Origin of the sequence: Mixta calida, from assembly GCF_002953215.1 — a bacterium.
Lineage (GTDB): Bacteria > Pseudomonadota > Gammaproteobacteria > Enterobacterales > Enterobacteriaceae > Mixta > Mixta calida.
The window spans coordinates 2,113,008-2,170,678 of sequence record NZ_CP026378.1; the positions used below are offsets into that span (position 1 = coordinate 2,113,008).

Below are 57,671 nucleotides of genomic sequence, written 5' to 3' on the forward strand. Positions count from 1 at the left end.
TTGCAGCGCTGGCGCTGGCGGCGGCGGCGCTTTATTCTATACGCCTTCATTTCTCCGCATGTCAGCGGAAAGCTGTGTACCAGCATAGGTGCAGTCGTTACAACATGGAGTCTTTAATGACCAGCAGTAACCTGATTAAACAATTGCAAGAGCGGGGCCTGGTAGCCCAGGTGACGGACGAGGATGCGTTAGCAGAGAGACTGGCGCAAGGGCCAATCGCTCTCTATTGCGGCTTCGACCCAACCGCCGACAGCTTGCATTTGGGCCATCTGGTACCTTTGCTTTGTCTGAAACGTTTCCAGGATGCAGGACACAAACCCGTTGCGCTGGTGGGCGGCGCCACCGGTCTGATCGGCGATCCCAGCTTCAAAGCGGCTGAACGCAAGCTGAACACCGCCGAGACGGTCAATGAATGGGTTGAAAAAATCCGCGGTCAGGTTGCGCCGTTCCTCGATTTCGACTGTGGCGACAACAGCGCCATCGCGGCGAACAACTACGACTGGTTCGGCAGTATGAACGTGCTGACCTTCCTGCGCGATATCGGCAAGCACTTCTCTGTTAACCAGATGATTAACAAAGAAGCGGTCAAACAGCGCCTGAACCGTGAAGATCAGGGCATTTCCTTTACCGAATTCTCCTATAACCTGCTGCAGGGTTACGATTTCGCCTGCCTGAACGAACGCTATGGCGTGGCGTTGCAGATCGGCGGGTCCGATCAGTGGGGCAATATTACATCCGGCATCGATCTGACGCGTCGTTTGCATCAGAACCAGGTGTTTGGCCTGACCGTGCCGCTGATCACCAAAGCGGACGGCACCAAATTCGGCAAAACCGAAGGCGGCGCAGTATGGCTGGATGCGAAGAAAACCAGCCCGTACAAGTTCTACCAGTTCTGGATCAATACCGCCGACGCTGACGTTTACCGTTTCCTGAAATTCTTCACCTTTATGAGCATTGAAGAGATCGATGCGCTGGAGGAAGAGGATAAAAACAGCGGCAAGGCGCCGCGCGCGCAGTATGTGCTGGCGGAGCAGGTTACGCGTCTGGTGCATGGCGAAGCGGGTCTGGAAGCGGCGAAGCGCATTACCCAGAGCCTGTTCTCCGGCAGCCTGAGCGACATGACCGAAGCGGACTTCGAGCAGCTGGCGCAGGACGGCATGCCGGTTATCCATCTGGAGGCCGACGCCGATCTGCAGCAGGCGCTGGTCACGGCGGAGCTGGTGCCGTCGCGCGGTCAGGCGCGCACCATGATCAGCTCTAACGCGGTTACGGTTAATGGTGAAAAGCAGTCTGACGCGGAGTACCGCTTTAGCGACGGCGATAAGCTGTTTGGCCGCTTTACGCTGCTGCGCCGCGGTAAAAAGCACTACTGTCTGGTGTGCTGGAAATAATAAGATGCTTAAGGCCGGTTCGACCGGCCTTAATTTTTTGGCAAGGCTGTGCAGGTTTTATGATGAAAAATATTCTCGCTATTCAGTCTCACGTCGTATTCGGTCACGCAGGCAACAGTGCGGCGGAATTCCCGATGCGCCGCATGGGCGTCAATGTCTGGCCGCTCAATACCGTGCAGTTTTCCAACCATACGCAGTATGGCCACTGGACCGGCACCGTGATGCCCGCGTCGCACTTAACCGATATTGTGAAGGGCATCGCCGATATCGATCGCCTGAAGACCTGTGACGCGGTATTAAGCGGTTATTTGGGGTCTGCGGAGCAGGGCGAACAGATTCTGGAGATCGTGCGTCAGGTGAAAGCGGCGAATCCCAACGCCTGGTATTTTTGCGATCCGGTGATGGGCCACCCGGAGAAAGGCTGCATCGTGGCGCCGGGCGTGGCGGAATTTCACTGCAAATCTTCGCTGCCCGCCAGCGACATTATCGCGCCGAACCTGCTGGAGCTGGAGATGCTCAGCGGCACCAGCGTCGCCAGCGTCGAGGAGGCAGTGACAGTGTCACGCAAGCTCATCGCTCAGGGGCCGAAAATTGTACTGGTGAAACATCTGGCGCGCGCCGGGCGCCGCAGCGATCGTTTTGAAATGCTGCTGGTGACGGCGCAGGAAGCCTGGCATATCAGCCGTCCGCTGATCGATTTCGGCGTGCGTCAGCCGGTCGGCGTCGGCGATCTTACCAGTGGCATGTTGCTGGTCAACCTGCTGAAAGGCGAAACGCTGAAGCAGTCGCTGGAGCATATTACCGCCGCAGTGTATGAGGTGATGCTGAAAACCCATGAAATGGGCGAGTATGAGCTGCAACTGGTGGCGGCTCAGGAGAGCATCGCGCGGCCAACGCAGCATTTCGCCGCCGAAAGGCTCTAAGCCGCAGAGGGAATGCGCTTAACAAAACGGGACGCCTGCGCGTCCCGTTGTCATATCAGGCCAGCCCTTCCGCCTTCAACGCGGCGATCACCGCCGGACGTTCCGCCACGCGCGCCTGCCAGGCGGCCAGCGCCTCAAGCGCGCTAAGATCCAGCTTGACCGCTTTCGCCCAGCGCGTCACGACGAACAGATAAGCATCCGCCACGGTAAAGCGCGCGCCGAGCAGCCACTGCTTATCGCGCAGCGCATTATCGACATAGCGGAACTTCGTCAGCAGCTGCTCGCGCTGCTTCACCTTGAACTCTTCCGGCGTATCGGGGCGAAACAGCGGGCTGAAGCCCTTATGCAGTTCGGTAGAGATATAGCTCAGCCACTCCAGCGTATGGTAGCGCGTCAGGCTGCCCGCCGGGGCCAGCAGCTGGCGATCGGGCTTCAGGTCCGCCAGGTACTGCACGATAGCGGTACCTTCGGTAAGCAGCGTGCCGTCATCCAGCTCCAGCGCCGGAACCTGACCTTTCGGGTTGATCTGCAGATAGTCTTCGCCGCGTTCGGTCACTTTTTTCGCCAGGTCGACATTAACCTGAGTGAAATCGAGATCGCATTCGCGCAGAACGATATGGGGAGAAAGGGAACAGGCGCCAGCTTTACTGAAGAGTTTCATACAATGCTCCTTGTTGCATGCGGGGGTAAGGATCATCCTACTGCGCGACCGGGCAAATGTCAGTGCGGGGGCAATAAAAAAGCCGTCGCAGGGACGGCTTTTTCACTCCACGCGCTGAATCAGCTGTGGCTTTCCGCGGCCTGTTTCGCCGCCGCTTCGCGATCCACCGTCATCCGGTTCAGCAGCGGAGCGGTCAGCAGCATCAGAACGGCGATAACCCCGGTCACGATGCCGATCTGCTTAAACACGTCGCTGTAAACCTGCAGCGACTGCAGCGGATCGGTCACGTTTTCCGGCACCGCCATCAGGTTGGCGACCTTGCCGGCAATCATCGCGGCGCCGGCGGTGGTCAGGAACCAGGAGCCCATGATAAAGCCCATCAGGCGCTGCGGCACCAGCTGCGCCACCATCGCCAGGCCGAGGCCGGAGATCATCAGCTCGCCGACGCTCTGCAGCGCATAGCTCAGGATCAGCCAGTTAACGGAAACAATGCCCTGCTGCGTGGCGAAGCTGGCGCCCAGCGGCAGCACGAGGAACGCGGCGGAGCAAAGCACCATGCCGAAGGCGAACTTGTGCGGCATCGGCATGCGATCGCCCAGCTTGTTATAGATGGCGGCCAGAATCGGGCTGGCGACCATGATCCAGAACGGGTTCAGCGCCTGATACTGCTCCGGCTCGAAGGCGATGCCCAGAATGGTATGTTCAACGTTGCGGATAGCGAAGAAGTTAAGCGAGGTCGGCATCTGCATATAAAGCACGAAGAAGACGATCGCTTCTACCATCAGCAGGAAGGCGACGATCATTTTGCGGCGCGCGGCGCCCTGCAGCGCGAACGCTTCTTTAGCGAACACCAGAATGATGCCCAGCGCGATCACCCCCAGCACGATGCGGGCGATAAACTGGTGATGCAGCAGCCAGGTGGCGACCGTGATCAGCACCACTACGCCGATCAGCGTCATCAGCAGCTTGCCGAGGTTCAGCGGCGCGAAATCCGGCTTAGAGCCGTAGTTCTTCACCATCTTCTGGCAGAGCAGGAAGTTGACCACGGTAATTGCCAGGCCGACCACGGAGAGCGAAAACGCCACGCTCCAGCCGTAGCGCGCCGCCAGCCACGGCGTCAGCATCATGGACACCAGCGAGCCGACGTTGATCGACATATAGAACATGGTGAAGGCGCCGTCGAGACGCGGATCGTCTTTGTCGTAGCAGGTTGACAGCAGGGAGGCCGGGTTAGCTTTAAACAGCCCGCTGCCCATTGCCACCGTTGCCATGCCGATATAGACCATCGACACATCATGACCAGACCAGGCGACCAGCCCGTAGCCAACGCACAGCACCAGCGCGCCGAGAATAATCACCCGTTTGGTGCCCAGCACCTTATCGCCCAGCCAGCCGCCGATAGCGGTGAGACCGTACACCAGCGCGCTGAAAGAGGAGAAAAGGGTGATGGAATCGGCTTCGGACATCCCCAGCTGTTTAACCAGGTAGACCGCCATGATGGCCTGCAGGCCGTAATAACCAAATCGTTCCCACAGTTCGATAGAAAAGATCAAATAAAACGCTTTTGGCTGCTTGAACGCATTGAGGCTGACTGCCTCGTCAGTGTGTTTGTTTGCTGTAGACACTGTTACCTCTGTTGTTTCAACCTGATTTTCATCAGGAAATAAGACCGCGTCGCGGGCGAAGCCAACGCACGGTTCTGTAATAAAATCAGAAAAAACGGCGGTTAATTTCGCTTATCCCGCCACGGGTGGCAAGTGTTTTTTTATTTGCTGAAGATAGCGGCGGGATCAGGGTTAAGGGCAGGAGTCTCGCTTGTTAATTAGTGTTAAATTCGGTTTGCGATTTTATTGTCAGAATAATCTCTCTGTTTACCTGCCGGCGGCATCGAAAAAGGGCAATTATTCGCTAAGCCCCTGTTTGACGATACAGGGACAAAATATTGCCTGATAATGCAGAATAAATGACTATTTAATGCGCATTATTTGCCTTTTGTTGAGGCTTTATAACGGCTTGCGCGGGGGGATCGCGCGTTGCGCGCGAGTCGTGAGCAAGATCACGCTTTAAAACAATAATTTAGGGCGAAAAATAAGCATGGATGCCTGTGACGGCGGGAAAAGGCGACCGGGTAAGCACGCCCGGCCGCCGAAGGATCCGTTAACGCACCAGATGCAGGAACTGCAGATGGCGCTCATAGTGATCGAGAATATCGTTAATGATCTGCTCTTCGGTATAGCCCACCAGATCGTATTCCTGGCTGCCCTCCCACAGATGCACTTCAGCACGATAATAGCGGCTGGCGGTCGGCAAATTACCGCTGCGGCGCATAAATGACGGCGTGCTGTAGCCCTGCATCTGCACGCCGTAGACGAAAGGCGCTTCCTCACCGTGCGCCACGCGAATGCTCATCGTGAAATCCTGCGGTGACAGGTCACTCTCTACCTGCAGACCTTTCTCTTCCAGCACCTGCACCACTTTGCCCAGCGCCGGGCGCACCGTCTCATCCATAAAACGATAGACCATATCGCGGCCCGGATAAGAGATGGCGCGGTTCAGACGGCGGCGCCAGCTGCTGGTGTGGCCTGGACGGTAACGCGCGGTCAGCAGCGGCGAGGCGATTGCCAGCGAGCGGCTGCGGTCGCGCTGTTTCTCATGATGCAGCGCGCGGTACATCGCCAGCACGAACAGCACCAGCACCAGCGAGAAAGGCAGGGCGCTCAGTACCACTGCGGTCTGCAGCGAGGTATAGTCGCCGGCGAACAGCAGGGAGAGCGTCAGCATACAGACCGCCGCCGCCCAGAAAATGCGCAGCCAGTTGGGCGCATCACTGCTGCTGTCGCTAGTGCAGGAGAGGTTGGCCACCACCAGCGCGCCGGAATCGGCGGAGGTGACAAAAAAGATAAAGCAGATCACCACCGCCAGCACCGTCACCGGCATCGCCAGCGGATAGCTGGCCAGCATATGGTATACCGCCATCGCCGGCTCGCTCAGGGCGATATCGCCCAACTCCTTCATACCGTGCTGGAAAAAGGTCAGGGCACTGTTGCCGAACACCGACAGCCACGCAAGGGTAAAGCCCATCGGGATCAGCAATACGCCGATAACGAACTCACGCAGGGTGCGGCCACGCGAGATGCGGGCGATAAACATGCCGACAAACGGCGACCACGCGATCCACCATGCCCAGTAGAACACTGTCCAGCTGCCGAGCCAGCTGTCGCGGCTGGTGCTGCTGTAGGCATAGAGATCGAAGGTTTTGCGCGGCAGACTGGTGAAATAGTCGCCGAAGTTCTGCACCAGCGCGTTCAGCAGATGGCCGGTCGGCCCGGCGAACAGCACGAAAAAGAACATCAGCAGCGCCAGCAGCATATTCAGCTCCGACATGCGGCGAATGCCCTTATCCACGCCGCTGACGGCGGAAAGCGTCGCGGCGCCCATCACCACCACAATCAAAATCACCTGCATGGTGTGGCTCTGCGCGATGCCGGTCAAAAAGCTGATGCCGGAGTTAATCTGCATCACACCAATGCCAAGGCTGGTCGCCAGGCCGAACATGGTACCGACGATGCCGAAAATATCTACCGCATGGCCAATCGGCCCGTTAATGCGATCGCCGATCAGCGGATAGAACGCAGAGCGCAGCGCCAGTGGCAGGTTATGGCGATAGGCGAAGTAGGCCAGCGCCATCGCCACCAGCGTATAGATGCCCCAGCCGTGCAGCCCCCAGTGCATCATCGTCAGCACCATGCCGTCGCGCGCCGCCTGCGCCGAACCCGCCACCCCTTCCGGCGGCTGCAGCAGGTGATCAAGCGGCTCTGATGCGCCATAGAACAGCAACTCGGAACCGATGCCGGCGGAAAATAGCATCGCTGCCCAGGTGCCATAACTGAAGTCGGGCGTGGCGTGATCCGGCCCAAGCTTGATGTCGCCATAGCGCGAAAGGGCGACAAACAGCACGAAGCCGAGATAAAAGGCGACCACCAGCATGTAGTACCAGCCGAAGGTGGCGGAAGCCCAGGCCTGCGCCCGACCCAGCAGCGAACTGGCCTGTTGCGGAAAGGCCAGCACGCTGCCGGAAAAGAGCGTGATGATCAGCGCGGCGCCGAAAAACACCGCGCGGTTAAGTTTAACTGCCTGAATTGTCTGACGGTCCTGTGACCCCGGCATGCAAGCTCCTCATTCTGTTGCGTGAAACATCCCTGCCTGAAAATCCCTGCTAAACGCATGGTTTTGTTATTCAATTGTTATCAAGTCTAGTTTTTATTGATTGAACGTTCAATATAAAAAAGCTAGGCTATAGCCACATAAGTCGTTAAGAGTGACGGGACGATGCCAAAAGTTGGAATGAAGGCCATACGCCAGGCGCAGCTAATTAAAGCCACCCTGACGGTAATCGATCGGGTAGGGCTGGCGGAAGCGAGCCTCGCGGTAATCGCCAAAGAGGCGGGCGTGTCCACCGGCATCGTCAGCCACTATTTCGGCGATAAAAACGGCCTGCTGGACGCCTGTATGCGCCAGATCCTCGCCGACCTCTACCTGGCGGTGGAGCGGCAGCGGCGGCAGGCGCCGGATACGCCGGAGGCGCAGATCCGCGCCATTATCGACGGCAATTTTGATATTTCGCAGATTGACGCGCCGGTGCTGAAAACCTGGCTGGTGTTCTGGACCAACAGCCTGCATCAGCACAACCTGCAGCGGCTGCAGACCATTAACGACCGTCGTCTCTGGTCGAACCTGACGGCGCAGTTCGCCCGCGTCATGCCGCGCGAACAGGCGCGCGCCGCCGGCAGCTGCATGGCGGCGCTGATCGACGGGCTGTGGCTGCGTATGACGCTGGCGCCGCAGCCGATGGCGGACGGGCTCGAGCGGGCGCGTTCAATCTGTTACCAGAATCTTGCGCTCTGGCTACAGCCGGCGCAGAACATGCATTAACAGGAGAAAACATGGCAGAGCTACCACGCCGCGGCAACTACATCAATGGCCGCGAAGAGCAGGGTCAGGGCGAGATCTTCACCACGGTGAATCCGGCCAACGGCAGGGCGCTGGCGGAGATCGCCGCCGCCAGCCGGGCGGACGTGGATCGTGCCGTCGAAAGCGCGCTGGCGGGCCAGCGTATCTGGCGCAGCTATACGCCGGTAGAGCGCAGCCGTGTGCTGCTGAAGGCGGTCGCCCTGCTGCGCGAGCGCAATCAGGCGCTGGCGGAGCTGGAGACGGCCGATACCGGCAAGCCGATTAGCGAAACCGCGGCGGTGGATATCGTTACCGGCGCCGACGTGCTGGAGTACTACGCCGGGCTGGCGCCGGCGCTGCAGGGCGAACAGATCCCGCTGCGCGACAGCGCGCTGGTCTATACCCGCCGCGAACCGCTGGGCGTCTGCGCCGGCATCGGCGCCTGGAACTACCCGATCCAGATCGCCCTGTGGAAAAGCGCTCCGGCGCTGGCGGCCGGCAATGCGATGATCTTCAAACCGAGCGAAGTAACGCCGCTGAGCGCGCTGGAGCTGGCGAAAATCTACAGCGAAGCGGGCCTGCCGGCCGGCGTGTTCAACGTGGTGCAGGGCGCGGCGGAAGTGGGACAGGCGCTGAGCCAGCATCCGCAGATTGAAAAAATCTCCTTCACCGGCGAGGTCAATACCGGCAAGCGGGTGATGGCGGACGCGGCGCTGGCTAACCTGAAAGAGGTTACCCTGGAGCTGGGCGGCAAATCGCCGCTGATCGTCTTTGACGATGCCGACCTGGAGCGGGCGGTCGACGGCGCGATGATGGCCAACTTCTACAGCAGCGGCCAGGTCTGCACCAACGGCACGCGGGTATTCGTCCAGCGTTCGCTGCTGCCGGCATTTGAAAAGCGGCTACTGGAGAAAATGGCGCGCATCAAAACCGGTGACCCGCGCGATCCGTCCGTGAACTTCGGTCCGCTGGTCAGCGCGCAGCACTGTGAAAAAGTGGTCTCTTACCTGCAGCTGGGTAAAGAAGAGGGCGCGCGTCTGCTGGCGGGCGGCAACCGCATTACCGAAGGCGCGCTGGCGCAGGGCTACTACGTCGAGCCGACAGTATTCAGTGACTGCCACGACGAAATGCGCCTCGTACGTGAAGAGATCTTCGGCCCGGTGATGAGCATCCTGGCGTTTGATGACGAAGAGGAAGCTATCACGCGCGCCAACGCCACCGGCTATGGCCTGGCGGGCGGCGTTTTCACCCAGTCGCTGAACCGCGCGCACCGCGTGATCCATCAGCTGGAAGCGGGCATCTGTTGGGTGAACAGCTGGGGCGAATCCCCGGCGCCGATGCCGGTTGGCGGCTATAAGCTCTCGGGCGTGGGGCGTGAAAACGGCCTCGATACCCTGATGCACTACACCCGCACCAAATCCGTGCTGATCGAGATGGGAGATTACCCGTCAGCGTTTTAATGACTAACCCGGCGGCCTGGCCCGCCGGTTTCCGGAGGTTTAATGCAGAAATTTGACTACATCATTATCGGCGCAGGCTCTGCGGGCAATGTACTGGCCACGCGCCTTACCGAGGATGCTGACGTATCGGTACTGTTACTGGAAGCGGGCGGGCGCGATCACCGCTGGGACTTCCGTACCCAAATGCCAGCCGCTTTGGCTTATCCGCTGCAGGGTAAACGCTATAACTGGGCCTACGAGACCGAGCCGGAACCGCAGATGAACAACCGCCGCATGGAGTGCGGACGCGGAAAAGGGCTGGGCGGCTCTTCGCTGATCAACGGCATGTGTTATATCCGCGGCAACGCGCTCGACTACGACGGCTGGGCGAAAAAAGAGGGGCTGGAACAGTGGTCCTATCTGCACTGTCTGCCCTATTTCCGCCGCGCGGAGAAGCGCGACATTGGCGAGAATGACTATCACGGCGGCGAAGGCTACCTGAGCGTCACCACGCCGAAGGTGGGCAACAATCCGCTCTACCGCGCCTTTATCGAAGCGGCGAAGCAGGCGGGGCATCATGAAACCGACGATCTGAACGGCTACCGTCAGGATGGTTTTGGGCCGATGGATCGCACCGTCACGCCGCAGGGACGGCGCTCCAGCACCGCGCGCGGCTATCTCGACGTGGCGAAAACGCGGCCGAACCTGACTATTGTCACCCGTGCGCAGACCGATCGTATCCTGTTTGAGGGCAAAACCGCCACCGGCGTCACCTGGCTGCGCAAAGGGCAGCGCCAGCAGGCGACCGCCACGCGCGAAGTGCTGCTCTGCGCCGGCGCAATCGCCTCGCCGCAGATCCTGCAGCGCTCCGGCGTCGGCCCGGAAGAGTGGCTGCGCGAACTGGATATCGACGTGGTGCATGCGCTGCCGGGCGTCGGCCGTAACCTGCAGGATCATCTGGAAATCTATATGCAGTACCGCTGCAAAGAGCCGATCTCGCTCTATCCGGCGCTAAAGTGGTGGAACCAGCCGGCGATCGGCGCAGAATGGCTGCTGAAAGGCACCGGCATCGGCGCCAGCAATCAGTTCGAGGCGGGCGGCTTTATCCGCAGCGATAATCACCCGGAGTGGCCCGATCTGCAATATCACTTCCTGCCGGTGGCGATTAACTACAACGGCAGTAGCCCGGTTAAACAGCATGGCTTTCAGGCGCACGTCGGGCCGATGCGCTCAATGAGCCGCGGGCGCATTAAGCTGAAATCGAAAGATCCCTATGACGCGCCCTCGATCTTTTTCAACTATATGTCGGAAACCCGCGACTGGGTGGAGTTCCGCGCGGCGGTGCGCCTGACCCGTGAAATCATGCGCCAGCCGGCGCTGGAGCCTTACTGCGGCGCGGAGATCCAGCCGGGCTTCGCGGTGCAGAGCGACGAGCAGATCGACGCCTTTATCCGCGAGCATGCGGAAACTGCCTATCACCCGTGCGGCAGCTGCGCCATGGGCTATGGCGAGATGGACGTGGTCGACGATCAGGGTCGCGTGCATGGCCTGCAGCGCCTGCGCGTGGTGGATGCCTCGATCATGCCGCAAATTACCACCGGCAACCTGAATGCGCCGACGGTGATGATCGCCGAGAAGATGTCTGACATCATTCGCGGGCGTGCGCCGCTGGCGCCGTCGCAGGCGGATTACTATCGGCTGCAGCGCGAGCAGGAAATTGCCGCGGCGGACGCAGCGGAAAGCGCCTGACGCGGCGGCCATCACCTGGGATTCAGGCGACGCCATAAAAAAAGCCGGTCATCAGACCGGCTTTTTTATGCCCGCGCGGCGTTACAGATCGGTTTTCTCTTTATATTCGCAGAGATCTTCAATCAGGCAGGAGCCACAGCGCGGCTTACGCGCGATGCAGGTGTAACGGCCATGCAGGATCAGCCAGTGGTGACAGTCGACCTTAAACTCCTTCGGCACCACCTTCAGCAGCTTCTCCTCAACTTGCTCGACATTCTTGCCGGGCGCGAAGTGAGTGCGGTTGCAGACGCGGAAAATATGGGTGTCGACGGCGATAGTCGGCCAGCCGAAGGCGGTGTTCAGCACCACGTTGGCGGTTTTCCTGCCGACGCCGGGCAGCGCCTCCAGCGCGGCGCGATCTTCCGGCACCTCGCCCTGATGCTTTTCCAGCAGAATGCGGCAGGTTTTAATCACATTCTCCGCTTTGCTGTTAAACAGGCCGATGGTCCTGATATAGCTTTTTACCCCTTCGACCCCCAGCTCCAGCATCGCGGCGGGCGTATTGGCCACCGGATAGAGCTTCGCCGTCGCCTTGTTGACGCTAACGTCGGTAGCCTGCGCCGACAGCAGCACGGCGATCAGCAGCTCAAAAGGAGAGCTGAAGTTCAGCTCAGTGGTCGGGTGCGGGTTGTTCGCCCGCAGCCGCGACAAAATTTCATAGCGTTTTTCTTTATTCACACCGCTTTCTCAGTCTGGCCCTGCGGCAGTTCGCGATCGCGCTGGGCGGCGGCGCGCGCCTTCAGTTTCTGGTCGAGAAGATATTTCGCCGCCAGCAGCATGCCAAGACCGATAAAGGCGCCCGGCGGCAGCATCGCCAGCAGCATCGGCGAATCGAAATGCACCACCTCCACGCGCAGGACTTTCGCCCACGGGCCAAGCAGCTGATCGGCGCCGTTGAAAAGGGTGCCGTTTCCGATAATCTCACGCAGCGATCCGAGCACGAACATCGCGCTGGTGGCGCCCATGCCAATGGCGAAGCCGTCCAGCGCCGACAGCGGAATGCTGCTTTTCGACGCCACCGCTTCCGCGCGGCCCACCACGATGCAGTTGGTGACGATCAGCGGAATAAAAATCCCCAGCGACTGATAAAGCCCCCAGGCGTAAGCGTTGATCAGCATCTGCACGCAGCTCACCACCGAGGCGATGATCATCACGTAGATCGGGATGCGGATTTCCGACGGCACCCAGCGGCGCGAGGCGGAGATCGCGCTATTGGTGATGGTCAGCACCAGCGTGGTCGCCAGGCCGAGCCCCAACGCGTTAGTGGCGGTCGAGGTCACCGCCAGCAGCGGGCAAAGGCCCAGCAGCTGTACCAGCGCGGAGTTATTTTTCCACAGCCCGCCGATTAATAAATTTTTAGCTTCACTCATTTGCGTCTCCACAGTCGGGTAGCGAAGAGAGTTTCTCCGGCAGCGTTTCAATAAGCAGCGTAGTGCGTTTAGCGGCGTTCACCACCGCGCGTGGGGTAATGGTGGCGCCGGTGAACTGATCGAAATCGCCGCCATCTTTTTTTACCGCGAAATGGCTGTCGTTCGCGCCGTGCAGCTGAACGCCGCTAAAGCGGGTGATCCAGTCGGAAATGCGTAGCTCGATCTTATCGCCGAGGCCCGGCGTCTCATGATGCTCCACCACGCGCACGCCCAGCACCTTGCCCTGGAAATCCGCGCCGACCAGCATCTGAATTGCGCCAGAATAGCCGTCCGGCGCGGTGGTCTCAAGCGCCGCCGCTACCGGCTGATTGTTTTTACGCGCCACGTAGAGGTAATGCGGCTTGTCATTGCCCAGCGCGCTGTCTGTGACAACGTAACATTCATGCTGCATCACGTTATCGTACAGCTCCGGCGGCACCACCTGATCCAGCAGCAGCTTTTGCTGCACCGAGGTCTGGTGGGCGATGGTCGGCTTAGTCACCGTGTTGATCACCGCAGTCAGGCCGGTAGTAACGGCGGCGAACAGCGCCAGCGTCACGCCATTTTTACGTATGGTATCCAGCATGGCTTACTCCTTGCGATGGCCGTATACGCGCGGCTGGGTGTAGTAATCGATCAGCGGCACGCAGATGTTGGCCAACAGCACGGCGAACGCCACGCCGTCCGGGTAGCCGCCAAAGCTGCGGATCAGCCATACCAGCAGACCGATCAGCGCGCCGAAAATCAGCCGGCCTTTATTGGTGGTCGAGGCGGTAATCGGGTCGGTAGCGATAAAAAACGCGCCCAGCATCGTCGCGCCGGAAAAGAGATGGATCAGCGGCGAAGCGAGCGTGCCGGGCGAGAAAAACCAACCCAACGTCGCGCACACCGCCAGCGAAGCCAGGAAGCTGACAGGGATATGCCAGCGAATGGTGTTGGTCAGCAGCAGGAACAGGCCGCCCAGCAGGAAGCCGATATTGACCCACTGCCAGCCGATGCCGGCGACAGCGCCGCCGAAAATCGGCTGCGCCAGCAGCTGCTCCGCGCTGTGTCCGGCACGCAGACCGGTTTTGAAGGTATCGAGCGGCGTCGCCTGGCTGACGCCGTCAGCGCCCATTTGCAGCTGCTGGATGGTATCGCCCGCCAGCGTGTGATGGGTGAAGATCATGCTCAGCGAATCGAACAGGCCCGGCGTTACCGACTGCAACGCTTCCGGCGGCAGCCAGCTGGTCATTTGCATCGGGAAAGAGATCAGCAGCACCACATAGCCGATCATTGCCGGATTAAACGGATTTTGTCCGAGGCCGCCGTAAAGCTGTTTGGCGATAATAATGGCAAAGGCGGTACCGATAACGATCAACCACCAGGGTGCCAGCGGCGGCAGACTGACGCCCAACAGCAGGGCGGTGAGCAACGCGGAGTGGTCGCCCAGATTCGCCAGCACCGGCTGCTTGCGCAGGTGGAGGATCGCCGCTTCGGTGCCCCATGCGGTCAGGGCTGCCAGCGCCACCTGAATCAGGTTGCCGTAGCCGAAAAAGTACCACTGAGCGGCCATGCCGGGCAGCGCCGCCAGCAGCACCAGCATCATGATGCGGCTGGTGGCCCGATGGTTATGGGTATAAGGGGAACTTGCTATACGAAAAGCCATTTAATCCTCTAAGCCTGTTTGCTGCTGTGCTTTACGCGCTTTGGCGCGCGCAACGGCGGCGGCCACGGCGGCTTTACGGCGCGCGTCCGCTTCATCCGTGTCGGCGTTCTCCGCCGCCTGTTGTTGTGCTTTTTTCGCTTTGGCACGGGCGACGGCCGCTTCAATAGCCGCCTTACGCGCATCGACCGGCGCGGCGTCAGCGCTTTCCGGCTCGGCGGCGGCTAAAGGCACGCTTTCGCTTTCCGGCGTCATCGCATCCGTTGATGGCACGCTCTGGCTTTCCGTTTCGGTCTCTTCAGCGGCGTGATGTTTCTCCGCCGTCGCCTGCTGCGCCTTTTTGGCTTTGGCGCGGGCGATGGCGGTGGCGACTGCAACCTTACGCGCGTCAGCGGCTTCAGCCATGCGCTCGCTTTCCGGCATTATCGCCTCCGCTGCGTCAGGCGCGCTTTCGCTTGCCGCGGCATCCTGCGCCTGCTGCGCTTTCTTCGCTTTGGCGCGGGCGATAGCGGCTTCCACCGCCGCCTTGCGCGGGTCAACCGCGTCAGGGGCGCTGTCGCTTGCCGCGGCATCCTGCGCCTGCTGCGCTTTCTTCGCTTTGGCGCGGGCGATAGCGGCTTCCACCGCCGCCTTGCGCGGGTCAACCGCGTCAGGGGCGCTGTCGCTTGCCGCGGCATCCTGCGCCTGCTGTGCTTTCTTCGCTTTGGCGCGGGCGATAGCGGCTTCTACCGCCGCCTTGCGCGGATCCGCTGCGCCGCTCTGAATTTCCGCGTTATCCTGTTCCTGCTGCGCTTTTTTCGCTTTGGCGCGGGCGATAGCGGCTTCCACCGCCGCCTTGCGCGGATCGCACGCCTGACGCGACAGCGGCTCGGTCTCCGCCTGTTTTTCCGCCTGACGCTGGCGCGCCAGCGCTTTACGCGCCTCGCGCTGGGCAATGACGGCGGCGTTATCGGGCGCGTCGCCCGCGTTAACGTCAACCTCTGCCGCTTTCTTCGCCTTCACGCGCGCCAGCGCAGCGGCGATTTCATCCTGTTCGCTGGCGCTAACCTTACGCTTCGCCTGCGCATGACGCGCTTCACGGGCCAGTTTTTCCCGTTCCAGACGCGCCTGACGCGCTTCAAAGCGCGCTTTCGCTTCGGCGGTGCGTTTCGCTTCCAGATCGATAGCGCGCAGTTCCGCCTTCTCCTGGCGGTAATACTGCACCAGTGGAATATTACTGGGGCAAACCCAGGCGCAGGCGCCGCATTCGATGCAATCGTCAATATGGTAAGCGCGCGCCTTGTCGTGATCGGCGCCCTGGCTGTACCAGTAGAGCTGCTGCGGCAGCAGATTGGCCGGGCAGGCGTCGGCGCAGGCGCTGCAACGGATGCAGGAAAGCTCCGGCTGCGGTTCGCCCATCTCGCTGGCCGACGGCGCCAGCAGACAGTTGGTGATTTTCACCACCGGCACATCCAGCGCTGGCAGGGTAAAGCCCATTAGCGGACCGCCCATAATCACCATCTGCTTTGGCTGCGGCTGAAAGCCCGCATGGTGCAGCAGATGGCTGACCGGCGTGCCGAGCCGTCCCCAGACGTTGCCCGGCTGCGTCACCGCTTCGCCGGTCAGGGTCACGACGCGTTCGGTCAGCGGCTCGCCGTCGATAATCGCGCGCTTCACGGCCCAGGCGGTGCCGACGTTCTGCATCAGCACGCCGATATCGGAGGAGCGCCCGCCATGCGGCACCTCTTTGCCGGTCAGAATTTTGGTCAGCTGCTTCGCGCCGCCGGAAGGATATTTGGTAGGAATAACGCGCAGCTGCAAATCATTGGCGCCGCCCAGCGCGCGCTTCAGCGCGGCGATTGCTTCCGGCTTGTTGTCTTCAATGCCGATTAGCACACGCTCCGCCTGTAATACCCAGGCGAGAATACGACTGCCTTCAATTACCTCATCGGCGCAGTCCTGCATCAGGCGGTCATCGGCGGTGATATAGGGTTCGCACTCGGCGGCATTGATAATCAGCGTGCGGGTGCTGTTCAGCCCGCCTTTTAGTTTGGTCGCGGTTGGGAAGCCCGCGCCGCCGAGTCCGGCGACGCCCGCCTGGTGAATACGTTTAATCACTTCTTCACGCGGCAGCTGGCGATAATCCGCCACGCCGTCGCGCTCGATCCAGCGATCTTCGCCGTCGGGGGCGATAAATACCGACATCTCCGCCAGACCGGAAGGGTGCGCGGTCATATGTGGGCCGATTGCCTCAATCACGCCTGAGGTCGGCGCATGCACCGGCAGCATTCGCCCGGTTCCGAAGGTCAGCGGCTGGCCGCGCAGCACTTTATCGCCGGGTTTGACGCAGATTTCGCCTTCGTGGCCGATATGCTGCTTTAACGGAATGATAAAGCGATCCGCCAGCGGCAGCTGACGCAGCGGCGTGCCGTTGGACTGGGTCTTCATTTCAGGCGGATGAATGCCGCCGTCAAAGTCCCAAATCTTATCTTTACGGAAGATATTCAGTAGGTTAAGCATGACTTTCCACAGGAATGACCCGTACCGGGATGGTTTGCAGATCCCATTTCCAGTTAGCCGTGGTGGTGGCAACCGGACGCATTTCAATACAGTCGGTTGGGCAGGGAGCGACGCAGAGATCGCAGCCGGTGCAGACGTCGCTCAGCACGGTGTGCATCGCACGCGTGGCGCCGACGATCGCATCGACCGGACAGGCCTGAATGCACTTAGTGCAGCCGATGCAGTTCGCTTCGTCAATCCAGGCCACGGTGCGCACCGGTTCTTTCGCGCTTTCGTCGCCGTCGATCGGCTGCGGCTCCACATTGAGCAGGCCCGCCAGCTTCAGCATCGTCTGTTCGCCGCCGGGGGCGCATTTATTGATCGCCTCGCCGTTGTTGCCCACCGCTTCGGCGTAGGGGCGACAGCCGGGATAGCCGCACTGCCCGCACTGGCTCTGCGGCAAAATGGCGTCGATTTGTTCAACGATCGGGTCCGCTTCCACTTTAAAGCGGCGTGACGCATAGCCCAACAGCCCACCGAAAATCAGGCACAGGGCGCTAATTGCAGCAATAGCTATCCAGATAGCGGTCATCAGAATTTCACCAGACCAGTAAAGCCCATAAAGGCCAGCGCCATCAGGCCAGCCGTGATCAGGGCGATAGAGGAACCCTTGAACGGGGCCGGCACATTCGCCAGCACCAGACGTTCACGCATACCGGCAAACAGCACCATCACCAGCGAAAAGCCCAGCGAGGCGCTGAAGCCGTAAAGCGCCGCCTGCAAAAAGGTATGGTTGAGGTTGACGCTTAGCAACGGCACCGCCAGCACCGCGCAGTTGGTGGTGATCAGCGGCAAAAAGATACCCAGCAGGCGATAGAGCGCCGGGCTGGTCTTACGCACCACCATCTCCGTGAACTGCACGGTGACGGCGATCACGAGGATATAGGCCAGCGTGCGCAGATAGACCAGATCCAGCGGCAGCAGAATAAGGTGATTCACCAGCCAGGCGCAGATCGAGGCCAGGGTTATAACGAATGTGGTCGCGAGGCCCATGCCAATCGCCGTTTCCAGCTTTTTGGAAACGCCCATAAAGGGACAAAGGCCGAGAAACTTCACCAGAACGAAGTTATTCACCAGCACTGTGCCAACGAAAAGAAGCAGGTAATCGGTCATCGTATCGCCCGGGGTTACAAAAGGTACTTATTATCAGTTATTCCCGGCGCCATCACAACGGCGCGGGCGGCGGGAGGAAGGACAAAAGCACTCATGATTAAATTATTGCGTTTTTTCGCGCCGCTCAGGGCGCGATAAAGGTCTTTTTCACCCGCTGCGATCGGCGAAAATAGGGCACCAGCGTCGCCGCCGCCAGCAGCGCCAGCAGCAGGGAGCGCACCGCCGCGCCGTCGGCGATCGGCGAAAAGGCGAAGGTTTTTAATGCCAGCGCCACGGTCAACAGCAGCCAGATAATGTAGTGGCGAGGCAGGCGGCGCGAGCGCTGGCAGAAAATCCAGGTGACCCAGGCGCTGTATAACCAGACCGCCAGCGAGGTGGCCAGCGACAGGCCCCATTGCGTCAGAAACGCCGTATCGTGGCTAAACAGCGCGTCGCGCCAGGCGGGGTTAAACAGCGCGCCGATATACATCACAACCACCAGTGCGCTGGTGAGCACGGTCAGAATCAGCCAGGCGAGCGGCAGCAGCAGCCAGCCGCCGAGGCGTGGCGCGGGGGACGTTAACGGCATAAAGCATTCCTTGTACAGCGAAACGGCGGCGTGAGGCAGGTGATGGCCAAACCCGTCACGCCCGATATGGACCCGGTATTATACGGAAAAGCGGGGGGAGGAAACAGGCAGGATTTATACCACGTAGCGCCAGACCGATTTCGGCACTTCGCCTAAATTGAATAATTTACCGCCGGAAACCAGCTCGGCGCGACGATGATCGGCAGCGCGATACATATTCATCAGTTCACGATCGTCGGTAAGAGAATAATTAAGATGATCGAATAACTTTTCCAGGCTTTCAGAGGTATTCACTTTACGAAATTTCAACAGGTAATCTTGCGCTGTCATAATAACCATAATAATGGAGAGAAGGTTGAGCGACTCAGTATAGGGAGGCCGCGGCGTCTGTCCAGATCCTGCCGGGTAAAAAAACGCTAAATTCAGAAAATAGCGCTGTCCGTCGACAGATGAAATTCAAATTTATACTTTTAAAAAGGTGTGACGCTGTTACAGCACATTCTTTTTCTCTTAAATGTGAAAAAATTGACCATTTATACCAGGAATATTCTGAACAAATAGTTTTCCCTTACGCCGGTTCATATCAGGGAAAGGTGACGATCCGGCGATCGCACCTGAGGGATAATAAACCTGTTTTTTGCGCGGTTAATTAAAAATAATTAACATTTGCGCTAAAAGCGCAAAAAACAACATTGTGCGAAACATCACAAATATGTGATTTAACGCGGCGACAATGACGCGATGGAACATGGCTAAAGTTTACACGCCTTTGTAATCGCTACCAAAACCTGTGCTGGCTAACCACTTATGTTTATTACAGTTATTTAACAGTTTTGAAAAATCATTTCAGGCGTTTTATCCATATCTTTTACCTGAATCACTCCTTTCTGAAACAGGTAACCCATTTAATTAATTGAATTTTGTGAAGCATGTCGAAAACTCCCGTAGCCGAATCCGCCAGGCTGTAAACGCGTTTGTACCCAAGCCGTAAAATCCCACCAGAGGAAGAAGACTATGTGGAAGCGTTTACTTTTATCCGCGATGGTGAGCGCTACGCTCGCCGCGCCGTCGCTGGCGGCAAATATGACCGTTGGTTTCTCGCAGGTTGGCTCTGAATCAGGCTGGCGCGCAGCGGAAACCAGCGTAGCGAAAAGCGAAGCGGCGAAGCGCGGCATCACGCTGAAAATTGCCGATGGTCAGCAGAAACAGGAGAACCAGATCAAGGCGGTGCGCTCGTTTATCGCCCAGGGCGTCGACGCCATCTTTATCGCACCGGTGGTGCAGACCGGCTGGGAGCCCGTGCTGGAGGAGGCGAAAGACGCCAATATTCCGGTATTCCTGCTCGACCGCGCCATCGTGGTGAAAGATAACTCGCTCTATACCTCGGTGATTACCGCGGATAACGTGCTGGAAGGACGTCTGATCGGCGAATGGCTGGTGAAGCAGATGAACGGCAAGCCGTGCAACGTGGTTGAATTACAGGGCACCGTCGGCGCCAGCGTCGCCATCGACCGCAAAAAAGGCTTTGCCGAAGCGATCGCCAATACGCCGAACATTAAAGTGATCCGTTCGCAGTCGGGCGACTTTACCCGCAGCAAAGGCAAAGAGGTGATGGAGAGCTTTATCAAGGCGGAAAATAACGGAAAAAATATCTGCATGGTTTATGCCCATAACGACGATATGGCGATCGGCGCGATTCAGGCGATTAAAGAGGCGGGCCTGAAGCCGGGCAAAGATATTCTTACCGGCTCGATTGACGGCGTGCCGGATATTTATAAAGCGATGCTGGCGGGCGAAGCCAATGCCAACGTCGAGCTGACGCCGAATATGGCTGGCCCGGCGTTCGATGCGCTGGAGAAACTGAAACAGAACGGCACTGTGCCGCCGAAAGTGATCAAAACCGAAACCAAACTCTGGCTGCCCGCCGACGCGCAAAGCGAACTCGATAAGAAGAAAAATATGGGCTACTGATCCGCGTTTCATCGCCGCCGTCGGCCAGACGCTCCGTTGGGCGTACTGGCCGACGCCGTTGTTATTCACCGAGGCGTATTATGACTGTGCAAACAGAAAAGCTGCTGGATATACGCGGCGTCAGCAAATTCTTCCCCGGCGTGAAGGCGCTGGATAATGTCTCGTTCAGCCTGCAACGCGGCGAAATTATGGCGCTGTTGGGGGAGAACGGGGCGGGCAAATCAACCCTGATTAAGGTGCTGACCGGCGTTTACCAGCGCGACGCCGGCGAGGTGTTGCTGAACGGTCAGGCCATTGCGCCGCGCAATACCGCGCAGGCGCAGCAGGCAGGCATCGGCACCGTTTATCAGGAAGTGAACCTGCTGCCGAATATGTCGGTGGCGGATAACCTGTTTATTGGCCGCGAGCCTAAGCGCTTCGGCATGGTCGACCGCAAGGCGATGGCGCATCAGGCGCGCGCGCTGCTTAACCGCTACGGCTTCTCGCTCGACGTCAACCGGCCGCTGGGTCACTACTCCGTGGCAATGCAGCAGATTATCGCTATCTGCCGTGCGGTCGATCTCTCCGCTCAGGTGCTGATTCTGGATGAACCGACCGCCAGCCTCGACGCCAGCGAGGTAGAGATGCTGTTCACGCTGATGAATCAGCTGAAGGCGAAGGGGATGAGCCTGATTTTCGTTACCCATTTCCTCGACCAGGTGTACCGCGTCTGCGATCGCATCACTATCCTTCGCAACGGCCAGTATATCGCCACCCGCGATGCCGACACGCTGCCGCAGCTGGAGCTGATCAAGCTGATGCTGGGGCGCGAACTGATGGAGACCGCGTTGCAGCGCGCCGGCAGAACGCTGAAAAGCGATAAGCCGGTGGTGGAGTTTCAAAACTACAGCAAGAAGGGCACCATCGAACCGTTCAGCCTGGCGGTGCGCCCCGGCGAGGCGGTCGGGCTGGCGGGCCTGCTCGGTTCAGGCCGTACCGAAACCGCAGAGGTGCTGTTCGGCGTGCGGCGCGCCGACAGCGGCACCGCCATTATCCGCGGCAAAAAGCGGACCATCCGCAGCCCGGCGCAGGCGTCGCGGCTTGGCATGGGTTTCTGCCCGGAAGATCGCAAAACCGACGGCATCATCGGCGCCGCCTCGGTACGTGAAAACATTATCCTCGCTCTGCAAGCTCAGCGCGGCTGGCTGCGTCCCATCAGCAAACGCGAGCAGACGGATATCGCCCAGCGCTTTATCCGCCAGCTGGGGATTCGCACCCCGCACGCCGAGCAGCCGATAGAGCTGCTCTCCGGCGGCAACCAGCAGAAGGTGCTGCTGTCGCGCTGGCTGGTGACCCGCCCGCAGTTTTTGATTCTGGACGAGCCGACGCGCGGCATCGATGTGGGCGCCCATGCGGAGATCATTCGTCTTATTGAGTCGCTGTGCGCCGACGGCCTTGCGCTGCTGGTGATCTCCTCGGAGCTGGAGGAGCTGGTCGGCTACGCCGATCGCGTGGTGATCCTGCGCGATCGTCAACAGGTTGCGGAAATCCCGCTGGAAAAACTGTCGGTGGCGGCGATTGTCGGCGCCATTGCGGATGGAGGTGCGCGCCATGCCTGAAAGTCACGTATTGCCGGAGAAGCCCCCTGTGTTGAAGCGTAAACTCCCACCTGGAATGCCGCAGCTGGCGGCGCTGATACTGGTGCTGCTGGTGGACAGCCTGGTCGCGAACAACTTTTTTGCGCTGCATTTACAGGATGGCCGCCTGTTCGGCAGCCCGATCGACATTCTTAACCGTGCGGTGCCGGTGGCGCTGCTTGCCATCGGTATGACGCTGGTGATCGCCACCGGCGGCATCGATCTCTCGGTCGGGGCGATTATGGCGATCGCCGGCGCGACGGCGGCGACGCTGACGGTAGCGGGTCACAGCCTGCCGGTGATTATACTGGCGACGCTGGCCAGCGGCGTGCTGTGCGGACTGTGGAACGGCATCCTCGTGGCGTTGCTGAAGATCCAGCCGTTCGTCGCCACGCTGATTCTAATGGTGGCGGGGCGCGGCATCGCCCAGCTGATCACCCAGGGGCAGATCGTTACCTTCGACAGTGAGGCGCTGGGCTGGATCGGCAGCGGAGCGTTCGCGCTGCTGCCGGTACCGGTCTGGATCGCGGCGGCGATGGCGCTGCTGGTCTGGCTGCTGACGCGTAAAACCGCCCTTGGGCTGTTTATCGAAGCGGTGGGCATCAACCTGCGCGCCGCGCGCAACGCCGGGGTCAACGGCTGGCTGGTGGTGATGTCCGCCTATCTGATCAGTGGCTTCTGCGCGGCGGTGGCGGGGCTGATCGTCGCGGCGGATATTCGCGGCGCCGATGCCAATAACGCCGGGCTCTGGCTGGAGCTGGACGCCATCCTGGCGGTAGTGATCGGCGGCGCTTCGCTGATGGGCGGGCGCTTTAATCTGCTGCTGTCGCTGCTGGGCGCGCTGATTATTCAGGCGATGAACACCGGCATTCTGCTCTCCGGCTTTCCGCCGGAGCTGAATCAGGTGGTCAAGGCGGTGGTGGTGATGGCGGTGCTGCTGCTGCAATCGCCGCGTTTTTTGCAGTTACTGAAGCGGAGAGGCTGAAATGTTAAAACGTCATTTGCCCTTAACCATCACGCTGCTGGTATTCATCGCGGGCTATCTTTTCTGCCTGTCGCAGTTTCCCGGCTTTGCCTCGACGCGCGTGATTGGCAATATCCTCACCGATAACGCCTTTCTCGGCATCATCGCCGTCGGTATGACCTTTGTGATTCTTTCCGGCGGCATCGACCTGTCGGTGGGCGCGGTTATCGCCTTTACCGGCGTCTTCCTGGCGCGGGCGATTGGCGATCTGCACCTGTCGCCGTGGCTGGCGTTCGCTATTATTCTGCTGGCGGGAGCAATCTTCGGCGCGCTGATGGGCTGGCTGATCGATGCGCTGAAAATTCCCGCTTTTATTATCACTCTGGCGGGCATGTTCTTCCTGCGTGGTTGCAGCTATCTGATTGCGGAAAGTTCGATTCCGATTGACCATCCGCTTTATAGTACGCTTTCGGGCATGGCATGGAAAATGCCGGGCGGCGGACGGCTCAGCCTGATGGCGCTGGTGATGCTGGCGGTGGTAGCGCTGGGGATTCTGCTGGCGCACCGCACCCGTTTCGGCAATCAGGTCTACGCCATTGGCGGCAATATGCACTCCGCGCAGCTGATGGGCGTGTCGACGCGCGCCACCACGGTGAAGATCTATATGCTCTCTACCTTTCTGGCGACGCTGGCGGGCATCGTCTTTTCGCTCTATACCTCGGCGGGCTACGCGCTGGCGGGGCTGGGCGTGGAGCTGGACGCCATCGCGTCTGTCGTGATCGGCGGCACGCTGCTTTCCGGCGGCGTCGGAACGGTGCTGGGCACGCTGTTCGGCGTGTTGATTCAGGGGCTGATTCAGACCTGGATTAACTTCGACGGCACGCTCAGCTCCTGGTGGACCAAAATCGCCATCGGCGTGCTGCTGTTCGCCTTTATCGCGCTGCAACGGCTGCTGACGGTGATGTGGGATCGGCAGCAGAATGCGCCGGTAGAGCGGGTGACGCCGCAGTAGCCGCCGCACGACTGGCGGTCAGCCAGACAGAGCGCTCCAGGCCGGGGCGCTTTTTTTATCCCTAATTAGTTACAACATACTAATCAAGAAATAAGTTCGATGCTTCAGCTACGGCAAACGCAACGCCTGGCAGGGAAAAAGCCCCCGCCCGCAGAGCAGGGGTAACAAGCATTAATTATCGCTGGCGCCATATCTGCCTTTAAGGATGAGTTTCAGCGAGAGCATTAAACAGGCGGGAAGGAACAGGGCGGATGCGGTGAAAAGAAACGTGTTACCACCGTCAGAATAAAAAAAGCCGCATCGGGTTGATGCGGCTTGTGTCGGCTGTACCGGTTAGCGGTCAGCGCTTGATGCGGTAGTAAACTTCGTTCCAGCGCAGCGCATCCTTAAAGGCAGGTAACGTGGTGTCGTTATCGATCACCATCACTTCGATGCCGTGCATCTCGCCGTAAAGTCGCATATCGTCCACGTCCAGCGCCTGGCTGAAAACGGTATGGTGCGCGCCGCCGCCCAGAATCCAGGCTTCAGAGGCGGTTGCCAGTGAAGGCTGCGCCTTCCAGAGCGCACGCGCCACCGGCAGCTTCGGCAGCGGCTGCGGCTGTTCGATGGTATCCACCACGTTAACCAACAGGCGGAAACGGTCGCCCATGTCGATCACGCTGGCGTTCACCGCCGGGCCTGCCGGCGTTGAGAAGATCAGGCGGGCCGGATCGGCTTTGCCGCCGATGCCAAGGAACTGCACGTCCAGCAGCGGCTTCTCTTCTTTAGCGATAGAGGGGCAGACTTCCAGCATATGCGAACCCAGCACCAGCTCATTGCCCGGTGCGAAGTGGTAAGTGTAATCCTCCATAAAAGAAGTGCCGCCAGGGCGATCGCCCGCCATGATTTTGAAGATGTGCAGCAGGGCAGCGGTTTTCCAGTCGCCTTCGCCGGCGAAGCCGTAGCCCTGCGCCATCAGACGCTGCACCGCCAGGCCAGGCAGCTGCGTCATGCCGTGCAGCGTCTGGAAGTTGGTGGTAAAGGCGCGGCAGCCTTCGTCATTGAGGAAGCGCTTCATGCCCAGCTCGATGCGCGCGGCGTCCAGCACGTTCTGGCGTTTTTCGCCGTTGACCGCCGCCACGTCGCTGAAGCGATACTGGCTCTCATACTCATCGATCAGCGCGTTGACGTCGCCGTCGCTGACCTGATTGATCACCTCGACCAGATCGCCCACGCCCCAGCCGTTGACCGCATAGCCGAACTGGATCTGCGCCGCGACCTTATCGCCTTCGGTGACCGCCACTTCCCGCATATTGTCGCCGAAGCGCGCCACCTTCAGCTGCTGGCTGGCGTGACGCGCCGCGGCGGCGCGCATCCATTTGCCAAGACGCTGGTGGCTGTGACCATCCTGCCAGTGGCCGGTGATCACACTGTGCGCCAGGCCCATGCGCGCGCCGATAAAGCCGAATTCGCGGCCGCCGTGCGCAGTCTGGTTCAGGTTCATAAAGTCCATATCCATGCTGTCCCACGGAATCTCCGCGTTGAACTGGGTATGGAACTGTAACAGCGGCTTGTTCAGCACTGACAGCCCGCCGATCCACATTTTCGCCGGCGAAAAGGTGTGCAGCCAGGTGATGATGCCGATACAGCTGTTGTCATGGTTGGCGTCGCGGCAGAGCGCCAGCGCCTCGTCGGGGCTTTTTACCAGTGGTTTCAGCTCCAGCTTCACCGGCAGGCCCGCTTCGCGATTCAGCCCGTCCACCACCTGCTGCGCGTGGTCGGCGACCTGGCGCAGCGTTTCCGGTCCATACAGATGCTGGGTGCCGATAACAAACCACACGCTCAGCGAATCAAACTGTTGCATACAAACTCCTTAAATTGTGGAAGACGGACGTGCGGCATAGTTCGGTTCGGCTGTCGCACACCACTGTTGATAACGTTCATAAAGCTGCTGGAAGCGCGCCACGCGCGCCGCGTCGGGCTGCAACGTGCGTTCGACCGGGCTGGCCATCTTTTGCTGCGCGGCAGGGACATCCTCATAGACGCCCGCCGCCACGGCGGCAAAGATCGCCGCGCCGAGGGCGCAGCACTCATCGGAGGCGACGATATCCAGCGGACGGTTCATTACGTCGCAGCAGACCTGCATGATGGCGGGGGATTTACGGGCGATGCCGCCCAGCGTCAGGATGTTCTCCACCGGGATCTGCTGCTGCTCGAAACATTCCATAATGGCGCGCGCGCCGAAGGCGGTGGCGGCGATAAAGCCGCCGAACAGCGTCGGCGCGTCGGTGCCGAGGTTCAGGTCGGTAATCACCCCTTTCAGACGCTGATTGGCGAAGGGAGTGCGGCGGCCGTTAAACCAGTCCAGCACCACCGGCAGATGATCGAGCTGCGGATTCGCTACCCAGGCGTCGGTCAATTGGCGCAGCAGATCCTGCGACAGCGCATCGAGCTGCGGCTTCAGTTCCGGCTGCTGCTGCGCCGCCAGCTGTAAAGGCCAGTTAAGCAGGCGGCTGAACCAGGCGTACATATCGCCGAACGCCGACTGGCCCGCTTCCAGGCCGATGGCGTCGGGCGTCACGCTGCCGTCCACCTGGCCGCAGATGCCTTCGATGGCGCGCGTGCCGACGCGCTCCGCGTCGGCGATCAGAATGTCGCAGGTCGAGGTGCCGATCACTTTCACCAGCGTATAGGGCTGCGCGCCGGCGCCGACCGCGCCCATATGACAATCGAAGGCGCCGCCGGAGAGGATAACGTCGGTAGAGAGGCCGAGGCGCATCGCCCACTCTTCAGTGAGAGTGCCGACCGGCTTTTCAGCGGTAAAGGTGTCATTGAACAGCGGATAGTCGAGCTGCGTCGTCAGCAGCGGATCGAGTGCGTTGAAAAACGCCGCCGGCGGCAGGCCGTCCCACTGCGGATGCCACAGCGATTTATGTCCGGCGGCGCAGCGGCCGCGGCGGATAGCGGCGGGCGCGGTGGTGCCGCTCAGCAAGGCGGGCACCCAGTCGCACAGTTCGATCCAGGAGACGGCGGCGTCGCGCACCGCCGCATCGGTGCGTGAGACATGGAGAATTTTCGCCCAGAACCATTCGGAGGAGTAAACGCCGCCGATATAGCGCGAATAGTCCTCAAAGCGGCCGCTGCGGCAGAGCTGGTTGATCTCCTCCGCCTCCTCAATGGCGGTGTGATCTTTCCACAGCACAAACATCGCGTTTGGGTTGTCGGCGAATTCAGGACGCAGCGCCAGCACGTTGCCGTCGCGGTCGACAGGCGCCGGGGTGGAGCCGGTGGAATCGACGCCGATGCCGACCACCGCCGCGCGCTGCTCTGCGCTCAGACGCGACACCACGCCGCGAATCGCTTTCTCCAGCGCTTCAATATAGTCCAGCGGGTGATGACGAAACTGGCTTATCTGCGGCACCGAGTAGCGTCCCGCCATCCAGCGCGTATAAGGCGCCACCTCTTTCTGTAGTTCTTCGCCGCTTTGGCAGTCTACCGCCAGGGCGCGAACCGAATCGCTGCCAAAGTCCAGACCAATCGTTATGGCACCAGCACGCATTCGGGCTCTCCTGTTAATGAACAATCGCAGGCTCTAACAGTAAAAAGCACACCGTTTTTCGGTTAGCCCTGGGCGGCTGCAAATATGCACTTTTCTGCCATCGTCATGGGTTATGTGAACTCGGTCAAAAGTTAACTTAAGGTTAAAATCGCTGAATCTATGGACATTTTTGCTGTTGTTTTACGATGTGATACCGCTCTACATTTCGCGTGACGTTTCCCGCTAAAACTAGCCCAGCGTTTGCTCAGGTAATACGCAATCACTGCGCTAATTATCTGATTTGTGGTTTTTGAAGCGCTTTTCATCCGATTGGTACCGTTTACACCGTTTCGTTGCGCACAACGAAAAAACAACACTGCGCCGGAGAGCATCATGCACAAATTCACTAAAGCGTTAGCCGCCGTTGGACTGGCTGCCGTTATGTCACAATCCGCTATCGCCGAAACCATGAAATTAGGCTTCCTGGTGAAACAGCCGGAAGAGCCCTGGTTCCAGACCGAATGGAAGTTCGCTGATAAGGCGGGCAAGGATCTCGGCTTTGAGGTGATCAAAATCGCCGTGCCGGACGGCGAAAAAACGCTGAACGCCATCGACAGCCTGGCGGCCAGCGGCGCGAAGGGCTTCGTTATCTGTACGCCGGACCCGAAACTCGGCTCGGCGATCATGGCGAAAGCGCGCAGCTACGACCTGAAGGTGATCGCGGTGGACGATCAGTTCGTCACCGCCAAAGGCAAGCCGATGGAAACCGTGCCGCTGGTGATGATGGCGGCGACCAAAATCGGCGAGCGCCAGGGCCAGGAACTCTATAAGGAGATGCAGAAGCGCGGCTGGGATGTGAAAAACTCAGCGGTGATGGCGATCACCGCCAACGAGCTGGACACCGCGCGTCGCCGCACCTCCGGTTCGATTGAGGCGCTGAAGGCGGCGGGCTTCCCGGAAAAACAGATCTATCAGGTGCCGACCAAATCAAACGATATCCCCGGCGCGTTTGACGCCGCCAACTCGCTGCTGGTGCAGCATCCTGAAGTGAAGCACTGGCTGATCGTCGGCATGAACGACAACACCGTGCTGGGCGGCGTGCGCGCTTCCGAAGGGCAGGGATTCAAGGCGCCGGACGTGATCGGCATCGGCATCAACGGCGTCGACGCCATCAGCGAACTCTCCAAAGGCCAGGCGACCGGCTTCTACGGCTCGCTGCTGCCCAGCCCGGACGTTCACGGCTATAAGAGCATTCAGATGCTCTATAACTGGACGACCAAAGGCGAAGAGCCGGCGAAATTCACCGAAGTCACCGACGTGGTGCTGATCACCCGCGACAACTTTAAAGCCGAGCTGGCGAAAAAAGGGCTGATGTAAGCCGTTCCGACACCGTTGGGCGCGACGCGCCCGTTTAATCACGCGCCGGTTCGCCGGCGTCTATTATGAACAGGCAATGCGGAGTCACCATGAACACTGATTCAGCCTTTCTGTCGTTTCATGGCATCAGTAAAACCTTTCCCGGCGTGAAGGCGCTACAGGATATCAGCTTTCACTGTCGCGCTGGCGAAGTGCATGCGCTGATGGGCGAGAACGGCGCCGGGAAATCGACGCTGCTGAAAATCCTGAGCGGCAGCTATCAGCCAAGCGGCGGCACTATCCAGATCCAGGGGCGGCCGGTCAGTTTCGGTCATACCACCGACGCGCTTAATGCTGGCGTCGCCATCATCTACCAGGAGCTGCATCTGGTGCCGGAGATGAGCGTGGCGGAAAACATCTATCTCGGTCAGCTGCCGCAGCGCGGCGGGCTGGTGAATCGCAAACTGCTGCGCTACGAAGCGGGGCTACAGCTAAAAAACTTAGGGATGGATATCGATCCTGATACCCCGCTGAAATACCTTTCGCTCGGCCAGTGGCAGATGGTGGAGATCGCCAAGGCGCTGGCGCGCAACGCCAAAATTATCGCCTTTGACGAGCCGACCAGCTCGCTGTCGGCACGCGAAATCGAACAGCTGTTCCGCGTTATCCGCCAGCTGCGCGCCGAAGGAAGGGTGGTGCTCTATGTCTCGCACCGTATGGAGGAGATCTTCGCCCTCAGCGACGCGATTACCGTGTTTAAAGATGGCCGCTATGTGCGCACCTTCGACGACGTGCCGAACACCAGCCACGACATGCTGGTGCAGGCGATGGTCGGACGCGATCTGGGCGATGTTTACGGCTACGCCCCGCGCGAACATGGGCCGGTGCGTTTGCAGCTGGAGGGCGTGCATGCGGTTGGTGTCAGAACACCGGTATCGCTCAGCGTGCGCGCTGGCGAAATTGTCGGGCTGTTCGGCCTGGTCGGAGCCGGGCGCAGCGAGCTGATGAAAGGGCTGTTCGGCGCCACGCGCCTGAAGGCGGGCCGCGTGCTGCTCGACGGCCAGCCGCTGGCCATCAGCGAACCCTCTGACGCCATTCGCGCCGGAATTATGCTCTGCCCGGAAGACCGCAAAGCGGACGGCATTATTCCGGTGCATTCGGTGCGCGACAATATCAACATTTCCGCGCGCCGCAATAACCTGACGGCAGGCTGCCTGATCGATCACCGCTGGGAGTCGCACAACGCCGACAAACATATCCGTTCGCTGAATATTAAAACGCCCACCGCCGATCAGCTGATCATGAATCTCTCTGGCGGCAACCAGCAGAAGGCGATCCTCGGCCGCTGGCTGTCGGAAGAGATGAAGGTCATCCTGCTCGATGAGCCGACGCGCGGCATCGACGTGGGCGCTAAACATGAGATCTATAACCTGATTTACGCGCTGGCGCAGCAGGGCATCGCCGTGCTGTTCGCCTCCAGCGATCTGCCCGAAGTCATGGGGCTGGCCGACCGCATCCTGGTGATGCGCGAAGGCGAGATCGCCGGGGAACTGTTACATGATGAGGCAACGGAACAGCTGACGCTGAGCCTTGCCATGCCGAAAAACACGCAACAGACGGCCGCCGTGGCCTGATGCAGGAGTAACGCTATGTCTTCATCCACGACTTCAAATACGCCGCCGGTGTCGCGCTCCGGTTTCCGCTTTGGCCGTATCTGGGACAACTTCGGTATGCTGGTGGTTTTCGCCGTGCTGTTTATCGCCTGCGTGCTGTTTATTCCTAACTTCGGCTCCTTTATCAATATGAAGGGCCTGGGACTGGCGATGTCGATGTCCGGCATGGTCGCCTGCGGCATGTTGTTCTGCCTGGCGTCAGGGGATTTCGACCTCTCCGTCGCCTCGGTCATTGCCTGCGCGGGCGTCACGACCGCGGTGGTGATCAATATGAGCGAAAGCCTGTGGCTGGGCATCGGCGCCGGGCTGCTGCTGGGCGTGCTCTGCGGTTTCGTTAACGGCTTCGTGATCGCCAAACTGAAGATCAACGCCCTGATCACCACGCTGGCGACCATGCAGATCGTGCGCGGCCTGGCCTACATCTTCTCTGACGGCAAAGCGGTCGGCATTGAAGATGAGCGCTTCTTCGAGCTGGGCTACGCTACCTGGTTCGGCCTGCCGGCGCCGATCTGGCTGACCATCGGCACCATGATCATCTTTGGTTTCCTGCTGAACAAAACCACCTTCGGGCGCAACACACTGGCGATCGGCGGCAACGAAGAGGCGGCGCGGCTGGCGGGCGTGCCGGTGGTGCGCACCCGCATCATTATCTTTATTCTCTCCGGCCTGGTCTCCGCAGCGGCGGGCATTATTCTGGCGTCGCGCATGACCAGCGGTCAGCCGATGACCTCGCTGGGCTATGAGCTGATCGTCATCTCCGCCTGCGTGCTGGGCGGCGTATCGCTGAAGGGCGGCATCGGCAAGATCTCCTACGTGGTGGCGGGGGTGCTGATCCTCGGCACCGTTGAGAATGCGATGAATTTGCTGAATATCTCACCCTTCTCACAGTATGTGGTGCGCGGTCTGATACTGTTGGCGGCGGTGATTTTCGACCGCTACAAACAGAGCCATAAAGCGGCCTGATCGTCGCGGGCAGCCTGGCTGCCCGCCATACCTGACGCTTCGCTACGAGGATTATTATGTACCATCGTCAACCGATTGAGTCACAGCCCAACCCCCTGCTGCCGGGCTACCCCTTCAACGCCTGGCTGGTGGCCGGACTGACGCCGATCAGCGCCGGCGGCGCGCTCGATTTCTGTATCGATCGTCCGCACGGCATGAAAGGCTACATTATCAACCTGACGATAAAAGGGCGGGGACGCGTGTTTGAGGGCGACAGGGCGTTCGACTGCGAGCCGGGCGACATGCTGCTGTTTCAGCCGAAAACGCCGCACTTCTATGGCCGCGCGCCGGACAGCGACAGCTGGTATCACCGCTGGATCTACTTTCGTCCGCGCGCCTACTGGCACGACTGGCTGCGCTGGCAGGACGAGACCCACAGCGTGGGCCGCCTGCGTCTGCCGGAATCGCTGCGCGGCGAGTTTGACCGTCTGTTCGCTAATATTGAACAAACGCACAACTCCGGGCGGCGCTTCGCCGAGGAGCTGGCGATGAACCTGCTGGAGCGGCTGCTGCTGCGGGCGGTAGAGGAAGATCCGCGTTCGCATCAGCAAATCCGCGATCCGCGCATTATTGAGGCGTGCCAGTATGTCACCAGCAACCTGGCGGGCGAGCTAAAAATTGAGGCGGTGGCGAAGCACGTCTGCCTGTCGCCTTCGCGTCTGGCGCATCTGTTCCGCGAGCAGATGGGCGTCAATCTTCTGCGCTGGCGCGAAGATCAGCGTGTGATCCGCGCCAAGCTGCTGCTGCAAACCACGCAGGAGCCGATCGCCTCGATTGGCCGCGAGGTGGGCTATGACGATCAGCTCTATTTTTCACGCGTATTCCGCAAACGTGTCGGCGTCAGCCCCAGCGACTTCCGCCGCCGCAGCCAGGATGCGCACGACGCGCTGGTGGCGCAGGAGACCTGGCAGCTGCCGAAGCGGGCGGGCGAATAGCGTCATTTGCGGCGCGAAAGGGTGGCGACGGGCAATTAACCAGCAGTCGGCGTAACATCTTGCGCAATTATCTGGCATAGTTGCGCAACTTATTTTTATACTACTCTGCACTTTATCTTAACCTGTGAAAGAGAGTGCTTCATGATTGACGCCCGCCTGCCGCTTACCGACATTCATCGCCATCTTGATGGCAATATCCGCGCTGCGACCATTCTCGATTTAGGCCGTGAATTTAATATCGCGCTGCCCGCCAGCGACCTCGACGCGCTGCGTCCGCATGTGCAGGTGGTGGAGAACCAGCCCGATCTGGTCAGCTTCCTGCAAAAGCTCGACTGGGGCGTGAAGGTGCTGGGATCGCTCGACGCCTGCCGCCGCGTGGCGCTGGAGAACGTCGAGGACGCCGCGCGCGCGGGCATTCATTATGCCGAACTGCGCTTTTCGCCGGGCTATATGGCGATGAACCATAACCTGCCGATCGCTGGCGTGGTGGAAGCGGTAATCGACGGCGTGCGCGCCGGCTGTCAACAGCACAATATCGATGTGCGTCTGATCGGCATTATGAGCCGCACCTTTGGCGAAGAGGCGTGTCTGAACGAGCTGGATGGCCTGCTGGCGCATCGCGACGGCATTACCGCCGTCGATCTGGCGGGCGATGAGCTGGGCTTCCCCGGCAGCGAGTTCCTGAGCCACTTTAACCGCGCGCGCGACGCTGGTTTTCGCGTCACGGTGCATGCTGGCGAAGCCGCTGGCGCCGACAGCATCTGGCAGGCGATTCGCGAGCTGGGCGCCGAACGTATCGGTCACGGCGTGAAGGCGGTGGAAGACCCGGCGCTGATGGATTTCCTCGCGGAGCACCGCATCGGCATCGAGTCCTGCCTGACTTCTAACATTCAGACCAGCACCGTGGCGCACCTCTCCCATCATCCGCTGGTCACATTCCTCGATCACGGCATTCTGGCGACGCTGAACACCGACGATCCGGCGGTGCAGGGCATTGAGATCGGTCACGAGTACCAGGTGGCCGCGCCGCAGGCGGGCCTGTCCGCTGCGCATATTCGCCAGGCGCAGGAGAACGGCCTGACCATCGCCTTCCTGAGCGAAGAAGAGAAACAGCGCATCCGTCAGCGCGTGGCGGACCAGGCTTGAAACGCCCTGGCCCGCAGAGTGATACGGCGGGTCAGAGCGGCCGGGCAATGACAATGCCCGGTCGCGTTTTAATATAAGAGAGCAGGGGCATATCGACGACCTTATTATTGCTTTTCAGTGAAGAGGCGTTGCGGAACCAAACCTGCTGGTCTTTTTTAATAATAATGCCGGTATGTGAAACATCCAGTCCCGCCAGGGGTGAATAAAATCCTACATAATCACCCGTCTGTAAGGCCTCTAATGTCGCATTATTAATATTTTTAGCGGGGATATAATGGATAACTCGTTGCCTGACTGGCACTCCAGGTAAATAGTGTCCGCCGTCGGCTTTTAAATTAAGCTGTTTAGTAACCTTAATCGTGGAGGTATTTAGCTGGTCTGTAATATCGCGCGCATTCAGGGGCGGCAGGCTGAACCAGTCAGAGAAAAAGTGTTTGCGCTGGCTAAAACTCACTTCGCCCTGATGATAGCGCGTAAGGCGCAGCTGGGTAAAAAAGCCATTGCGGCTGCTGGCGTGGCTAAGCGCGGCAACATAGTCCAGCAGGGTAAAGCAGTCCACGCCGTTAAAATTCACCACCAGCTGCTCCGGGACGCTTTCACTGCCGATGAGCGTATCTGCCTGATAAGGCGTACCGAGAAAACTGGCAGAAATAGCGGCGATTTTTTCCGATAAAGGTTTATTACGAGCGGGAATAACCTGTTGTTGAATGAGCTCATTAAGCCGTTCGTCGCTTTGCTTATCGATTACCGGGCGCGGACAGGATGTACAGGCTGAAACGGAGAATATTAATAATATGGGTGCTAGTAATTTCATTTTAATTCCTTTTATATTATCTCGGGCAGGCAAGATATAACCTCGTTCCTGAGGAAAGATGGGCATCATTAATAAATAATCATCGAATCGCAAGGCTTATTTTTTATGGCTGAGAGCAAGCGCGCAAAATAATATCAATAAAAAGGGCGACCTGTTGTCGCCCTAATAATTAACGCTATGTTGAATGCGTCAGGCCCGTTTATTCCGGCAGGCCTTCTGTGGACGGTGCGCCCAACATATAGCGGGAGAGGAAGCCATCAAGCGGCATCTTCTCGCCGTTCATCGTCACCTGCGCGCCGTTGTATTGCAGGCTGGTGACAATATTGTCATCCTGCTGGGTGGTCAGACGGAACATCTGGCCCATCGCCGCCAGACCTTTAACCTGCTGATCCGCCAGTTTGACGGCGTCCGCTTCCTGATAGCCTTCCGCCATCGCCACCTGCTTCATCATTTCCGTCGCCATCGGCATGCTGATCACCAGCTTGCCGTCCAGCGTTTTCAGCACACGATTCAGCGCGTCGGAGAGCGTTTTCGCCTCGCCCTGCGCGGTTGCCGGATCTTTAAAGTGCGCCGCGAAATTAAAGGTGCTTTCGCCCTTATCGTTTTTCCAGCTCAGCGGCGCAACCGTCACCACCGGATCGCCTTTCAGCAGCAGCGGCAGGTTAGCCGCCAGAATCTGACGCATGCCTTCCTGATAGCGCGCCGGATCTTTATCGATGCCGGGCTGGTTGAGCAGCGCCTGCATCTGGCTGTTGTAATTGTCCCCGAAGGTTTTCAGCGCCTGACCATCGAACTGCGACAGTTTCATGGTCAGCTTGCCGGAACCAAAATGACGGTTTTCCAGCTTCAGGCTATCGACCACGTAATCCATCTGGCCAGAGATGGTGTTGCCGTTGGCGTCGAACTGCGTTTTGACATCGGTGCCTTCCAGCACCGCCGCTTCCTGGCCGTTAACGCTGGCGGAAAATTTCTTCAGCGCCAGATGCTGATCGCCGATGCGCACGCCCTGCGGGCTGAGGTGGGTGTTGCCGTTGAGGGTGATGCCGTTGAGGGTAAACAGCACCGGCTGGTTCGCCTCGTTCCTGACCGTCAGCGCGATGCTGTCGATATCGCTGTCAAAGTTGACCTGGTCGCCTTTGCTGTCGCTGTCGATGCCCAGCGTGCCGCCGTTCCAGGCGTAGCGCTCGCCGCTTTCCGCATTCTGATAATCGAGCGGCAGCAGACGGATCGCCGAGGCGGTCGCGCCGCTGTAGCCGATGCGCGTGTCTGCTTCAATCACCGACTTGCCTTTGCTCAGCTCAAACAGCTTTTTCAGCGCCGGGGTATTCTCCAGCTCGCTGTGCACTGACGCCATGCTCGGAATCAGGTTGAATCTCTTCAGCTGGGCGAAGGGGAAAGGACCGTGATCGATGGTTTCGTTAAGCACGACGCTCTGTCCGGGTTTCAGCAGGGCGTTGTCTTCCGTTTGCGAGCTGGCCTGCACCACCAGCTGCGTGCGGCTGGTGAAAATGCCGCGCTGGTAGTTTTGATAGCTCACTTTCAGGCGGCTGTCGGGAGCAATCTGCGCCAGCTGCGCGTTGGCGTTTTGCACGATTTGATCCATATGGCTTTCGATCTGTTTGCCTGTTATCCAGGCGGCGCCCGTCCAGATTACGCCCAGTGCGATCACCACGCCGACCGCAATTTTCGTCTTTTTCATCGATTCGTCCTTTTGCCGGCATCAATGCCTGATATTAATTTCTTGAATAATCATAGCATTTACTGGTGAAGCCGTCAGCCCAGCCGAGTGCAGACGCGGGCGAGGCGGCCTTCTCCCTGTACGGAGACCGACGCTTCGCTGGCGGCGACGAAACAGGATTCGCCCGGATTCAGCGTCAGGCGCTGCGCGCCGCTTGTCAGCTCCGCTTTCCCTTCGATGCAAAACAGGATGGCGGCGCTTTGCTGAGTGAGCGACGTCGGCGCGTCATTCAGCAGATGCACCGAAAAGGCGAAATCCTCGACCGGCACCGGGAACCGTAGCTCGTCGCCCTCGCGTTCCGGCACGGTAAGCAGGCTGTCGCTGGCGCGTGGCGCAAATTTGACGTTCGCCATCAGCTCCGGCACGTCGATATGTTTGGGCGTCAGCCCGGCGCGCAGCACGTTGTCCGAGTTGGCCATCACCTCCAGCGCCACGCCGTGCAGATAGGCATGCGGCGTTTCGGCGAACAGAAACATCGCTTCGCCCGGTTGCAGTTCAATCACGTTCAGCAGCAGCGGCGAGAAAAGCCCGCTGTCGTCAGGCCAGAATTCAGCGATGCGCTGAATCGTATCCCACGGCTCGCCGCTGTAGCTTTGCAGCGTGGCGGTAAGGATATCGATCGCGCGCGCTTTCTCCTCATCCTGTAACGAAAGCAGGGTAGAAAAGAGCGACGCCAGATGCTTTTCATCCGGCTGTTGCAGGAAATGTGCGATAGCAGGATGCGCGCCCGCCACCGGCTGCAATAGCGAGACGATCTCGCGCAGCTCGCGGAAACCGTTTATCGCCTGGAAGGGCGTCAGGGCATAAACCAGCTCCGGCTTGTGATTGGCGTCCTTATAGTTGCGCTCCGGCGCGCTGAGCGGCACGCCCGCTGCGTTTTCGCGAGCGAAACCCGCTTCCGCCGCCGCCTTACCCGGATGAACCTGGACAGATAAGGGCTGCGCGGCGCACAAAACCTTAAACAGAAAGGGCAGTTCGCCGAAGCGCGCCGCCACCTTTGCGCCGAGCATGCTGTTTTTATCGGCGTCGATGACCTCGCGCAGCGATCGCTGCTGGCCGTCAATCAACACCGTCGAGCTACTTTTCGGATGCGCGCCCATCCACAGCTCGGCCATCGGCTGCTGCGACGGATTTTCAATGCCGTAGAGATCGGTTAAGGCATGGGTGCTGCCCCAGGCATAGTGTTGCAGCGTATTGTGAAGCTTAAACATGGTTTCTCCCTTTCCGCGGGCCGTTAACAGCACACTATTAAAGCAGAAACGTCTTGTTAAACCACGATGCAAGTCAAATAAGGACGACTGGCTCGCATAATGTTAAATTATTGTATGTCACACTATGGCCCGCGCTCGCTGTGTCGGATACGCACAGGTCAGAGCTATTTAAATCATACGTTTGTGCTTAAGGAGAGAAGTAATGGCAGCCAACCGCATTGAAAAAGATTCAATGGGACCCATTGATGTACCGGCTGATAAACTGTGGGGCGCGCAGACGCAGCGCTCGCTGGAACACTTTCGCATCTCTATAGAAAAAATGCCTGCCGAACTGGTGCATGCGCTGGCGCTGACCAAGCGCGCCGCCGCGAAGGTCAACAGCGATCTGGGGCTACTGCCGCAGGAGAGGGCGCAGGCGATTATCCAGGCCGCCGACGAAGTGCTGGCCGACAAGCACACCACCGAATTCCCGCTGGCGATCTGGCAGACCGGCTCCGGCACACAAACCAATATGAACATGAACGAGGTGCTGGCTAACCGCGCCAGCGAGATCCTCGGCGGCGAGCGCGGCATGTCGCGTCTGGTGCATCCCAACGACGATGTGAACAAAAGCCAGAGTTCCAACGACGTCTTCCCGACCGCGATGCATGTGGCGGCGGTGATAGCGGTGCGCGAGCATCTGATCCCGCAGCTGAATACGCTGAAGCAGACGCTACAGTCTAAAGCGGACGCGTTTAAAGATATCGTCAAAATCGGCCGTACCCACCTGCAGGACGCTACGCCGCTGACGCTGGGCCAGGAGATTTCCGGCTGGGTGGCGATGCTGGAACATAACCTGAAGCATATCGAACAGAGCATTCCGCACGTGGCGGAACTGGCGCTGGGCGGCACTGCGGTCGGCACCGGCCTGAATACCCACCCGGAATATGCGGTGCGCGTGGCGGAAGAACTCGCCTCGTTGACCAGCCAGCCGTTTGTGACCGCGCCGAATAAGTTTGAAGCGCTGGCCACCTGCGACGCGCTGGTACATGCGCACGGCGCGCTGAAAGGCCTGGCGGCCTCGCTGATGAAGATCGCCAACGACGTGCGCTGGCTCTCGTCCGGTCCACGCTGCGGCATTGGCGAAATCGCTATCCCGGAAAATGAGCCGGGCAGTTCCATCATGCCAGGCAAGGTTAACCCGACACAGTGCGAAGCGATGACCATGCTCTGCTGTCAGGTGATGGGCAACGATGTGGCGATCAATATCGGCGGCGCGTCCGGCAACTTCGAGCTGAACGTCTTCCGTCCGATGGTGATTCATAACTTCCTGCAATCTGTTCGCCTGCTGGCAGACGGCATGGACAGCTTTAATAACCATTGCGCCGTCGGCATCGAGCCGAACCGCGATCGCATTACCCAGCTGCTGAACGAATCGCTGATGCTGGTGACTGCGCTCAATACCCATATCGGCTACGACAAGGCGGCGGAAATCGCCAAGAAAGCGCATAAAGAGGGGCTGACGTTGAAGGCCTCGGCGCTGAAGCTGGGCTATCTCACTGAAGATGAGTTTGACGCCTGGGTGCGTCCGGAAGATATGGTCGGCAGCATGAAGCAGTAAAGGTTATTTACGGGGCCGCAACGGCCCCGTTTCTTTTTTTCCGCCATGCTGTAAAGCATTCCTTCTGCCTTAACCCGTTACACCTCGCTCACCGGTCGGTCGCAATACAGATGCAGACGCGGGATCAGCAGCCACAGCTGTTCCGCCTGCGGCTTATAGCGATGGGTAATATTCTCCGCATCGTAATTCAGCAGTTCGCCCAGCACCGGCACCTGCTGTCGATCCGGGCAGAGCACCAGCAGCGGGGAGGGACAGGCCAGCTGCGTCTGTTTTTGCTGCTCTTTGTCCCAGATGCGCGCGATAGGCTGTACCTTCACGGGACGTTTGATTTTCAGCCGCGCGCCTTTCGGCAGCGAACGCACCGCCTCCAGCTCCTGCTGTACTTTTTCCGCCCACTGCTCGCGCGTCCAGGGCGCCTGCGCGCGTCCCGCCTTCAGGCTTTTTTCCAGCTTCTCGGCTATCTCCTGCGGCGTAACGTTTTTAATAATATGCTTATTGGCCCAGCCGAAGCGCACGCTGTCAGGCGCATCCAGCAGGGTAATGGCGCGATAGGCGTTCAGGGTCAGCAGGCCGCGCAGGTGAGTATGCACAAAATCGAAGCGCGCCTCGCTCGGCAGCCCCGATTCAACGGTAATAATGCGCTCCAGCGCCGCCTTCAGCTGATTGACCTTCTCAACCTGCTGGTGGAGAAGGGCGTGCTGGTGGTTGTCCGCCTCGAAGCAGAGCGCGCCGGGCAGACGCACCGCTGCTTTGGTGCTGATATTCTCCGACTGATGCTGAATAAACAGCCGGCAGTAGTGCTGTAGAGCCCGCTGTCGCGCATCGTCGCCAAGATGCTGCGTCACATTGATTTGCGTCACCGGGTCGTGTTCGGCGCCTTTTGCCACCGGCGGCAGGGAGAAGACGCGGCCGATCAGCAGAGGCAGCGCCGTTAACTGCTGCTGCAACGCGGCGAGTTCTTCTTCCAGCTGGCTGGCGCACCGGCGCAGATCTTCCACTAAATCGTAGCGGCTCATGGCGACTCCTTTAAAGAACGTCAATTAGTTACAACATACAATTTTAAACACAATTAATGATACCTCAGCAACAGAGAAAAAACCAGTCAGGCAAAAAGAAAAACGCCGCCCGCAGGCGGCCTCAGGAATCACAGCTTACGAGTATGCAGCCGGGTGGCCACAAACAGCGCGATCAGCAGCAGCAGGGCAATAAAAGCCGTAATACCCGGCCAGCCGTAACGGTGCCAGAACAGGCCGCCCAGGGTGCCCGCGACGCTGGAACCGACGTAATAGCTGAACAGATAAAGCGATGAGGCCTGACCTTTGGCGCGACGCGCGCGCGGGCCGATCCAGCCGCTGGCCACCGAGTGCGCGGCGAAAAAACCGGCGGTGAACAGCATCATGCCGGGGAAAATCAGCCAGAGCGACTGAAACAGCGTAATCAGCAGGCCGATCAGCATAACCGCGGTCGAGAACAGCAGCACCGGGCCGCGACCGCAGCGGGCGGTCATCGCGCCTGCCTTCGGCGAACTCCAGGAGCCGGTGAGGTAAACCACCGACAGCAGGCCGACCACCGCCTGGCTTAGCGACCAGGGCGCGCTCAATAAGCGGTAGCCGATATAGTTAAACAGCGTCACAAAGGCGCCCATCAATAGAAAACCTTCAGCAAACAGCAGCGGCAGGCCGCGATCGCGCCAGTGCAGACGGAAATTAATCATCAGGCTGCGCGGGTTCAGCGAGGCGGGGCGAAAATGACGCGACGCCGGCAGAATTTTCCAGAACATCAAGGCCGAAGCCAGCGCAAAGCAGCCAATAAAGGCGATCGCCACACGCCAGGAACTGAAATCAGTAATAACGCCGCTGAGCAGGCGCCCGCTCATGCCGCCGATTGAGTTGCCGCTGATATACAGTCCCATCGAAAACGCGATAACGCTGGGGTGAATCTCTTCGCTCAGGTAGGTCATGCCCACGGCCGCTACGCCGCTCAACGCCAGCCCGGTCAGTCCACGCATAATCAAAATACCGTGCCAGCTGCTCATCGTGGCGGAAAGCAGGGTAAAAATCGCGGCCAGCAGCAGCGCGACCACCATCACCGGCTTGCGGCCAATGGCGTCAGAGAGCGGGCCGGTCACCAGCAGCCCCAGCGCCATCAGGGCGGTGGAGATGGATAAAGAAATACTGCTTGCCGCAGGCGAGACGCCGAACTCCTGCGACAGCACCGGCAAAATCGGCTGTACGCAGTAAAGCAGGGCGAAAGTCGCCAGGCCTGCCGAAAACAGCGCCAGCGTCACGCGCATAAACTGCGGCGTGCCGCGTTTAATATAGCGATGCTTGTGAACGGGGAGAGAAGAAGCAGGCTGTACGTCGTCAGCGGGCAGAGACGCAGTATGAGATGAGCGATCCACAACGGTTTCCTGAGTTAAACATCCATCGCTTAATTGTGGGTGCAAGGTAATATACTGTCTAATATATTAATTATCTGAAATGATACTTATAAAATATGAATATTGAGCTGCGTCATCTGCGCTACTTTATTGCCGTCGCCGAGGAGCTGCATTTCGGTCGCGCCGCGCTGCGTCTGAATATCTCGCAGCCGCCTTTAAGCCAGCAAATACAGCTACTCGAACAGCAGATCGGCGCGCGCTTGCTGGCGCGCACTAACCGCAGCGTGCAGCTGACCGCCGCCGGGCGTCAGTTTCTGCAGGACGCGCGCGCCATTCTGCTGGATGTCGAACAGGCCGCCAGCCGCGCCGCGCGTCTGCATCAGGGAGAAGAAGGCGAAATCCGCATCGGTTTTACCTCGTCCGCGCCCTTTATCGCCGCCGTTTCCGACGCGCTGTTCAATTTTCGTCAGCGCTATCCGCAGGTACATATTCAGATGCAGGAGATGAATACTCGCCAGCAGCTGACGCCGCTCAGCGACGGCAGGCTGGACCTCGGCGTGATGCGCAATACGCCGCTGCCGGATACGCTCGCCTGGCAGCTGTTGCTGCGCGAGCCGCTCTGTTGCGTATTGCATCATGCGCATCCGCTGGCGCGTCGACCGCTTGTTTCAGTGCGCGATCTGGCACAGGAGCCGTTTGTCTTCTTCGATGCACAAAGCGGCACTGCGCTGTATGGCGAAATTATGACGCTGCTGCATCGCTATCATATCCAGCCGTATATCACTCAGGAAGTAGGCGAGGCGATGACTATCCTCGGCCTGGTGGCGACCGGGCTCGGCATTTCCATTCTGCCCGCTTCGTTTCGCCGGGCGCAGCTGGCGCATGTAGTCTGGCTGCCGCTGGCCGAGCCGGACGCCTGGTCTGAAATGTGGCTGGTCTGGTCGCGCCAGCGGGAAACCAGCGCGGTGATGGCCCATATGAAAGCGCTGCTGTTGGGTAAAAATCAGGCGTAATTTTTCCTGAGCAGGACGGTTTTTGTGCGGTAAATCACATATCGAATCAAATAGTTGACGACCTTCGATAACTGCTCCACCATAGCCTGAGAAGGTTTATTTTGAAGCGCGAAAATAAGTGGGAGCAGGGGGAGTGATAGCGGACAGTCAACCTGGTCACATCGACCAGATCAAGCAGACAAACGCTGGGGCTGTGTATCGCCTGATCGACCAGTTTGGCCCAATATCGCGTATTGAGCTTTCCCGGCGGGCGCAGCTGGCGCCGGCCAGCATCACCAAAATCGTGCGTGAAATGCTGGAAGCGCATCTGGTGCAGGAAACCGAATATCAGGAACCGGGCAGTCGCGGTCGGCCTGCGGTCGGTTTGATTCTGGACACCGTCGCCTGGCACTATCTTTCCATTCGCATCAGCCGGGGAGAAATCACCCTGGCGCTGCGCGATCTCAGCAGCAAGCTGGTAACAGAAGAGACGCGACCGCTGCCGGTTAAGAGCGAAACGCCGTTGCTGGCCCGCGTCACCGTCGAAGTCGATCAGTTTTTTATTCGTCATCAGCGCCAGCTTGAGCGTCTGACCGCTATCGCCATCACCTTACCCGGTATTATTCACACCGGTAGCGGCATTGTGCATCGCATGCCGTTTTACGACGTGGCGGATATGCCGTTGGGGCCGGAACTGGCGGCGCATACTGGCCTGCCGGTCTATATTCAGCACGACGTCTGCGCCTGGACCATCGCCGAATCGCTATTCGGCGCCTCGCGCGGCGCCAGCGACGTTATCCAGATTGTGATTGACGATAACGTCGGCGCGGGCGTGATCACCGGCGGACGCCTGCTGCACAACAGCCGCAGTTCGCTGGTTGAAATCGGCCATACTCAGGTCGACGCCTGGGGTAAACAGTGTTACTGCGGGAATCATGGCTGTCTGGAAACGGTCGCCAGCATCGGCAGCATTCTGGAACTGGCCGCGCAGCGTATGCCGTCGGTGCCCAGCTCCAGCCTGCACTATCAGCCGCTGAGCGTGGACTCGCTGTGTGACGCGGCGCTGAACGGCGATCCGCTGGCGCGCGATATCATCACCGGTATCGGCAACAGCGTCGGCCGCATTCTGGCGATCATGGTCAACCTGTTTAACCCAGAAAAAATTCTTATCGGTTCGCCGCTCAACCGCGCCGCCGCGGTGCTGTATCCCGCTATCGGCGCCTCGATTCGTCAGCAGGCGCTGCCCGCCTACAGCGCCGACATCCAGGTCGAACCGACCGAATTCCCCAATCTGGGTACCATGCCGGGCGCCGCGCTGGTTAAAAACGCGATGTACAACGGCGAACTGCTGGTCAAACTGTTACAGGGCTAATCAAACCTCCGCTATCCTGCAAAAAATTGCGCTAACGCAAGCTGTTATCACGCGTGATTTCCTACACTGTCCGGCGTAAACCGATGATTAAAGTTTAACTATTTCAGGCCGTCAGCCTGCCGGAGTGTTGCTATGCTGAGTCGTCTTTTCATTACCGGTACGGATACCGCCGTCGGTAAAACTGTCATTACCCGCGCCCTGATGCAAAAGCTGGCGGAAAGTCATGTCGCTGTCGCAGGCTATAAACCGGTCGCCAAAAGCAGCCAGATGACGCCGGAAGGGCCGCGCAATAAAGATGCGCTGGTGCTGCAACAGGCCTCCACGCTGGAGATGCCGTATGAAGCGGTTAACCCGATTACGCTGCTGGAAGATGAGATCAGTACCCACCGCGGCGAGCCGATTAACTACGCGCGCCTGAGCAGTGGGCTACAGGCGTTACAAGCACAGGCGGACGTGGTCGTGGTTGAAGGCACTGGCGGCTGGCGCAGTCTGATGAACGATCTGCGTCCTTTATCGGACTGGGTGATTCAGGAGCAGCTGCCGGTCGTCCTGGTGGTCGGCATCAAGCTGGGCTGCATCAGCCATGCGCTGCTGACGGCGCAGGCGATTATCAATGATGGCCTGCCGCTGCTGGGTTGGGTGGCGAACCGCATTAATCCGGGCCTGGCGCATTACGCAGACATTATCGACGTGCTACAGGAGAAGATCCCGGCGCCGCTGCTAGGCGAGCTGCCTTATCTGCCGCGCGCCGAGCAGCGTGACCTGGCGGGCTATATCGACCTCTCTGCGCTGACGCAGCCGCAGGCGGTGGCCTGAAAGTAAACAGGCGCGCCGAGACGCGCCTGATAAGGCTTTCTGACGCGATTAACGGTTAACGATTCAGCGAGCGGCGCGTCCGACCGGAGCTGAGGTAATCGGCGATATAATCCTGCGAAATCTCTCCGCTGTACCGCCCATCCTCATCGACAATCGGCATCCAGACCGAGTTGTGTTCATAAAGCTTCGACAGCACCACGCGCAGATTCTCTTCCGCTTTGCCGGTGATCTTAAAGCTGTGCAACAGCTCCTCGCAGTTGCCGCTGGCGCCGCGCGCCTCGCGGCGTTTCACAAAGCCGAGTGGACGACCGTCGTTATCCACTACGGTGATCGATCGCATATCGTTATCGTCCATCAGCGCGAACGCCTCCGCCAGCGGAGTAGAGCGTTTCACGGTCAGCGTCTGCTGCTGATCGGTCACGTCGCCAGCCTGCACCAGCAGCAGCCGTTTCAGGGTGCGGTCCTGACCAACAAAAGAGCCGACGAACTCATTGGCCGGTTTCGCCAGCAGCTCATCCGGGGTGGCGCACTGCACGATCTTGCCCTGTCCGAAGACGGCGATCCGGTCGCCCAGCTTCAACGCCTCATCGATATCGTGGCTGACCAGCATCACGGTTTTCTTCAGCTGGCGCTGCATCTCAAGAAACTCGTTCTGAATCGCCTCACGGTTGATCGGGTCGACCGCGCCGAACGGCTCATCCATCAGCAGCACCGGCGGATCGGCGGCGAGGGCGCGGATAACGCCGATGCGCTGCTGCTGGCCGCCTGACATCTCTTTCGGATAGCGGTTTAGGAACTTATGGGGATCGAGCGCGACCATATTCATCAGCTCGGTCGCGCGCTCGCGGCAGCGTTTTTTATCCCAGCCCAGCATGCGCGGCACCACGGTAATGTTCTCCTCAATGGTCATATTGGGGAACAGGCCGATCTGCTGGATAACGTAGCCGATATTGCGCCGCAGAGTCACGGTATCCTGCGTGCTGGTATCTTCGCCGTTGATGGTGATTTTTCCGCTGGTCGCCGGGATTAGGCGGTTAATCATCTTCAGGGTGGTGGTTTTGCCGCACCCGGAAGGGCCAAGCAGTACGCACATCTCGCCGGCGGGCACGTGCAGGCTGACATTGTCCACCGCATTTATCGTCGTGCCGTTTTTCTGGGTAAAGGTTTTAGTCAGGTTTTCCAGTTTTATCATTATCGAATCCCCCTGGGTGTCAGCACCCGTTGCAGACGTTGCAGCAGCCAGTCAAGAATAATCGCCAGCAAACAGATCAGCAGCGCGCCGGCGATCAGCATGCGGATATCGCTGCCGCTGATGCCGTCCAGCAGCAGCAGTCCTAAACCGCCAGCGCCGATAACGGCGGCGATCGCCATCACGCCAACGTTCATGACTACGGCGGTGCGAATGCCGCCGAAAATCACCGGCAGCGCCAGCGGGATCTCTACCCAGCGCAGGCGTTGCAGAAAGGTCATGCCGATGCCGCGGCCCGCTTCGCGCATGCCGGGCGGAATATTCTCCAGCGCGGTATGGGTATTGCGCACGATCGGCAGCAGCGAATAGAGAAACACCGCCGTTATCGCCGGTACCACGCCAATGCCCTGACCGATCAGCGAAAACAGCGGGATCATCAGGCCGAACAGGGCGATAGACGGGATGGTCAGCACGATGGTCGCCACGCCCAGCACCGGCGTCGCCAGCCATTTAAAACGCACAATCAGCACGCCCAGCGGCACGCCCGCCAGAATGGCGCAGCCCACCGCGACCAGCACCAGCCACAGGTGCTGCCAGGTCAGATCAAGAAGGTAGGGCCAGTTGCCGATCATATAGTGAATGGTATCCATAGCCTCTCCTTACAGCATGCCTTTCGATTGCAGGAATTCGCGCGCGACCTGCTGCGGCGACTGATGATCGATGTCCACCCGTTTATTCAGTTCGGTGATGACGTCATCGGTAATGAGCGCGGAAAGCTGATTCAGCGCCGTATCCAGACCCGGATTCGCCGCCAGCACCTCTTTACGCACCACCGGCGTCACGTTATAGCTGGGGAAGTAATGCTTATCATCCTCAAGGATCTTCAGATCGAAGCCCTTAACGCGGCCATCGGTGGTATAAACCAGTCCGGCGTCGACAAAGCCGTCGCGGATGGCGTTATAGACCAGACCGGGGTCCATCTGGCGGATCTGCGGACGGTCGAGGGTCAGGCCGTAGAGTTTTTGTAGCGGTTTCAGGCCATCTGAGCGTCCGGCGAACTCCAGATCCAGCCCCAGCATCCAGTTATGGTCGGGATCGCGCTGCCGAATCTCTTCAATGCGCGCCACCAGCTGCGACACCGTGCTGATATGCTCTTTTTCGGCGCGTTTGCGCTGCATGGCGAAGGCGTAGGTGTTGTTCATCGGCGCTGGCTCAAGCCAGACCAGCCCCAGCTTCGCATCCAGGCGACGCACCGTTTCATAAGCCTCTTTAGAGGACATCGGCTCTTTGATGTGGTTGAAGATAATCAGCGACGAGCCGGTATATTCCCACGTCATATCGATCTGCTTGTTAAGCATCGCGCTGCGGCTGATCGAGAGGGCGATGTTGGTTTTGGGAATAACGTCAAAACCTTTTTTGGTCAGCCAGAGCGTAGTCATCGCTGATAAAATATGCTGTTCGGTAAAGCCCTTGGTCGCCATGGTAATTGGTCTGGCGGTTGCCGCGCCAGCGGCGAAAGCCAACAGGCTAAACAGCGCCAGCGCGCGCGTTAAGGTACGGAATAGGGTCATTATCGCGTCTCCTGTTACAGCGCGTGCGGGCTGAGCCAGCGGCCAAGGAGGGCCAGCAGCATATCCAGTATTAGCGCGAATAGCGCCGTCGCCACCGCGCCGAGGATCAGAACGGGGAAATCGTTCAGATAGATGCCGGGGAAGATCAGTTCGCCGTAGCTGCTGGCGCCGATCAGGAACGCCAGCGGCGCGGTGCCGACATTGATCGCCATGGCGATGCGGATGCCGGAAAGCATCACCGGCCAGGCGCCAGGCAGTTCCACCTGACGCAGGCGCTGCATCTTCGTCATGCCGATGCCGTTGGCCGCTTCCAACAGCGAGTCGGGCACGCCAATCAGACCGGCGTAGGTGTTGCGCACTACCGGCAGCAGCGAGGCGAGAAACAGGGCGATAATCGCCGGACGATCGCCAATGCCGATCACGACCATTGCCAGCGCCAGCACGGCCAGCGGCGGCAGAGTATTGCCGACATTGAAGATCTGCATAATATATTCCGCCCAGCGGCGGGCGAAAGGGCGACTGAGCAGAATGCCGCTGGGAATGCCGACCAGTAGCGCGAACAGCATTGACCAGCCCACCAGCCAAAGGTGCTGTCTGCCGAGATAGATCAAATCGACCCGGCGCGCTTTAATCACATCCAGACCTATGCCGTAGATCAACAGCGCGGCGACTGGCGCGATCACCAGCAGGGCCAGCAGGATCCGCTTCATCGTCGAAGAAAAGTGCATGGACAGGGTTCTCCTGGGAATAACCTGAAGCGCCTTTAGCAAGACGGCGCCATTGTTATAGTAATCAGCGTGCAGCGGCCATGTGGAAAGGGGTTCCGCCAGCCGCGCTCGCGCTCGATACAAAATGCTGATTTATGCCTCTTTATCAGCAAAAACAAACGCAGTGCCTTAAACCTATAGCAGCGGCTGGGCAGGCTCGCCAGTTTTAGCGTTAAAATCAGCAGGATACTTTTGCTTTTTGCGGCGTAAGCGGCGCTATTTTCAGCAATCGAGCGCGCGGCGCCTTATCAACAAGCAGAACGCGGCGCGCGGCGTCACCAGGTGGGCTACGCTTAGGGGATCGACAGGAAGGGGAATCATGCCAGAGAACGCACATCAGCCGGTCGCGCACCGCCATTTGATCTTAATCGCCTGTATGCTGGCGATGTTTATGGCAGCGATCGAAGTTACCATCGTCGCCACCGCCATGCCGACCATCATCGCCCAGCTCGGCGGTTTTTCGCAGTTTGGCTGGGTCTTTTCCATCTATCTGCTGACCCAGGCGGTCAGCGTGCCGATCTACGGCAGGCTGGCCGATCTCTGGGGGCGCAAACGGATGTTTTTTATCGGCGCCACGCTGTTTTTACTCGGTTCGGTGCTGTGCGGCTTCGCTAACAGCATGGGCTGGCTGATCCTGTTCCGCGCCTTTCAGGGGCTGGGCGCCGGAGCGATTATGCCGCTGACCTCCACCATCGTCGCCGATATCTATTCGCCGCGTGAAAGGGCGGGCATTCAGGGCTGGCTTTCCAGCGTCTGGGGCGTGGCGGCGATTATCGGCCCGCTCACCGGCGCATGGATCGTGCAGCACTTCAGCTGGGCATTGGTGTTCTGGGTCAACGTGCCGCTGGGGATCGTCTCGATGCTGATGCTGGCACGCTGGCTTCCGGCGCATCCGACGGAAGGCTCACAGCGGCTTAACGTTTCCGGCAGCGCCTGGCTGATGCTGAGCGTCAGCGCGCTGTTAGTGGCGCTGTTGCAGGCAGAGGCGCTCGGCTACTGGCTGCTGCTGTTTTTAGCGGTGGCGCTGCTGGCCGGTTTTCTTCTGCTGCGCCATGAAAAGGCGGCGGAGGCGCCGCTGTTTCCGCTGGCCATCTGGCGCAGCCGGGTGATCCTCGCGGGCAACGCGGGCAATTTGATTATCGGCGCGGCGATGATGGGCATCAGCGCCTTTCTGCCGACCTGGATTCAGGGCGTCAACGGCGGTTCGCCGTTGCAGGCGGGCAGCGCGCTGGCGATGATGTCGATCGGCTGGCCGCTGGCCAGTACCCTGAGCGGCAGGCTGATGTTGCGCACCACCTACCGCTTTACCGCCCAGCTGGGCGCCTTTTTGCTGATCGCCGGCACCGCGCTGCTGCTGACGCTGCATGCCGACAGCAGCCTGATCCTGGCGGGCTTCGCCGCGTTCGTCATCGGCACCGGCATGGGCATGACCAGCACCACCTTTCTGGTCTCGGTGCAGAACAGCGCCGACTTCGCCATTCGCGGTATCTGCACCGCCTCGATCATGTTCAGCCGCATGCTGGGATCGGCTATCGGCACAGCGGTAATGGGGGCGGTACTGAATTACAACCTGATGCTGCGGCTGCCGGAGGCGCACGATCCGGTACAGCAGATCATGTCGCCCGACCGACGTCAGGCGCTGGACAGCAGCACGCTGCAACAGATGATCGCGCAGATTGCGGCGTCGCTGCACTGGGTGTTTATCGTTTCGCTGTTGATTGCGACAGGCGCGCTGTTTATCGCCTGGTCGATGCCACGGCGGCGGCCGGAATAGCGGGAGAAAAAAGAAGGCACCGCAGGAGGCGGTGCCGGAGATAATCGTTACTGCGCGGGCGCGTCCTGAGTCGTTCCCGCATTGGCCGGCACGTTAGCGTCGCCGTCAGCGCCGGTGCGCTTGTAGACGATTTTCTGCGTGTCGTTTTCACAGTGTCCGACAACCTGACCGCCAGCGGCATCCGCCTGATCGTTGGGCACGATATCCAGCGTGAAGCCCGATTCCGGCACGCCGTTATTGATGATTTTCTGGCTGATATCCGCCTTCACCGACTCGCACGACGCCTGAACAGCCAGCGGAGCGGCAACCAGCAGGGCGCTTAACATCCACTTCTTCGCTCTCATCACATCATCCTTTTGCAATAAAACCAGCGGTAACTATAGCAGCTCTGCGGGATCAGGGCGTGACCGGACGTCCGGTGCGGCGATCGAGGCAGCGCAGGGTGTTGGCTTCCCAGTAGGCGTTGACATTGTAGCTCTGTTCGCAGGCGTCACGCGTATCAAAGGCGCGATCGGTCTTGTCGAACTCTTTCTCCACGCGGCTGTTCACTTTTTTGCGCAGCATGCGGGTATCGTCCCACTGTTCTTTATTCTGACGCGCCTCTTCATTGCTGAGCGCGTTACTGCCATTTTCAATAATCACGCGATCGGTGCGCGCCTGAGCCTGGGTGGAAAGCGTCAGCGCGCCGAGCAGGGTAAAGGGCAACAGCGCAACGGCCAGACGTTGAGTTAACGTTTTCATCTTTTCTTCCTTATCTTTCACGGCGACCCGCCATGAGGTGACATCGCTTTTAGTATATCATCGCCGTTTATTTACTCACCAGCGGGCTGAGCGCTTCGTTTAGCTTTTGGAAACTTTTGATGTTGAAAACTTCGTTGCTTTTTTTTATTACCGCGCTGGCGGAAATTATCGGCTGCTTTCTGCCGTTTCTCTGGCTGAAAAAAGGGGCGTCGCTGCTGCTGCTGTTGCCCGCCGCGCTGAGTCTGGCGCTGTTCGTCTGGCTGCTGACGCTGCATCCGGCCGCCAGCGGGCGCGTCTATGCCGCCTATGGCGGCGTCTATGTCATGACGGCGCTGCTGTGGCTGCGTTGGGTAGACGGCGTGCGCTTAAGCGCTTACGACTGGCTGGGCGCGGCGGTGGCGTTCTGCGGCATGCTGATTATCGTGGCGGGCTGGGGCAAGGCGTAGGCGGGCGAGATAAAACAAGGGGGAGCCAGGCTCCCCATGGGATCAGGATTTCTTCGCGACGGTCAGACCTGCGGTGGTCTGGCTGACCGGCATCATCTCCAGCGTATTGATATTGACATGCGCAGGCAGCGTCGCCACCCAGAACACCGCCTCGGTGACATCTTCCGGCGTCAGCGCGGTAGTGCCCGCGTAGACGTTTTCCGCGCGGCTATCGTCGCCTTTAAAGCGCACATTGGAAAATTCGGTGCCTCCGACCAGACCCGGCTCGATATCGGTCACGCGCAGCGCGGTGCCGTGCAGATCGGTGCGCAGATTAAGGCTGAACTGACGCACAAAGGCCTTGGTGGCGCCGTAGACGTTGCCGCCAAGATAAGGCCAGTTGCCGGCAACGGAGCCGATATTGATAATGTGGCCGATATTGCGCTCCACCATCGACGGCAGCAGGGCGCGGGTCATATAGACCAGCCCTTTATTATTGGTATCGATCATGGTTTCCCAGTCTTCGATGCTGGCCTTGTGCGCTGGCTCCACGCCCAGCGCCAGCCCGGCGTTGTTCACCAGAATATCGATTTGGCGCCATTCCGCAGGCAGCGTCGCCACGGCGGTTTCAATGGCGGCGCGATCGCGCACGTCAAATTGCAGGGTATAGAGATTGTCGCCCAGCTCCGCCTTCAGGGCATCCAGACGGTCCTGACGGCGTCCGGTCGCGATAACTTTATGGCCCGCAGCGATAAAACGACGGGCAATGCTCTGACCAAAGCCAGCGGTAGCGCCGGTAACAAAAATTATCATCTCACTGTTCCTCAACAGATTTTCCAGGTTAAACACCATAGCACTTCGTTTTGCCGCTGCACAGGACCCATTAAACCGTATCCGGCACGACGCATTTTGGTGCTTTGCACCGCGCGCTTGCCCATTCAGCGTGCAGGCGGGGGCGGAGCAGGCGCAATTTTTTCGCGCCTGAGATCGCCGCACATAAAATCGCATCGCCCCCTTTCAGGCAAGCGTTTGCGCAATCGATTAGTTGACTAAAATAGCGCAATATTTAATTTAATTTATTGATTTGAAATAGTTTTATCTTTTTTTGCAGCTGGCATAACTCTTGCAATTTGCTATTCAGCAGCCCTGCTGCAATAACAAAAGAAACCTGCCTGATTGCAAAGGAAGCCCTATGTCAGTCTCTGAACACTATGCTATCTGCAGCAGCTTTTTCGATATTGGCGCCACGGCCAGCGATCCAGCAGCGATCGAAGCGCAGGCGCGCTACCTTGAAGAGGGCCTGCTGGAAGTTAAGCAGGGCAAAATCGTCAGCCTGCGCCCCTGGCTACAGGCGGAAGCCGCGTTGCCCGACTGCCCGATTATCGATCGGCGCGGCATGCTGATCGTGCCGGGCTTTATCGACTGCCACATCCATTATCCGCAAACTGAGATGGTGGGCGCGTTCGGCGAACAGCTGCTGAACTGGCTGGAGAACTACACCTTCCCGGCGGAAAGCCACTATCACTCGCCGCAGCACGCGGCCGCGATGTCGGAATTCTTTCTGCAACAGCTGCTGAGCAACGGTACAACCAGCGCGTTGGTCTTCGGCACCGTGCATCCTGAATCGGTCGAGGCGCTGTTCCAGGCCGCCGAACGTCGCGCGATGCGCCTTATCGCCGGCAAGGTGATGATGGATCGCAACGCGCCCGAAAACCTGCTGGAAACGCCAGAAGAGAGCTACCAGCAGACGCGCGCGCTAATTCAGCGCTGGCACAAGCGTGGGCGGCTGGGCTATGCGTTGACGCCGCGCTTTGCGCCCACGTCGACGCCCGCGCTGTTGGAAAAGGTGTCACAGCTGCATCAGGAATTTCCCGATACCTGGATTCATACCCATCTGGCGGAAAACCAGCAGGAGGTGGAGTGGGTAAAACGGTTGTTCCCGGCGCAGCGCGGCTACCTGGATGTGTATCACCACTATTGTCTGACCGGCGCGCGCAGCGTCTTCGCCCACTGCCTGCATCTGGAAGAAGACGAGTGGCGCTGCCTGCATCAGACCGACTCCGCCATCGCCTTTTGTCCGACCTCCAATCTGTTTCTCGGCAGCGGCCTGTTTAATCTGCAACGGAGCTGGCAGCAGCAGGTAAAACTGGGGATCGGCACCGATATCGGCGCGGGCACCACCTTCAATATGCTGCAAACCCTGGGCGAGGCCTACAAGGTCGGGCAGTTGCAGAACTACAAGCTGCACGCCTGCGAAGCTTTCTATCACGCCACGCTCGGCGGCGCGCGGGCGCTGAGTCTCGATCATCTGATCGGCAACTTTACGCCCGGCAAAGAGGCGGATTTCGTGATGCTGCAACCGACCGCGACGCCGCTTCAGGCGCTGCGCTGGGGCAACAGCCGCGATATCTGGGAAAAACTGTTTGTGCTGATGACGCTGGGCGACGATCGCACTATCGCCGAAACCTGGGTAAACGGCCAGCGCGCCTGGCAACGAGATGGCGGGGAGGAGAACCTGTGATTCAGTTTTTGTTAAATCAGACGCTGGTGCGCGAACAGCAGATCGACGCCAACACCACGGTGCTGAACTGGCTACGCCAGCATAAAGGGCGCTGCGGCACGAAAGAGGGCTGCGCCTCCGGCGATTGCGGCGCCTGTACCGTGGCGCTTGGCCGCGTCGTCGGCGGGAAAATGGTTTATGAAACGGTCAACAGCTGCCTGCTGCCGATCGGCGCGCTGGACGGCAAGCAGCTGATCACCGTAGAAGATCTGCATCAGGGGGACCGGCTGCACGGCGTACAGCAGGCGATGGTAGAGAGCCACGCTTCACAGTGCGGCTTTTGCACCCCCGGTTTCGTTATGTCGCTGTTCGCGCTGCAAAAGCAGGGCGAGGGCTGGGATCGCGAACGGGCCGAAAGCGCGCTGGCGGGCAATTTGTGCCGCTGTACCGGCTATCGCCCCATCGTCCAGGCGGCGCGGATCGCCTGCGAGCGGCCAGAAAACGACAGTTTCAGCCAGCATGAAGCAGAGACCGTGGCTCGGTTAACGGCGCTGCGTCAGTCAACTATGAGTGACGTTGTCACGGAAAACAGTCGCTGCGTGCTGCCGCAGAACTGCGCGCAGCTGGCGGAGCTATGTCTGGCACACCCGGAAGCGGTGCTGCTGGCAGGCGGCACCGACCTGACGCTGCGCATTACCCAGCAGTACCAGCGCCTGCCGCTCATGATTGCGCTGGAGGCGGTAGAGGAGCTGCGCGCCTGGGAGGAAACTGACGAGGCGATAATTATCGGCGCCGCCGTGCCGCTGAGCGAATGCCAGCGCCGCCTGCAACAGAGCGTGCCCGCCTTTAGCGAGATGCTGCATCGCTTCGCCTCATTGCAGATTCGCAATCGCGGCACGCTGGGCGGCAATATCGCTAATGCCTCGCCGATTGGCGACGCTTCGCCAATGCTGCTGGCGCTGGACGCTGAGCTGATGCTGCAACGCGGCGATGCGCTGCGTCGGTTGCCGCTGAACGCCTTTTTTCTCGGCTATCGCCGCACCGCGCTACAGCCGGGGGAGTTTATCCGGGCGATAATCATTCCAAAAGTGACCCTGTCACCTGATATTCGCGCCTGGAAGGTTTCAAAGCGCAGCGAAGATGACATTTCAGCGGTGTTCGCTGCTTTTAACCTGCAACGCAGCGGCGATCGGGTTATTCAGGCGCGCGTCGCCTTCGGCGGCATGGCGGAAACGCCACGACGCGCCGCCGCCTGCGAAGCGGCTCTGACCGGCGCAGAGTGGAGCGCCGCCACGCTGGCGCGCGCCTGCCGGGCGCTGGAGCAGGATTTTCAGCCGTTGAGCGACGCGCGCGCCAGCGCAGCCTGGCGTATGCAGCTGGCGAAAAACCTGCTGCGCCGCTATTTCCATCAGCTAAACGGCGAACTGGCCGTCACCGAGGTATCGCGCTATGTCTCATAATCGTCCCGCGCTGGAGCAAAATATGCTGGAAGCGCAGTATCTGGCGGATTTGCAGCACGGCGTGGGTAAAAACCAACGTCATGAAAGCGCGGAAAAGCACGTCACCGGCGAGGCGCAATATATTGATGACAGGTTAGCGTTTCCCGGCCTGCTGCATCTCTGTCCGCGCCTGAGCGACCACGCCCACGCACGTATTCTGGCGGTTGACGTCGCGCCCTGTTACGCCGTTCCCGGCGTGATTGAGGTGCTGACCTGGCGCGACGTGCCGGGCGAGCTGGATATCGGGCCGCTGGAGCCGGGCGATCCGCTGCTGGCGCGCGACACGGTGCAGTACGCCGGACAGATCGTTCTGGTGGTCGCGGCGGAAAGCGAGGAGGCGGCACGCGCAGGCGCCCAGGCCGCACGCATCGATTATACGCCGCTGCCGGCGGTTTTAACGGTGGAGGAGGCGCTGGCGCAGCGTCATTTTGTCCAGGAGCCGCATATCCACCAGCGCGGCGACGTCGAGGCGGCACTGGCGAGTGCGCCGCACCGTATTCAGGGACAGTTTCATATCGGCGGGCAGGAGCACTTTTATCTGGAAACCCAGATCGCGCTGGTCGCGCCCGGCGAGGATCGCACCTTTCAGGTCTGGTCCTCCACGCAAAACCCGACGGAAGTGCAGAAGCTGGTCGCCTCGGTGTTGGGCACCGGCATGCATAACGTGACGATCGATATGCGCCGCATGGGTGGCGGCTTCGGCGGCAAAGAGACCCAGGCGGCGGGCGTCGCCTGCCTGTGCGCGCTGGCAGCGCACAAAACCGGTCGTCCGGCCAAAATGCGCCTGGCGCGCCGCGACGATATGCGCATCACCGGCAAACGCCATCCTTTCTTTGTGCGTTACGACGTCGGCTTTGACGACGAAGGGCGCTTCTGCGGCGTCAATATTGAGCTGGCGGGCAACTGCGGCTGCTCACTCGATCTTTCGGGATCGATCGTCGATCGCGCAATGTTTCACGCCGACAACGCCTACTACCTTGGTGACGCGCGCGTCACCGGCTATCGCTGCCGCACCAACCTGGCCTCCAACACCGCCTATCGCGGCTTCGGCGGGCCGCAGGGTATGGTGGCGATCGAGCAGATCATCGACGCGGTCGCGCGCCATCGCGGACTGGACCCGCTAACGGTGCGCAAACGCAACTACTATGGCTGCGAGACGCGCAACGTCACCCATTATCATCAGCGGGTTGAGGATAATCTGCTGGATGAGATCACCGCTCAGCTGGAGCAAAGCGCCGACTATCAGGCACGGCGCGCGGCAGTGCGGGAGTTCAACGCCGCCAGCCCGATTCTGAAGCGCGGTCTGGCGCTGACGCCGGTGAAGTTCGGCATCTCTTTTACCTCCAGCTTTCTCAATCAGGCAGGCGCGCTGATTTTGATCTACACCGACGGCACGGTGCAGCTTAACCACGGCGGCACAGAAATGGGCCAGGGGCTGCATACCAAGGTGGCGCAAATCGTGGCGGAGGTGCTGCAAATCGATATGGCCGCCATTCGCATTACCGCTACAGATACCGGCAAAGTGCCCAACACCTCGCCGACCGCTGCCTCCAGCGGCACCGATCTCAACGGCAAAGCGGCGCAGCAGGCAGCGGAAATCCTGCGTCAGCGCCTGACGGAGATGCTTTGCCGCCTGCATCAGTGTTCGCCGCAGGAGGTGAGCTTCAGCAACGGCGTCGTTCGGGTGGGCCAGCGCCATTTCACCTTCGCCGAGGTGGCGCAGCTGGCGTGGCTGAATCAGGTGCCGCTCTCCGCCACCGGCTATTACCGCGTGCCGGGCATTCATTACGATCGGCAGGCGGGACGCGGTCAGCCTTTCTACTACTTCTCCTGGGGCGCCGCCTGTAGCGAGGTGGTGATCGATACGCTCACCGGCGAATACCGGCTGCTGCGCGCCGATATTCTGCATGACGTCGGCGCCTCGCTGAATCCCGCCATTGATATTGGTCAGGTGGAAGGCGGTTTCGTGCAGGGCATGGGCTGGCTGACCTGCGAGGAGCTGGTCTGGAACGCACAGGGCCAGCTGATGACCGACGGCCCTGCCAGCTACAAGATCCCGGCTATCGGCGACGTGCCTGCCGATCTGCGCGTGTCGCTGCTGGAAAATCGCAAAAATCCGCAGCAGACGGTTTTCCACTCCAAAGCGGTGGGCGAGCCGCCGTTTATGTTGGGGATTTCCGTCTGGAGCGCATTGCAGGACGCGGTGGCCAGCGTCTCTGACTATCAGCATCATCCGCATATGGATGCGCCCGCCACGCCGGAACGGGTTTTCTGGGCGGCCGAGCGGCTGAAGGGGAAGCCAGATGCAGCCGTATGAATGGATAGAGACGCTACATCAGCTGCGGGCGCAGCAGCGCGGCTGCGTGCTGATCACCGTGCTGAACGAACACGGTTCAGTGCCGCGCGATCGCGGCAGTAAAATGATCGTCACCGCCGACCAGCAGTTTTTCACTATCGGCGGCGGCCACCTGGAGTTTCAGTGCGTCGAGATGGCGCGCGCGATGCTGACGCAGCGTCGCGAGCTGCCGCACTGCGAGCAGTTCAGCCTTGGCGCGCGGCTGGGGCAGTGCTGCGGCGGCGCGACCACCATTCTGTTTGAGCCGCTGCCGGTAAACCAGCCGCAAATCGCGGTTTTCGGCGCGGGTCATGTCGGACAGGCGCTGGT

50 protein-coding genes (1 of these 50 only partly in view) are annotated in these 57,671 nt (G+C 59.7%); 24 read left to right on the forward strand and 26 right to left on the reverse strand.

What is annotated here, in order from left to right; all coding sequences use genetic code 11:
- The first annotated feature begins 116 nt into the window (after nt 1-116).
- Complete coding sequence (gene tyrS, locus C2E16_RS10030; RefSeq protein ID WP_038626278.1) at nt 117-1,391, forward strand: tyrosine--tRNA ligase; 1,275 nt, start codon at nt 117-119, stop codon at nt 1,389-1,391.
- Nucleotides 1,392-1,453: 62 nt separating this feature from the next.
- Nucleotides 1,454-2,314 (forward strand): pyridoxal kinase PdxY, encoded by an 861-nt coding sequence (gene pdxY, locus C2E16_RS10035; protein ID WP_038626276.1) that lies wholly within the window; start codon nt 1,454-1,456, stop codon nt 2,312-2,314.
- A 55-nt stretch (nt 2,315-2,369) separates the two neighbouring features.
- On the opposite strand, the gene gstA is transcribed toward pdxY, so the two are convergent.
- The 3 genes from gstA to betT form a co-directional block, all read right to left on the reverse strand.
- Nucleotides 2,370-2,975 (reverse strand): glutathione transferase GstA, encoded by a 606-nt coding sequence (gstA, locus tag C2E16_RS10040; RefSeq protein WP_084971376.1) that lies wholly within the window; start codon nt 2,973-2,975, stop codon nt 2,370-2,372.
- A gap of 119 nt (nt 2,976-3,094) precedes the next feature.
- On the reverse strand, nt 3,095-4,600 hold the full coding sequence (dtpA, locus tag C2E16_RS10045) for a dipeptide/tripeptide permease DtpA (RefSeq protein WP_084971378.1): 1,506 nt from the start codon (nt 4,598-4,600) through the stop codon (nt 3,095-3,097).
- Between the two features lie 532 nt (nt 4,601-5,132).
- The gene (betT, locus tag C2E16_RS10050; RefSeq protein WP_104951486.1) at nt 5,133-7,142 is read right to left on the reverse strand and encodes a choline BCCT transporter BetT; all 2,010 of its coding nucleotides are present in this window, start codon (nt 7,140-7,142) and stop codon (nt 5,133-5,135) included.
- 162 nt (nt 7,143-7,304) lie between these two features.
- Between betT and betI the strand changes: the two genes are divergently transcribed.
- The 3 genes from betI to betA are packed head-to-tail and all read left to right on the forward strand — an operon-like array spanning nt 7,305 to nt 11,113.
- Nucleotides 7,305-7,907, forward strand: coding sequence for a transcriptional regulator BetI (gene betI, locus C2E16_RS10055; protein ID WP_038626270.1), 603 nt, complete (start codon nt 7,305-7,307; stop codon nt 7,905-7,907).
- Nucleotides 7,908-7,918: 11 nt separating this feature from the next.
- Entirely contained in the window at nt 7,919-9,385 is a 1,467-nt protein-coding gene (gene betB / locus C2E16_RS10060) for a betaine-aldehyde dehydrogenase (RefSeq protein WP_038626268.1), read from the forward strand.
- A gap of 42 nt (nt 9,386-9,427) precedes the next feature.
- A complete protein-coding gene (betA, locus tag C2E16_RS10065) occupies nt 9,428-11,113 on the forward strand; it encodes a choline dehydrogenase (protein WP_038626266.1) in 1,686 nt (561 codons plus the stop codon).
- A gap of 81 nt (nt 11,114-11,194) precedes the next feature.
- Here the strand turns inward: betA and nth are convergent, their stop codons facing one another.
- The 9 genes from nth to ydgT form a co-directional block, all read right to left on the reverse strand.
- Nucleotides 11,195-11,830 carry an endonuclease III gene (nth, locus tag C2E16_RS10070; RefSeq protein ID WP_084970379.1) on the reverse strand — a complete coding sequence of 212 codons (636 nt, stop codon included), beginning with the start codon at nt 11,828-11,830 and terminating at the stop codon, nt 11,195-11,197.
- Nucleotides 11,827-12,522, reverse strand: coding sequence for an electron transport complex subunit E (locus C2E16_RS10075; protein WP_084970378.1), 696 nt, complete (start codon nt 12,520-12,522; stop codon nt 11,827-11,829). The genes nth and C2E16_RS10075 overlap by 4 nt, the downstream gene beginning before the upstream one ends.
- Nucleotides 12,515-13,147 (reverse strand): electron transport complex subunit RsxG, encoded by a 633-nt coding sequence (rsxG, locus tag C2E16_RS10080; RefSeq protein WP_084970377.1) that lies wholly within the window; start codon nt 13,145-13,147, stop codon nt 12,515-12,517. Before rsxG ends, C2E16_RS10075 begins: the two co-directional genes overlap by 8 nt.
- A 3-nt stretch (nt 13,148-13,150) precedes the next feature.
- Nucleotides 13,151-14,209: an electron transport complex subunit RsxD gene (gene rsxD, locus C2E16_RS10085; protein ID WP_084970376.1), complete on the reverse strand. Its 1,059-nt coding sequence runs from the start codon at nt 14,207-14,209 to the stop codon at nt 13,151-13,153.
- Nucleotides 14,210-16,705: an electron transport complex subunit RsxC gene (gene rsxC / locus C2E16_RS10090; RefSeq protein ID WP_104951487.1), complete on the reverse strand. Its 2,496-nt coding sequence runs from the start codon at nt 16,703-16,705 to the stop codon at nt 14,210-14,212. It abuts the gene before it with no gap.
- Entirely contained in the window at nt 16,698-17,276 is a 579-nt protein-coding gene (rsxB, locus tag C2E16_RS10095) for an electron transport complex subunit RsxB (RefSeq protein ID WP_084970374.1), read from the reverse strand. The genes rsxC and rsxB overlap by 8 nt, the downstream gene beginning before the upstream one ends.
- The gene (gene rsxA / locus C2E16_RS10100; protein WP_038626252.1) at nt 17,276-17,857 is read right to left on the reverse strand and encodes an electron transport complex subunit RsxA; all 582 of its coding nucleotides are present in this window, start codon (nt 17,855-17,857) and stop codon (nt 17,276-17,278) included. Before rsxA ends, rsxB begins: the two co-directional genes overlap by 1 nt.
- Before the next feature lie 124 nt (nt 17,858-17,981).
- A complete protein-coding gene (locus tag C2E16_RS10105) occupies nt 17,982-18,425 on the reverse strand; it encodes a DUF2569 domain-containing protein (protein WP_038626250.1) in 444 nt (147 codons plus the stop codon).
- Nucleotides 18,426-18,539: 114 nt separating this feature from the next.
- The gene (gene ydgT, locus C2E16_RS10110; protein WP_084970381.1) at nt 18,540-18,755 is read right to left on the reverse strand and encodes a transcription modulator YdgT; all 216 of its coding nucleotides are present in this window, start codon (nt 18,753-18,755) and stop codon (nt 18,540-18,542) included.
- A gap of 684 nt (nt 18,756-19,439) precedes the next feature.
- On the opposite strand from ydgT, the gene ytfQ reads away from it, so the two are divergent.
- The 4 genes from ytfQ to yjfF all read left to right on the forward strand — a co-directional run bounded on the left by ytfQ (nt 19,440) and on the right by yjfF (nt 23,988).
- The gene (ytfQ, locus tag C2E16_RS10115; protein ID WP_038626245.1) at nt 19,440-20,396 is read left to right on the forward strand and encodes a galactofuranose ABC transporter, galactofuranose-binding protein YtfQ; all 957 of its coding nucleotides are present in this window, start codon (nt 19,440-19,442) and stop codon (nt 20,394-20,396) included.
- 80 nt (nt 20,397-20,476) lie between these two features.
- Nucleotides 20,477-21,994 (forward strand): galactofuranose ABC transporter, ATP-binding protein YtfR, encoded by a 1,518-nt coding sequence (ytfR, locus tag C2E16_RS10120; protein ID WP_038626243.1) that lies wholly within the window; start codon nt 20,477-20,479, stop codon nt 21,992-21,994.
- Nucleotides 21,987-22,997, forward strand: a complete 1,011-nt coding sequence (gene ytfT, locus C2E16_RS10125) for a galactofuranose ABC transporter, ATP-binding protein YtfT (protein WP_084970373.1) — start codon at nt 21,987-21,989, stop codon at nt 22,995-22,997. Before ytfR ends, ytfT begins: the two co-directional genes overlap by 8 nt.
- 1 nt (nt 22,998) lies before the next feature.
- Complete coding sequence (yjfF, locus tag C2E16_RS10130; RefSeq protein ID WP_084970372.1) at nt 22,999-23,988, forward strand: galactofuranose ABC transporter, permease protein YjfF; 990 nt, start codon at nt 22,999-23,001, stop codon at nt 23,986-23,988.
- 340 nt (nt 23,989-24,328) lie between these two features.
- On the opposite strand, the gene araA is transcribed toward yjfF, so the two are convergent.
- Together araA and C2E16_RS10140 are read right to left on the reverse strand one after the other, a co-directional pair.
- Entirely contained in the window at nt 24,329-25,831 is a 1,503-nt protein-coding gene (gene araA / locus C2E16_RS10135; protein ID WP_084970371.1) for an L-arabinose isomerase, read from the reverse strand.
- A gap of 9 nt (nt 25,832-25,840) precedes the next feature.
- Nucleotides 25,841-27,526, reverse strand: coding sequence for a ribulokinase (locus C2E16_RS10140; RefSeq protein WP_104951488.1), 1,686 nt, complete (start codon nt 27,524-27,526; stop codon nt 25,841-25,843).
- Between the two features lie 372 nt (nt 27,527-27,898).
- Between C2E16_RS10140 and C2E16_RS10145 the strand changes: the two genes are divergently transcribed.
- The 5 genes from C2E16_RS10145 (at nt 27,899) to add (ending at nt 33,617) form a co-directional block, all read left to right on the forward strand.
- Complete coding sequence (locus C2E16_RS10145) at nt 27,899-28,882, forward strand: arabinose ABC transporter substrate-binding protein (RefSeq protein ID WP_038626233.1); 984 nt, start codon at nt 27,899-27,901, stop codon at nt 28,880-28,882.
- An 89-nt stretch (nt 28,883-28,971) separates the two neighbouring features.
- Nucleotides 28,972-30,495: an L-arabinose ABC transporter ATP-binding protein AraG gene (araG, locus tag C2E16_RS10150; protein ID WP_038626231.1), complete on the forward strand. Its 1,524-nt coding sequence runs from the start codon at nt 28,972-28,974 to the stop codon at nt 30,493-30,495.
- A gap of 15 nt (nt 30,496-30,510) precedes the next feature.
- A complete protein-coding gene (gene araH / locus C2E16_RS10155; RefSeq protein ID WP_038626229.1) occupies nt 30,511-31,497 on the forward strand; it encodes an L-arabinose ABC transporter permease AraH in 987 nt (328 codons plus the stop codon).
- Between the two features lie 56 nt (nt 31,498-31,553).
- Nucleotides 31,554-32,471, forward strand: a complete 918-nt coding sequence (gene araC / locus C2E16_RS10160) for an arabinose operon transcriptional regulator AraC (RefSeq protein WP_084970370.1) — start codon at nt 31,554-31,556, stop codon at nt 32,469-32,471.
- Between the two features lie 141 nt (nt 32,472-32,612).
- A complete protein-coding gene (add, locus tag C2E16_RS10165) occupies nt 32,613-33,617 on the forward strand; it encodes an adenosine deaminase (protein WP_038626226.1) in 1,005 nt (334 codons plus the stop codon).
- A 31-nt stretch (nt 33,618-33,648) separates the two neighbouring features.
- Here the strand turns inward: add and C2E16_RS10170 are convergent, their stop codons facing one another.
- The 3 genes from C2E16_RS10170 to manA form a co-directional block, all read right to left on the reverse strand.
- Nucleotides 33,649-34,500, reverse strand: a complete 852-nt coding sequence (locus C2E16_RS10170; protein ID WP_244555289.1) for a DUF1460 domain-containing protein — start codon at nt 34,498-34,500, stop codon at nt 33,649-33,651.
- Nucleotides 34,501-34,630: 130 nt separating this feature from the next.
- Nucleotides 34,631-36,130: a YdgA family protein gene (locus C2E16_RS10175; protein WP_084970368.1), complete on the reverse strand. Its 1,500-nt coding sequence runs from the start codon at nt 36,128-36,130 to the stop codon at nt 34,631-34,633.
- Between the two features lie 74 nt (nt 36,131-36,204).
- Complete coding sequence (gene manA, locus C2E16_RS10180; protein WP_084970367.1) at nt 36,205-37,380, reverse strand: mannose-6-phosphate isomerase; 1,176 nt, start codon at nt 37,378-37,380, stop codon at nt 36,205-36,207.
- A 202-nt stretch (nt 37,381-37,582) separates the two neighbouring features.
- On the opposite strand from manA, the gene fumC reads away from it, so the two are divergent.
- A complete protein-coding gene (fumC, locus tag C2E16_RS10185; RefSeq protein ID WP_084970366.1) occupies nt 37,583-38,980 on the forward strand; it encodes a class II fumarate hydratase in 1,398 nt (465 codons plus the stop codon).
- 77 nt (nt 38,981-39,057) lie between these two features.
- Here fumC and tus read toward each other — a convergent pair whose 3' ends face one another.
- A complete protein-coding gene (gene tus / locus C2E16_RS10190) occupies nt 39,058-39,996 on the reverse strand; it encodes a DNA replication terminus site-binding protein (protein WP_084970365.1) in 939 nt (312 codons plus the stop codon).
- A 128-nt stretch (nt 39,997-40,124) separates the two neighbouring features.
- Nucleotides 40,125-41,354, reverse strand: a complete 1,230-nt coding sequence (locus C2E16_RS10195; RefSeq protein WP_244555290.1) for an MFS transporter — start codon at nt 41,352-41,354, stop codon at nt 40,125-40,127.
- Nucleotides 41,355-41,476: 122 nt separating this feature from the next.
- Between C2E16_RS10195 and C2E16_RS10200 the strand changes: the two genes are divergently transcribed.
- The 3 genes from C2E16_RS10200 (at nt 41,477) to bioD (ending at nt 44,540) form a co-directional block, all read left to right on the forward strand.
- Nucleotides 41,477-42,373, forward strand: coding sequence for a LysR family transcriptional regulator (locus C2E16_RS10200; protein WP_038626212.1), 897 nt, complete (start codon nt 41,477-41,479; stop codon nt 42,371-42,373).
- Nucleotides 42,374-42,506: 133 nt separating this feature from the next.
- The gene (mlc, locus tag C2E16_RS10205) at nt 42,507-43,724 is read left to right on the forward strand and encodes a sugar metabolism global transcriptional regulator Mlc (RefSeq protein WP_084970364.1); all 1,218 of its coding nucleotides are present in this window, start codon (nt 42,507-42,509) and stop codon (nt 43,722-43,724) included.
- A gap of 132 nt (nt 43,725-43,856) precedes the next feature.
- Nucleotides 43,857-44,540: a dethiobiotin synthase gene (gene bioD, locus C2E16_RS10210; RefSeq protein ID WP_038626210.1), complete on the forward strand. Its 684-nt coding sequence runs from the start codon at nt 43,857-43,859 to the stop codon at nt 44,538-44,540.
- A 55-nt stretch (nt 44,541-44,595) separates the two neighbouring features.
- On the opposite strand, the gene osmV is transcribed toward bioD, so the two are convergent.
- From osmV to C2E16_RS10230, 4 genes are read right to left on the reverse strand one after another with little or no spacing between them, the layout of a single operon-like run.
- Nucleotides 44,596-45,732, reverse strand: a complete 1,137-nt coding sequence (osmV, locus tag C2E16_RS10215; protein ID WP_038626209.1) for an osmoprotectant ABC transporter ATP-binding protein OsmV — start codon at nt 45,730-45,732, stop codon at nt 44,596-44,598.
- Nucleotides 45,732-46,379: an osmoprotectant ABC transporter permease OsmW gene (gene osmW, locus C2E16_RS10220; RefSeq protein WP_038626208.1), complete on the reverse strand. Its 648-nt coding sequence runs from the start codon at nt 46,377-46,379 to the stop codon at nt 45,732-45,734. The genes osmV and osmW overlap by 1 nt, the downstream gene beginning before the upstream one ends.
- Nucleotides 46,380-46,388: 9 nt before the next feature.
- Nucleotides 46,389-47,300 (reverse strand): glycine betaine ABC transporter substrate-binding protein, encoded by a 912-nt coding sequence (locus tag C2E16_RS10225; RefSeq protein ID WP_084970363.1) that lies wholly within the window; start codon nt 47,298-47,300, stop codon nt 46,389-46,391.
- Between the two features lie 14 nt (nt 47,301-47,314).
- Complete coding sequence (locus C2E16_RS10230) at nt 47,315-48,028, reverse strand: ABC transporter permease (protein WP_038626206.1); 714 nt, start codon at nt 48,026-48,028, stop codon at nt 47,315-47,317.
- A 358-nt stretch (nt 48,029-48,386) separates the two neighbouring features.
- Here C2E16_RS10230 and C2E16_RS10235 point away from each other — a divergent pair, with 358 nt between their 5' ends.
- Nucleotides 48,387-49,841 (forward strand): MDR family MFS transporter, encoded by a 1,455-nt coding sequence (locus tag C2E16_RS10235; protein ID WP_038626205.1) that lies wholly within the window; start codon nt 48,387-48,389, stop codon nt 49,839-49,841.
- Nucleotides 49,842-49,888: 47 nt separating this feature from the next.
- Here the strand turns inward: C2E16_RS10235 and C2E16_RS10240 are convergent, their stop codons facing one another.
- Entirely contained in the window at nt 49,889-50,185 is a 297-nt protein-coding gene (locus C2E16_RS10240) for a DUF1161 domain-containing protein (protein WP_084970362.1), read from the reverse strand.
- Between the two features lie 52 nt (nt 50,186-50,237).
- Nucleotides 50,238-50,582: a DUF1283 family protein gene (locus C2E16_RS10245; protein WP_038626201.1), complete on the reverse strand. Its 345-nt coding sequence runs from the start codon at nt 50,580-50,582 to the stop codon at nt 50,238-50,240.
- Between the two features lie 119 nt (nt 50,583-50,701).
- On the opposite strand from C2E16_RS10245, the gene C2E16_RS10250 reads away from it, so the two are divergent.
- Nucleotides 50,702-51,028 (forward strand): YnfA family protein, encoded by a 327-nt coding sequence (locus C2E16_RS10250; RefSeq protein ID WP_038626199.1) that lies wholly within the window; start codon nt 50,702-50,704, stop codon nt 51,026-51,028.
- Between the two features lie 42 nt (nt 51,029-51,070).
- Here C2E16_RS10250 and ydfG read toward each other — a convergent pair whose 3' ends face one another.
- On the reverse strand, nt 51,071-51,820 hold the full coding sequence (gene ydfG / locus C2E16_RS10255; protein WP_038626197.1) for a bifunctional NADP-dependent 3-hydroxy acid dehydrogenase/3-hydroxypropionate dehydrogenase YdfG: 750 nt from the start codon (nt 51,818-51,820) through the stop codon (nt 51,071-51,073).
- Nucleotides 51,821-52,199: 379 nt separating this feature from the next.
- Here ydfG and guaD point away from each other — a divergent pair, with 379 nt between their 5' ends.
- The 4 genes in view from guaD to xdhC are tightly spaced (each overlapping or abutting the next) and all read left to right on the forward strand, a layout consistent with a single transcriptional unit that may run on beyond the window.
- Entirely contained in the window at nt 52,200-53,528 is a 1,329-nt protein-coding gene (gene guaD / locus C2E16_RS10260) for a guanine deaminase (protein ID WP_084970361.1), read from the forward strand.
- Nucleotides 53,525-54,967 carry a xanthine dehydrogenase small subunit gene (gene xdhA, locus C2E16_RS10265; protein ID WP_104951489.1) on the forward strand — a complete coding sequence of 481 codons (1,443 nt, stop codon included), beginning with the start codon at nt 53,525-53,527 and terminating at the stop codon, nt 54,965-54,967. The genes guaD and xdhA overlap by 4 nt, the downstream gene beginning before the upstream one ends.
- Complete coding sequence (gene xdhB, locus C2E16_RS10270; protein ID WP_084970118.1) at nt 54,957-57,323, forward strand: xanthine dehydrogenase molybdopterin binding subunit; 2,367 nt, start codon at nt 54,957-54,959, stop codon at nt 57,321-57,323. The genes xdhA and xdhB overlap by 11 nt, the downstream gene beginning before the upstream one ends.
- A protein-coding gene (xdhC, locus tag C2E16_RS10275; protein ID WP_084970117.1) for a xanthine dehydrogenase accessory protein XdhC crosses the window boundary here: on the forward strand, nt 57,310-57,671 show its start. The gene runs 430 nt beyond the window's last position; the window shows 362 of its 792 coding nt (coding positions 1-362); the start codon lies at nt 57,310-57,312; its stop codon lies off the right edge, out of view. The genes xdhB and xdhC overlap by 14 nt, the downstream gene beginning before the upstream one ends.

Bases quoted from the DNA above. Each gene is read 5' to 3' on its own strand.
- osmV (WP_038626209.1), bottom strand. From the start codon at position 45,732: ATGATAAAACTGGAAAACCTGACTAAAACCTTTACCCAGAAAAACGGC.
- yjfF (WP_084970372.1), top strand. From the start codon at position 22,999: ATGTTAAAACGTCATTTGCCCTTAACCATCACGCTGCTGGTATTCATC.
- C2E16_RS10200 (WP_038626212.1), top strand. From the start codon at position 41,477: ATGAATATTGAGCTGCGTCATCTGCGCTACTTTATTGCCGTCGCCGAG.
- araA (WP_084970371.1), bottom strand. From the start codon at position 25,831: ATGCAACAGTTTGATTCGCTGAGCGTGTGGTTTGTTATCGGCACCCAG.
- osmW (WP_038626208.1), bottom strand. From the start codon at position 46,379: ATGGATACCATTCACTATATGATCGGCAACTGGCCCTACCTTCTTGAT.
- pdxY (WP_038626276.1), top strand. From the start codon at position 1,454: ATGAAAAATATTCTCGCTATTCAGTCTCACGTCGTATTCGGTCACGCA.
- ytfQ (WP_038626245.1), top strand. From the start codon at position 19,440: ATGTGGAAGCGTTTACTTTTATCCGCGATGGTGAGCGCTACGCTCGCC.
- fumC (WP_084970366.1), top strand. From the start codon at position 37,583: ATGGCAGCCAACCGCATTGAAAAAGATTCAATGGGACCCATTGATGTA.
- manA (WP_084970367.1), bottom strand. From the start codon at position 37,380: ATGTTTAAGCTTCACAATACGCTGCAACACTATGCCTGGGGCAGCACC.
- C2E16_RS10235 (WP_038626205.1), top strand. From the start codon at position 48,387: ATGCCAGAGAACGCACATCAGCCGGTCGCGCACCGCCATTTGATCTTA.
- betA (WP_038626266.1), top strand. From the start codon at position 9,428: ATGCAGAAATTTGACTACATCATTATCGGCGCAGGCTCTGCGGGCAAT.
- rsxD (WP_084970376.1), bottom strand. From the start codon at position 14,209: ATGGCTTTTCGTATAGCAAGTTCCCCTTATACCCATAACCATCGGGCC.
- ydgT (WP_084970381.1), bottom strand. From the start codon at position 18,755: ATGACAGCGCAAGATTACCTGTTGAAATTTCGTAAAGTGAATACCTCT.
- araH (WP_038626229.1), top strand. From the start codon at position 30,511: ATGTCTTCATCCACGACTTCAAATACGCCGCCGGTGTCGCGCTCCGGT.
- C2E16_RS10240 (WP_084970362.1), bottom strand. From the start codon at position 50,185: ATGAGAGCGAAGAAGTGGATGTTAAGCGCCCTGCTGGTTGCCGCTCCG.
- ydfG (WP_038626197.1), bottom strand. From the start codon at position 51,820: ATGATAATTTTTGTTACCGGCGCTACCGCTGGCTTTGGTCAGAGCATT.
- tus (WP_084970365.1), bottom strand. From the start codon at position 39,996: ATGAGCCGCTACGATTTAGTGGAAGATCTGCGCCGGTGCGCCAGCCAG.
- C2E16_RS10140 (WP_104951488.1), bottom strand. From the start codon at position 27,526: ATGCGTGCTGGTGCCATAACGATTGGTCTGGACTTTGGCAGCGATTCG.
- gstA (WP_084971376.1), bottom strand. From the start codon at position 2,975: ATGAAACTCTTCAGTAAAGCTGGCGCCTGTTCCCTTTCTCCCCATATC.
- C2E16_RS10245 (WP_038626201.1), bottom strand. From the start codon at position 50,582: ATGAAAACGTTAACTCAACGTCTGGCCGTTGCGCTGTTGCCCTTTACC.
- araG (WP_038626231.1), top strand. From the start codon at position 28,972: ATGAACACTGATTCAGCCTTTCTGTCGTTTCATGGCATCAGTAAAACC.
- C2E16_RS10250 (WP_038626199.1), top strand. From the start codon at position 50,702: ATGTTGAAAACTTCGTTGCTTTTTTTTATTACCGCGCTGGCGGAAATT.
- ytfR (WP_038626243.1), top strand. From the start codon at position 20,477: ATGACTGTGCAAACAGAAAAGCTGCTGGATATACGCGGCGTCAGCAAA.
- rsxB (WP_084970374.1), bottom strand. From the start codon at position 17,276: ATGACCGCTATCTGGATAGCTATTGCTGCAATTAGCGCCCTGTGCCTG.
- ytfT (WP_084970373.1), top strand. From the start codon at position 21,987: ATGCCTGAAAGTCACGTATTGCCGGAGAAGCCCCCTGTGTTGAAGCGT.
- rsxG (WP_084970377.1), bottom strand. From the start codon at position 13,147: ATGCTGGATACCATACGTAAAAATGGCGTGACGCTGGCGCTGTTCGCC.
- xdhB (WP_084970118.1), top strand. From the start codon at position 54,957: ATGTCTCATAATCGTCCCGCGCTGGAGCAAAATATGCTGGAAGCGCAG.
- C2E16_RS10075 (WP_084970378.1), bottom strand. From the start codon at position 12,522: ATGAGTGAAGCTAAAAATTTATTAATCGGCGGGCTGTGGAAAAATAAC.
- araC (WP_084970370.1), top strand. From the start codon at position 31,554: ATGTACCATCGTCAACCGATTGAGTCACAGCCCAACCCCCTGCTGCCG.
- rsxC (WP_104951487.1), bottom strand. From the start codon at position 16,705: ATGCTTAACCTACTGAATATCTTCCGTAAAGATAAGATTTGGGACTTT.
- rsxA (WP_038626252.1), bottom strand. From the start codon at position 17,857: ATGACCGATTACCTGCTTCTTTTCGTTGGCACAGTGCTGGTGAATAAC.
- betI (WP_038626270.1), top strand. From the start codon at position 7,305: ATGCCAAAAGTTGGAATGAAGGCCATACGCCAGGCGCAGCTAATTAAA.
- add (WP_038626226.1), top strand. From the start codon at position 32,613: ATGATTGACGCCCGCCTGCCGCTTACCGACATTCATCGCCATCTTGAT.
- C2E16_RS10230 (WP_038626206.1), bottom strand. From the start codon at position 48,028: ATGCACTTTTCTTCGACGATGAAGCGGATCCTGCTGGCCCTGCTGGTG.
- guaD (WP_084970361.1), top strand. From the start codon at position 52,200: ATGTCAGTCTCTGAACACTATGCTATCTGCAGCAGCTTTTTCGATATT.
- betT (WP_104951486.1), bottom strand. From the start codon at position 7,142: ATGCCGGGGTCACAGGACCGTCAGACAATTCAGGCAGTTAAACTTAAC.
- C2E16_RS10105 (WP_038626250.1), bottom strand. From the start codon at position 18,425: ATGCCGTTAACGTCCCCCGCGCCACGCCTCGGCGGCTGGCTGCTGCTG.
- C2E16_RS10225 (WP_084970363.1), bottom strand. From the start codon at position 47,300: ATGACCCTATTCCGTACCTTAACGCGCGCGCTGGCGCTGTTTAGCCTG.
- C2E16_RS10175 (WP_084970368.1), bottom strand. From the start codon at position 36,130: ATGAAAAAGACGAAAATTGCGGTCGGCGTGGTGATCGCACTGGGCGTA.
- bioD (WP_038626210.1), top strand. From the start codon at position 43,857: ATGCTGAGTCGTCTTTTCATTACCGGTACGGATACCGCCGTCGGTAAA.
- betB (WP_038626268.1), top strand. From the start codon at position 7,919: ATGGCAGAGCTACCACGCCGCGGCAACTACATCAATGGCCGCGAAGAG.
- C2E16_RS10170 (WP_244555289.1), bottom strand. From the start codon at position 34,500: ATGATGCCCATCTTTCCTCAGGAACGAGGTTATATCTTGCCTGCCCGA.
- C2E16_RS10145 (WP_038626233.1), top strand. From the start codon at position 27,899: ATGCACAAATTCACTAAAGCGTTAGCCGCCGTTGGACTGGCTGCCGTT.
- tyrS (WP_038626278.1), top strand. From the start codon at position 117: ATGACCAGCAGTAACCTGATTAAACAATTGCAAGAGCGGGGCCTGGTA.